General features: G+C 73.2%; 35 protein-coding genes and 1 tRNA gene (1 of these 36 only partly in view). 21 read left to right on the forward strand and 15 right to left on the reverse strand.

Annotation, left to right across the window (positions count from 1 at the left end):
- Window positions 1-761, forward strand: the 3' portion of a protein-coding gene (locus G3I60_RS16495) for a M23 family metallopeptidase (RefSeq protein ID WP_164295136.1). It extends 259 nt beyond the left edge of the window; the window shows 761 of its 1,020 coding nt (coding positions 260-1,020); its start codon lies beyond the left edge, outside the window; it ends in the stop codon at window positions 759-761.
- Between the two features lie 148 nt (window positions 762-909).
- Here the strand turns inward: G3I60_RS16495 and G3I60_RS16500 are convergent, their stop codons facing one another.
- From G3I60_RS16500 to G3I60_RS16535, 8 genes are all read right to left on the reverse strand, one after another.
- Window positions 910-1,275 carry a hypothetical protein gene (locus G3I60_RS16500; RefSeq protein ID WP_164295135.1) on the reverse strand — a complete coding sequence of 122 codons (366 nt, stop codon included), beginning with the start codon at window positions 1,273-1,275 and terminating at the stop codon, window positions 910-912.
- Between the two features lie 172 nt (window positions 1,276-1,447).
- Window positions 1,448-2,356: a signal peptidase I gene (gene lepB, locus G3I60_RS16505; RefSeq protein ID WP_164607360.1), complete on the reverse strand. Its 909-nt coding sequence runs from the start codon at window positions 2,354-2,356 to the stop codon at window positions 1,448-1,450.
- Window positions 2,357-2,481: 125 nt separating this feature from the next.
- Window positions 2,482-2,865: a very short patch repair endonuclease gene (locus G3I60_RS16510; protein ID WP_164295182.1), complete on the reverse strand. Its 384-nt coding sequence runs from the start codon at window positions 2,863-2,865 to the stop codon at window positions 2,482-2,484.
- 92 nt (window positions 2,866-2,957) lie between these two features.
- Complete coding sequence (locus tag G3I60_RS16515; RefSeq protein WP_164295133.1) at window positions 2,958-3,965, reverse strand: lipopolysaccharide assembly protein LapB; 1,008 nt, start codon at window positions 3,963-3,965, stop codon at window positions 2,958-2,960.
- 81 nt (window positions 3,966-4,046) lie between these two features.
- Window positions 4,047-5,537: a PrsW family glutamic-type intramembrane protease gene (locus G3I60_RS16520; protein WP_164607362.1), complete on the reverse strand. Its 1,491-nt coding sequence runs from the start codon at window positions 5,535-5,537 to the stop codon at window positions 4,047-4,049.
- Window positions 5,538-5,669: 132 nt separating this feature from the next.
- The gene (gene trmB / locus G3I60_RS16525; RefSeq protein WP_343241951.1) at window positions 5,670-6,560 is read right to left on the reverse strand and encodes a tRNA (guanosine(46)-N7)-methyltransferase TrmB; all 891 of its coding nucleotides are present in this window, start codon (window positions 6,558-6,560) and stop codon (window positions 5,670-5,672) included.
- Window positions 6,561-6,665: 105 nt separating this feature from the next.
- Entirely contained in the window at window positions 6,666-7,913 is a 1,248-nt protein-coding gene (lhgO, locus tag G3I60_RS16530) for an L-2-hydroxyglutarate oxidase (RefSeq protein ID WP_164607364.1), read from the reverse strand.
- Window positions 7,914-8,256: 343 nt separating this feature from the next.
- Window positions 8,257-9,672, reverse strand: coding sequence for an MFS transporter (locus G3I60_RS16535; protein WP_164607366.1), 1,416 nt, complete (start codon window positions 9,670-9,672; stop codon window positions 8,257-8,259).
- Between the two features lie 1,318 nt (window positions 9,673-10,990).
- Between G3I60_RS16535 and G3I60_RS16540 the strand changes: the two genes are divergently transcribed.
- The 5 genes from G3I60_RS16540 (at window position 10,991) to G3I60_RS16560 (ending at window position 17,885) form a co-directional block, all read left to right on the forward strand.
- Window positions 10,991-13,351 (forward strand): asparagine synthase-related protein, encoded by a 2,361-nt coding sequence (locus G3I60_RS16540; protein WP_203673071.1) that lies wholly within the window; start codon window positions 10,991-10,993, stop codon window positions 13,349-13,351.
- Between the two features lie 158 nt (window positions 13,352-13,509).
- Entirely contained in the window at window positions 13,510-14,730 is a 1,221-nt protein-coding gene (locus G3I60_RS16545; RefSeq protein ID WP_164607368.1) for a DNA polymerase III subunit delta', read from the forward strand.
- A 192-nt stretch (window positions 14,731-14,922) separates the two neighbouring features.
- Window positions 14,923-15,873: a hypothetical protein gene (locus tag G3I60_RS16550; protein WP_164295130.1), complete on the forward strand. Its 951-nt coding sequence runs from the start codon at window positions 14,923-14,925 to the stop codon at window positions 15,871-15,873.
- Between the two features lie 274 nt (window positions 15,874-16,147).
- The gene (locus G3I60_RS16555; RefSeq protein WP_164295129.1) at window positions 16,148-17,704 is read left to right on the forward strand and encodes an alpha/beta hydrolase; all 1,557 of its coding nucleotides are present in this window, start codon (window positions 16,148-16,150) and stop codon (window positions 17,702-17,704) included.
- Between the two features lie 104 nt (window positions 17,705-17,808).
- Window positions 17,809-17,885, forward strand: a tRNA-Thr gene (locus tag G3I60_RS16560).
- 74 nt (window positions 17,886-17,959) lie between these two features.
- Here G3I60_RS16560 and G3I60_RS16565 read toward each other — a convergent pair.
- Together G3I60_RS16565 and G3I60_RS16570 are read right to left on the reverse strand one after the other, a co-directional pair.
- Complete coding sequence (locus G3I60_RS16565; RefSeq protein WP_164295114.1) at window positions 17,960-18,565, reverse strand: class F sortase; 606 nt, start codon at window positions 18,563-18,565, stop codon at window positions 17,960-17,962.
- 63 nt (window positions 18,566-18,628) lie between these two features.
- Window positions 18,629-19,003 carry an LPXTG cell wall anchor domain-containing protein gene (locus tag G3I60_RS16570; protein ID WP_164295178.1) on the reverse strand — a complete coding sequence of 125 codons (375 nt, stop codon included), beginning with the start codon at window positions 19,001-19,003 and terminating at the stop codon, window positions 18,629-18,631.
- Between the two features lie 230 nt (window positions 19,004-19,233).
- On the opposite strand from G3I60_RS16570, the gene G3I60_RS16575 reads away from it, so the two are divergent.
- Entirely contained in the window at window positions 19,234-19,497 is a 264-nt protein-coding gene (locus G3I60_RS16575) for a hypothetical protein (protein WP_164295113.1), read from the forward strand.
- 137 nt (window positions 19,498-19,634) lie between these two features.
- Here G3I60_RS16575 and G3I60_RS16580 read toward each other — a convergent pair whose 3' ends face one another.
- A complete protein-coding gene (locus tag G3I60_RS16580; RefSeq protein ID WP_203673073.1) occupies window positions 19,635-20,168 on the reverse strand; it encodes an Lrp/AsnC family transcriptional regulator in 534 nt (177 codons plus the stop codon).
- An 87-nt stretch (window positions 20,169-20,255) separates the two neighbouring features.
- On the opposite strand from G3I60_RS16580, the gene G3I60_RS16585 reads away from it, so the two are divergent.
- From G3I60_RS16585 to G3I60_RS16595, 3 genes are all read left to right on the forward strand, one after another.
- The gene (locus tag G3I60_RS16585; protein WP_239069894.1) at window positions 20,256-21,224 is read left to right on the forward strand and encodes an NAD-dependent epimerase/dehydratase family protein; all 969 of its coding nucleotides are present in this window, start codon (window positions 20,256-20,258) and stop codon (window positions 21,222-21,224) included.
- A gap of 23 nt (window positions 21,225-21,247) precedes the next feature.
- Window positions 21,248-22,159 carry an aldo/keto reductase gene (locus G3I60_RS16590; protein ID WP_239069895.1) on the forward strand — a complete coding sequence of 304 codons (912 nt, stop codon included), beginning with the start codon at window positions 21,248-21,250 and terminating at the stop codon, window positions 22,157-22,159.
- A 115-nt stretch (window positions 22,160-22,274) separates the two neighbouring features.
- Window positions 22,275-23,252, forward strand: coding sequence for a zinc-binding dehydrogenase (locus G3I60_RS16595; RefSeq protein WP_203673075.1), 978 nt, complete (start codon window positions 22,275-22,277; stop codon window positions 23,250-23,252).
- 105 nt (window positions 23,253-23,357) lie between these two features.
- Here G3I60_RS16595 and G3I60_RS16600 read toward each other — a convergent pair whose 3' ends face one another.
- Window positions 23,358-23,906, reverse strand: a complete 549-nt coding sequence (locus tag G3I60_RS16600) for a GNAT family N-acetyltransferase (RefSeq protein WP_239069896.1) — start codon at window positions 23,904-23,906, stop codon at window positions 23,358-23,360.
- 118 nt (window positions 23,907-24,024) lie between these two features.
- Between G3I60_RS16600 and G3I60_RS16605 the strand changes: the two genes are divergently transcribed.
- The 3 genes from G3I60_RS16605 (at window position 24,025) to G3I60_RS16615 (ending at window position 26,694) form a co-directional block, all read left to right on the forward strand.
- Window positions 24,025-24,657 (forward strand): GtrA family protein, encoded by a 633-nt coding sequence (locus tag G3I60_RS16605; protein ID WP_164607370.1) that lies wholly within the window; start codon window positions 24,025-24,027, stop codon window positions 24,655-24,657.
- 96 nt (window positions 24,658-24,753) lie between these two features.
- Entirely contained in the window at window positions 24,754-25,263 is a 510-nt protein-coding gene (locus G3I60_RS16610) for a SigE family RNA polymerase sigma factor (protein WP_164295110.1), read from the forward strand.
- Between the two features lie 114 nt (window positions 25,264-25,377).
- Window positions 25,378-26,694 (forward strand): hypothetical protein, encoded by a 1,317-nt coding sequence (locus G3I60_RS16615; RefSeq protein ID WP_164295109.1) that lies wholly within the window; start codon window positions 25,378-25,380, stop codon window positions 26,692-26,694.
- Between the two features lie 45 nt (window positions 26,695-26,739).
- Here the strand turns inward: G3I60_RS16615 and G3I60_RS16620 are convergent, their stop codons facing one another.
- Entirely contained in the window at window positions 26,740-29,283 is a 2,544-nt protein-coding gene (locus tag G3I60_RS16620; RefSeq protein ID WP_164607372.1) for an ABC transporter permease, read from the reverse strand.
- 149 nt (window positions 29,284-29,432) lie between these two features.
- Here G3I60_RS16620 and G3I60_RS16625 point away from each other — a divergent pair, with 149 nt between their 5' ends.
- From G3I60_RS16625 to G3I60_RS16650, 6 genes are all read left to right on the forward strand, one after another.
- On the forward strand, window positions 29,433-30,065 hold the full coding sequence (locus G3I60_RS16625) for a response regulator transcription factor (RefSeq protein WP_164295174.1): 633 nt from the start codon (window positions 29,433-29,435) through the stop codon (window positions 30,063-30,065).
- A gap of 254 nt (window positions 30,066-30,319) precedes the next feature.
- Complete coding sequence (tatA, locus tag G3I60_RS16630) at window positions 30,320-30,562, forward strand: Sec-independent protein translocase subunit TatA (RefSeq protein ID WP_138355848.1); 243 nt, start codon at window positions 30,320-30,322, stop codon at window positions 30,560-30,562.
- Between the two features lie 94 nt (window positions 30,563-30,656).
- Complete coding sequence (locus G3I60_RS16635) at window positions 30,657-31,739, forward strand: helix-turn-helix domain-containing protein (RefSeq protein ID WP_164295107.1); 1,083 nt, start codon at window positions 30,657-30,659, stop codon at window positions 31,737-31,739.
- A 198-nt stretch (window positions 31,740-31,937) separates the two neighbouring features.
- Window positions 31,938-32,633, forward strand: coding sequence for a hypothetical protein (locus G3I60_RS16640; RefSeq protein WP_343241256.1), 696 nt, complete (start codon window positions 31,938-31,940; stop codon window positions 32,631-32,633).
- Window positions 32,634-32,775: 142 nt separating this feature from the next.
- Window positions 32,776-34,848: an SPFH domain-containing protein gene (locus G3I60_RS16645; RefSeq protein WP_138355851.1), complete on the forward strand. Its 2,073-nt coding sequence runs from the start codon at window positions 32,776-32,778 to the stop codon at window positions 34,846-34,848.
- Between the two features lie 66 nt (window positions 34,849-34,914).
- Window positions 34,915-39,753 carry a DNA repair ATPase gene (locus G3I60_RS16650; protein WP_343241255.1) on the forward strand — a complete coding sequence of 1,613 codons (4,839 nt, stop codon included), beginning with the start codon at window positions 34,915-34,917 and terminating at the stop codon, window positions 39,751-39,753.
- Here G3I60_RS16650 and G3I60_RS16655 read toward each other — a convergent pair.
- Both G3I60_RS16655 and G3I60_RS16660 read right to left on the reverse strand, forming a co-directional pair.
- The gene (locus G3I60_RS16655; RefSeq protein ID WP_164295105.1) at window positions 39,740-40,327 is read right to left on the reverse strand and encodes a phosphatase PAP2 family protein; all 588 of its coding nucleotides are present in this window, start codon (window positions 40,325-40,327) and stop codon (window positions 39,740-39,742) included. The two genes, G3I60_RS16650 and G3I60_RS16655, sit on opposite strands and share 14 nt — an antisense overlap.
- Entirely contained in the window at window positions 40,324-41,097 is a 774-nt protein-coding gene (locus G3I60_RS16660) for a DedA family protein (RefSeq protein ID WP_164295104.1), read from the reverse strand. Before G3I60_RS16660 ends, G3I60_RS16655 begins: the two co-directional genes overlap by 4 nt.
- A gap of 115 nt (window positions 41,098-41,212) precedes the next feature.
- Between G3I60_RS16660 and G3I60_RS16665 the strand changes: the two genes are divergently transcribed.
- Together G3I60_RS16665 and G3I60_RS46405 are read left to right on the forward strand one after the other, a co-directional pair.
- Window positions 41,213-41,677, forward strand: coding sequence for a BlaI/MecI/CopY family transcriptional regulator (locus G3I60_RS16665; protein ID WP_164295103.1), 465 nt, complete (start codon window positions 41,213-41,215; stop codon window positions 41,675-41,677).
- Window positions 41,674-42,390: M56 family metallopeptidase (locus G3I60_RS46405; RefSeq protein WP_343241952.1), on the forward strand; the 717-nt coding region annotated here is incomplete at its 3' end. The genes G3I60_RS16665 and G3I60_RS46405, both read left to right, overlap by 4 nt.

The raw sequence follows: 42,390 nt of genomic DNA on the forward strand, positions 1-42,390 counted from the left end.
ACGCGCCGGACCTTCCGAAGCTCTCCGAGATGCCGGGGATCAGCACCCTCGTGGGCGCGGACGACGCCCCGGTGACCACGGCATCCACCGCCGCGCCCGGAGCGGCCACGACCTCATGGGCGACGGACGCCGGCGAGGCGCTCCGCACCCGCATCCTCGAACACGTCGCCCAGCAGCGCGACGCGGCGGACCAGGCGGTGCGCGACGCGGCCGCCGGACAGGCGGCGGCAACGGCCGCCAAGGAGGCCGCCGCGCAGAAGGTGCGGGACACGGCCGCCGCGGCGAAGGCGGAGGTCGCCGCCAAGAAGAAGGCCGCGGAGGTCGCCGCCGCGAAGGCCGAGGCTGCCCGCCTCGCCGCACTCGCGGCCTCGTACACCAAGCCGGTCGCCTCGTACTCGCTCACCGCGAGCTTCGGGGAGTCCAGCTCCCTGTGGGCCAACACCCACACCGGCCAGGACTTCGCGGCCCCCACCGGAACGCCGGTGTCCGCGATCCACAGCGGCACCATCACCTCGGCCGCCTGGGCGGGCTCGTACGGCTACCGCATCATCCTGACCCTCGATGACGGCACCGAGATCTGGTACTGCCACCTCTCCTCCATGGTGCAGACCTCGGGCAAGGTCACCACGGGCGAGACCATCGGCCGGGTCGGCGCCACCGGCAACGTCACCGGGCCGCACCTCCACATCGAGGTCCGCCCGGGAGCGGGCGACCCGATCGACCCGATGCCGTGGCTGCGCGCCCGCGGCATCGACGTCTGACCGAAGGCGCCGGCAGCGCGGACTGGCCCAACCGCCCAACGGTCCAGCCGCCCAACAGTCCAACCGCAAACCCTGACGGCCCTGGTGACCCCCCGCTCCAGGGCCGTCGGCATGTCCGACCGTCCGACCGTCCGACGAACTCTCGGGCCTATGACAGGTCGACGATGTCCTCCGCGTAGAGCGTCTCCAGGGGCCGCGGACCGATGTACTGCTGGCAGTTGCACGGCCGGGCCTCGTACGAGACGGGCTTCTTCTCGGCATCCCACGCGGTCGGCGTCTGCACCACTTCGTGGCACTTGCCCTGCTTGTCGTGCTTGGCCAGATGGTGCGTGCAGCCGCAGATCGCCTCCGGCGGCCGGTTCGCCGCCTGCAGCGCGCGCTGCTTCTCGCCCTCCGCGGAGATCAGCTCGACCTTCCGCTCATGCCGGGTGCGCATGGCGTGCCGGAACCGATTGCCCCACCAGCCACCGCCCGACAGGACGACCCACGCAATGGCCCACACGTACCAGCCCACGACCGACCGCCCCCATCCTCCGCTTGCACGCTCGCACCTCGTGTGGCGTGAAGTTGCATCGTAGTAGCCGCAGCTGCCGCAATCACTGGGGCCGTATACCCCTACTGGCGATCTACCCGTCCGACCGCACGGCCGACCGCACGGCCGACTGCACGACCGACTGCACGACCGACTACGCGGCGGAGTCCGTACGGCCGCGCGCCTCGGCCGAGCGCCGCCGCCGCACCCAGAACGCCAGCGGCGCGGTAGCGACGGCCGCGAGAGCTCCCGGCCCCTTGAACGTGTCCGGCACCGGCAGTGTCGCCCAACGGTTCATCGGCCAGGCGACCACGAACGCCCGCCCCACCACGTTCTTGACCGGAACAAAACCGTCCCCGGCGCGCTGCCGCTGGTGGTACCGCGAGTCCTGCGAGCCGTTGCGATGGTCCCCCATGACCCACAACATCCCCTGCGGAACCTTCACCGTTCCCACGGGATCGTCCCCGCACGGCGTCGCCCCGGGGAAGATGTACGGCTCGTCCAACGCCACCCCGTTCACCTTCACCGGCCCGCCGGCGGCGCACTCCACGGTGTCGCCACCCACCGCGATCACCCGCTTGATCAGATCCTTCTCGTCGGCCGACGGCATCAGCCCGATGAAGCTCAACACCCGCTGCGTCTGCCGCTCCACGGCATTCTGATGCTTCACCGGCTGGTCCTTGAGCCAGTCACCCGGGTCGTGGAACACCACGACCTCCCCCCGCTCGGGCTCAGCCCCGAACCACGGCGTCAGCTTGTCCACCAACACCCGGTCGCCCTCCTGCAGCGTGTTCTGCATCGACCCCGAGGGAATCAAGAACGCCTGCACGAAAAACGTCTTGATCCCCAGCGCCAACACCAACGCCACCCCGACCAACAACGGCCACTCCACCCAGGCGGGCCGCCTCCGCTTCACCCGCCGAGCCCTTATGCCTGTCGCGCCCCCGACAGCACCCGTCTCCGCCACCACCGCGCCCCCCGCTCTTCCTCCGTACACACCGTCGGGCTGACCAACGAACGGGGGTTCCCACCTCCCGCCCGGTCCCCGACGGCCGACACGCATGAAGGTTTCATCCTGGGTTTCACGAGCCTCGAAGGATGGTTCACGATGTCCACGCCCGGACCTTTGGTGACCACAACGGACAGGCCCGACAACGGGACGTACATCGCGAGAAGTTGTAGCCGTGCCTATCGCCGGTCACGGTTGGCGGCCACGGTCGCAGCCACGCGGCCCGCTACGACGGCCGGATCCTCGTGCTCCCAGAAGCGCAGGACGGTCCACCCCGCGTCGGTCAGGTGCGTGGTGGTATCGCGGTCGCGGGCCATGTTGCGATCGAGCTTCTGTCGCCACCATTCGGCGTTGGACTTGGGCCGGGTGGCGTGTTCCGGGCAGCCGTGCCAGAAGCAGCCGTCGAGGAAGACAGCGACCTTGGCCTTGCCGAAGACGATGTCGATGGTGCGGCGAGGAATGCCGGGCACCGGAGCGTTCACGCGGTACCGGTGCCCGGCGGCGTGCAGGAGGCGGCGTACGGCCAGTTCGGGGGCGGTGTCGCGGCGGCCTTGGCGGCTCATGCGGGCGGAGACGCCGGGGGACGAGGGGATTGCGGGCACGCGGAGCATTGTGCCGGCAGGATTCGGATGCGAGAGGGTCGGCGACCTGGCGGCTAGGCGGTGCCTGGTCGCCCGCAGTGTTCTGCGTACGGGATCTGGGCGCCGCACCAGCACGGGCTTGCGTGGGGTGGGGGCCAGGGGGTGGCGTGGCCGCGGGCGGCCAGGGAGGTGGCGTAGGCCGCGGGGAGGGACGGGGTGGCCGGCGGGAGGGTCTGGGTGCGGGCGTAGGCCTCGTACGTGGGGAGGGTGGCGGTGACGACGCCGAGGAACGGGGCGCCCGTCGCCGAGAGCGCGTGGAGGGCCTGTTCGACGCTGCGCAGATGCTCGGGGTAGCTGCCGTAGTCGGCGGCGAAGACGGGGTACCGGGTGAGCAGCGCGATGAGTTCGGCCTCGGGCCAGTACAGGACCGCCAGCGGGTAGGGGCGGGACAGGGCGGCCCGGTGGTCGGCGAGTTCGGTGCGGAGGCGTTCGATCTCGCGGCGGACCTCGGCGGGGTCGTCGGAGCCCAGGGACCAGAGGCGTTTGGGGTCGTGCAGCTCGTCGAGGGGGACCGGGGCGCTGTGGACGTAGTCGGCGAGGTGGTCGCGGTCGTCGTGGGACTCACCGAGGAGCCGGCGGACGCGGTGCCGGGTGATGAGGATCCTGCGGGCCTCGTAGGTGACCTCGTCGGGGGTGAGGAAGTGGTCGGTGGCGTCCTCGAACCAGGCGGCGGCGGCCGGCAGGTCGTCGTGGACCTCGAAGGTCTCGCCGATGATCTGCCACGGCGGCAGGCTCGCCGGGGCCTGCGCGCGGACGGTGACGGCGAGCTCGCGGGCCTGCTGCTCGGCGCCGGTGTCCCACAGGGCGGCGGCCTTGAGCGCCTGGACGAGCGCGGGGTCCGAGACGGGGTCCGAGGCGGGGTCGAGAAGTGCGTCGTAGAGGGGCAGGGCCTCGGCCGGGCGCTCGGCGAGGATCCACTGCGCGGCGGCGGCGAGAAGCAGCTCCTCGCGGTCGTCGGGTTGCTCGGGGACTTTCCGCAGGAGCCGCTCGGCTTCGGCGGCATATTCGCGCTGCTCGGACATGGTTGGACGCTACTGCGATGTGCCGTCGCAGGCCAGGGTGCGGGTGGGGCGCGGGCCGGGCGCAGGGAAGCGTCGGGTGGGTCAGATGTTCTGACCGCCGTACGGGGGCGGTTGCTGGCCGTAGGGCTGGGGGTGGAGGGGCTGCGGCCCGGGGGACGAGGGTCCGAAGGGCTGGGGCCCGGGTTGCTGCGGGCCGTAGGGCTGCTGTCCGTAGTGCTGGCCGTACTGGCGTTGCGGATACGGCCCGTACGGCGGTTGCTGCCACTGGCCCCACGCCGGCGGCACCGCCGGGCGGGTCGCCCAGGCGGCGTGGGTGAGGGCGGGCTGGGCGACGTCCTTGCGCTGCCAGAGGTGGTGGAGGAGCTCCTGCTCGCGGGCCACGAAGTGCGGCCCGGCGGTGCCGCGGGCGGCGGCGGCGCGGAGGAAGGCGAGATGGGTCGCGAAGGCGATGTACTCGCGGACGGTGCGGGCCGCCGCGTCGCCGTGCGCGCGGCGGGCGGCGGCACGGGCCACGCTGCGGGCCTTCATCGAGGCGAGCGCGACGGGTTCCGGCGGGGTCAGCCAGCCGGCCATCGCGTAGACCGGCAGCTGGGCGCGGATCAGCCCCAGCTCCTTCGACCTCGACCAGATGGCGAGCCACACCACGAGCGCGAACACCGGGATCATGATCGCGCCGTACATCGCCAGGAAGCCGAGCGGGGCGAGTGACGCCGAGCTGTTCCAGACGCCGTGCAGGAGCATCGCGAGCAGCCAGCCGCCGATCGGGGCGAGCCAGCGCCAGGGGCGGCCGGGCCGGGTCATGGCGGCGATGGCGAAGCCGGTGCCGGTCATCGCGGTGAAGAGCGGATGCGCGAACGGCGTCATCACGACCCGGACGAAGAAGGTCGCCGCGGTGGAGGACTGCAGGCCGGAGGAGCCGTAGGCCTGGTCCTCACCGAAGGCCGAGCCCAGGTACAGGATGTTCTCGGTGAAGGCGAAGCCGGTCGCGGTGAGGCCGGCCACCACGATGCCGTCGACGATGCTCTCGAAATGCCGGCGCCGGAAGAGGAACAGCAGCAGGATCGCGGCGCCCTTGGCCGTCTCCTCGACGAGCGGGGCGACGAAGGTCGCGCCCCAGGTGTCGGTCTGGGACGGGCTCGCGGTGAAGGTCGTCGCGAGGAGCTCGGTGGCGTACTCGTTCGCCAGTATCGCCACCAGGGTCGCGGCGCACGCGCCCCAGGCGAAGGCGAAGACCAGGTTCTTCCACGGACTCGGCTCGACCCGGTCGAGCCAGATGAACGCCCAGATCAGCACCGGCACCGGCAGGATCGACAGGGCGAGGCCGACGAAGAACCCCTCCGTCCCTATCTGCTGCCGCACCAGCGCGAGGATGATCACGCCGCACAGTGCGAGCAGGGTGAAGAGGGCTCCGGCGCGTACCGCCTTGCTCTCCCAGAAGGCGCGGCGCGGCTTGTAGTGCCACTGTTCCGGAGCGGTCGGGACGGTGGTGAACTCGGGCGCCTTCTGAGCGTGCTCTGGGTACTCGGGGACCGGGTGGTTCGAGGAGTCGGGCGAATGCGAGTACGAGGACACCAGTCGACAGTACGGGGGGATGGAGGGTGTGCGCGATGCCCTTCCCCATACGTCTTCGGCTGCGGCCGGAATCGACCGTTCCGGATTCCGCTTAGGCCGGGGGCGCCTCCCAGCGGCAGCAGGGGGCAAGGCTTAGCGGCGAGTGAACAGCAGGTCGTGGACGATGTGGTCCTTGGCCAGTCCCTGGCGCTCGAACTTGGTCATGGGACGGAAATCGGGGCGCGGGGCGTAGCCGTCGCCGTACTGGTTGGTGAAGTCCGGGCTGCCGGAAAGCACCTCCAGCATCTGTTCCGCATACGGCTCCCAGTCGGTCGCGCAGTGCAGCGTCGCGCCGGGGCGGAGGAGCGGCGCCACCAGGGCCAGGAACTCGGGCTGGATCATCCGGCGCTTGTGGTGCTTGGCCTTGGGCCACGGGTCCGGGAAGTAGATCCGCAGACCCGAGAGGGACTCGGGCGGGAGCATGTCGCGGAGCAGCACGATCGCGTCGCCGTTGGCGACCCGGACGTTCGTCAGGCCGTACTGGTCGGCCAGATTGAGCAGATTGCCCTGGCCGGGGGTGTGCACGTCGACGGCCAGAATGCCGGTGGCCGGGTCGTCGGCGGCCATCCGCGCGGTGGCGTCGCCCATCCCGAAACCGATCTCCAGGACGATGGGCAGGCCCGGGTCCCCGAAGAGCTTGGCCAGGTCGAGGGGGGAGCCGTCGAGCTCCACGCCCCACTCCGCCCAGTGCCGCTCCAGCGCGCCGGCCTGCGCGTCGGTCACCCGGCCGCGGCGGGCGTGGAACGTCCGGATGCGGTGCTCCTCACGCGAGCCCGCCGGGTCCGGAGCCGGACCGTCGGGGAACTTCGCGGGCCGGGCGGCGGGGCGGCCGGCGGAACGCTCGGAGGCCGGTGCTGCGGCCGGGGCCGGGGCCGTGGGCTCGGCGGCCGTTGCCGGTATGGCCACGACGACGGGCTCGGCGTGCGCGGCAGGAACCAGGGACTCGGCCGCGGGGGTGCTGGGGGGCGTGGGTGAACTAGACACGATGGGCCCAATTCTACGGGCGGGTGGAAGCACCCCCGCCCGGCCGGCGGCGGGGCCGGTCGTCAGCCCCCGGCCCGGCTCGTCCGCCCGCGAGCCCGGACCCGGCTACGCCGCCTGCAGGGTGGCCAGTGCCGACAGGGCCCGGCGGGCCACTTCGCGCCCGATCGGGAGGGACGCCGTCGCGGCCGGCGAGGGCGCGTTGAGGACGTGGACGAAGGGGCCGGAGCCGCCGAACAGGAAGTCGTCGACGAGGGTGCCGTCACGGAGCACCGCCTGGGCGCGGACGCCGGCGGGCGCCGGTATCAGGTCGGACGGGCGGAGCGCGGGCAGCAGGCGCTGCGCGGCGGCGGTGAAGGCGCGTTTGGACAGCGAGCGGTGGATCTCGCCGATCTCGTACCGCCAGTGGCGGCGGGCGATCCGCCACGTGCCGGGGTAGCCGGCGACCTCCGCCATGTCCCGGGCGCGGAACGTGCGGCGGTGGTAGCCCTCGCGGGCCATCGCCGGGACCGCGTTGGGGCCGAGGTGCACCCCGCCGTGCACGTCCCGGGTGAGGTGGACGCCGAGGAAGGGGAAGGCCGGGTCGGGGACCGGGTAGACCAGGCCGCGGACCAGGCCGGTACGGGACGGCTTCAGCTCGTAGTACTCGCCGCGGAAGGGGACGATGCGCATCCCGGGCTCGTCGCCCGCGAGGCGGGCCACGCGGTCGCAGTGCAGGCCCGCGCAGTTCACGAGGGTCTTCGTACGGATCTCACCGGTGGTGGACTCGACGACGATCCCGGCGCCGTGCGCCCCGGAGCCGCGGGTGCGGGTGATCGAGCGGACCTCGGCGCCGTACTGGATCCTGGCGCCCGCGTCGGTGGCGAGCCGGGCCATGGTCGCGGCCACCGCGCCGTAGTCGCAGATGCCGGTGGAGCCGACGTGGATGGCGGCCAGGCCGGCCGCCTGCGGTTCGTACTCCTGGATCTGGGCGGGGCCCAGCTCGCGCACCGAGATGCCGTGCTCCCGGCCGCGCTGGACCAGAGCATGCAGCCGGGGCAGTTCGTCCCGCTCCGTCGCGACGATGAGCTTGCCGGTGATCTCGTGCGCGATGTCGTGCTCCGCGCAGAACTTCGCCATCTCGGCGGAGCCCTGGAGGGCGTAGCGCGCCTTGAGCGACCCCGGGGGGTAGTAGATCCCGCTGTGGATCACTCCGCTGTTGCGGCCGGTCTGGTGCCGGGCCGGGCCGGGCTCCTTCTCCAGGACCGTCACCCGCGTGCCCGGTGCCGCACGGGTCAGCGCGTAGGCCGTGGACAGGCCGACGATGCCCGCCCCGATGACGACGACATCGTTCACATCATCGGCGTACGGTCCCATGCCACCTCCCCGGCTCCGCGCTTCTGACCGGTCGGCCAGTCGCCCCCATCATGGGCCCCCATCATGAGTCCCCTTCATGAAGCCCCCGCGATGACGCCATGAAGTCCTCGACCTGAAGACATCCCCATCATGAACTGGCCCACTGACAATCGTCGCAAACCCTTGCGGGGCAAGGTGTGCGACCCGTGGACGCAGTCCGTGGACCGCACAGGCGGTCCACGGGCGGCTCACGGGTTCGTGAGTTCCCGAACTCACGACGTCTACAGCTACTGCTACAGCTACGACTACAGCTACGACCAGGGCGACAACATCGGTTACGGCTTCGGTTGTGCCTAGGGCGGCATCACGCCGGCGCCGCCAGCAGCGGCCTGGCCCGTTCCCGCAGCTCGACGACCCGCGGTTCGTTGCCGTACGGCTCCAGCCGGTGCAGCAGATCGCGGACGTACTCCGTGGTGCGCGCGGACGAGATGCGGCCGGCGACCTCGACCGCCTTGGTCCCCGCGGCGCAGGCGGCGTCCAGGTTCCCCGACTCGAGTTCGGCGACGGCGGACACGACGAGGCGCAGTCCGTGCGAGCGGACGTACTCCTCCGTGGGCCGGGCCAGCGCCTGTTCGGTGAACCGCTGCACCTGGCGGGGTACCCGCAGGTCGCGGTAGCACTCGGCGGCGTCGGCGGCGAGCCGGTCGTAGGAGTAGAAGCCGAGCCAGGCGGGATCGGCGTCGCCGTCCCGGGAGCGCTCCAGCCAGGACTCGGCCGCCGCGAGGGACGTGGCGCACGCGGCGGCTTCGCCGGCCTTGGCGTGGGCGCGGGCCTCGACGAGCTGGAAGAAGCTCATCGTGCGGGCGGTGGCCAGACCGCGGTTGCGTTCCAGGGCGGCCTGCGCGAGGTCGACGCCCTCGTCGGCGAAGTTCCGGTACGTGGCCTGCAGGGACATCGACGCCAGGACGTAGCCGCCCAGGGGGACGTCGGCCGCCGCGCGGGCCAGCCGCAGGGCCTGGATGTAGTAGCGCTGCGCGGCCTCCTGCTGGCCGGTGTCGAAGGCCATCCAGCCGGCGAGCCGGGTGAGTTCCGCGGTGGCGCCGAAGAGCGAGCGGCCGACCTCGTCGCTGTACGAGCCGAGCAGCAGCGGTGCCGCCTCGACCCGCAGGCATTCGGGGACCATGCCGGAGCGCCAGTCGCCGCCGCCGTACTTCGAGTCCCAGCGGCGGGCGTCGTCCGCGGCCTCGCGCAGCTTCGCCACGTCCGAGTGCCCGACGTGGGCGGTGCCGGGTGCGGGGGCGTCGCGCGCCACCAGGGCGTCGGCGGGGGTGATCAGCCAGCGCGAGGCGGGGGTCACGTACGCGCTGACCGCGAAGGAGCCCGCCAGGCTCTGCCAGATGCCGGCGCCGCCGGGGCCGCGGCGGCCGGCCAGGTCGAGCCGCCACAGGTCGGTGGCGGACTTCACCGCCTCGCCGACGTCGCGCGGGAAGGCGAGCCCGACCTCGGGCGCCGGATCGGCGTCCGCGAGCCCGATCTCGTGCAGCGGGACAGGACGGCCGAGCTTGCTGCCTATGGCCGCGGCGATGAGGTGCGGTGCGGCGCCCTGCGGCACCATGCCCTTGCTGACCCAGCGGGCCACCGAGGTCTTGTCGTAGCGGAGGGTCAGGCCCCGTTGCGCGCCCAGGTCGTTGACCCGGCGGGCGAGGCCCGCGTTACTGATGGCGGCCAGGGCGAGAAGGGTGCCGAGCTTTTCGTTCGGCCCGCGATGTTCCTTGTTCACTGCGGTTCACCTCGCGATGCCGCTGGGGGCAGGCCGGACGGCCTGGTTGTCTCTCGGGGGGTCGGTGCAGACGGGAGCCCGGGTGAGAACCCGGTTCGGTACTCGGTCCGGTCCCGGGTTCGGTACTCGGTCCGGTCCCCGGTTGGGTACTCGTTTCGGTCCCCGGTTCGGCACCCAGATAGGGGACCGAGGGGGGATGCGGGCGAGAACTCGGGCGAGAACGGGGGGCGGCGGAAGCTGCCTCCCGGGAGAGCACAGCATGGCCACTCCTCGTCGGACGCACCGGCCGTACCGGGCGCACCGGGCGCGACGGCCGTTCCCGGCGAGCCGGTCGGGCCGGACGGGCGGGTCGCTCTGATCGGGCCGGATGAGCCTGGGGCATCGGATGAGCCGGAAATGCCAGGTGCACCCGATGAGCCGGGTGGGCGAGGTGCACCGGGTGGGCCGGGCGAGCCGGATGGGCCGGGCGAGCCGGAAGGGCCCGGTGGTCCTGAGGCATCGGGTAAGCCGGGGGTATCGGCGGGGCCGGGGACGCCGGCCGGGCCGGGGGTGCCGGTGGGGCCGGGAACAGCAGCCGGGCCGGGAGTGTCGGACGCGCCGGGGATGCCGGACGCGCCGGTCCGTCCGGACACACGAGGGCCGCGCACGTGGACCACGCTCTTGCCACCCCCTCGACACAAAGAACGGCCGCCCCAGCCCCCTTGTAGAGGCTGTGATGTCTGTGGAGCCCGATTCGGCCAATGTCGAGGACAAACCGGGCCCCGAGATGCCGGGGCGTTCGCTACTCGGGTACACCCAGCGTAGTTCGCCGCATCCCGACCGTTAAGAGGCCTGTCCCGGATGGCGAGATTGCAGCCCCCAAAAAGTGCCCGTGCTCCCGGTATATGTGGCTGTGCGCCCGCCCGTGCGCTCTTTGCCGTCCTGATCAGGAGCGCTTCCATGGACGGGTGGGTCGGCCCGTGGCCTCGACAAGCGGCAATGGCAAGAGACGGCGGGCCAGGGGGCTCCGCCGCCACAATCCCCGCGGGCGGCGGACCGGTCCGGGAGGCGTGCGGACGCCTCCCGGACTGTTGTTTTTATGCGGCGTATGTCCCGTATATGGGCCCGCTCGACCACGCATCCGGCGACCGGCATATCAACTCCGGCATGTGCCAGCCACTTTGGCGTGAAACCGACGTTTGGCTTCACGCGGACGACCCGGCGCTCCTCCCTGCGCCCATGCGCCTCCTTGTGCGCCGTGCCATGGCAGCATGTTCCTCAGGCGGAGCGGCAGTTCGCATGCCGCACAGCCAGTGGTCCACAGCCTGTGGAGGCGGCGATGCGGTGGTTGGTGGGGTGGAGCAGTGCCGCCGCGGGGTCACTCCCGGGCACTAAGGCCCGTACGGTCCTCCCGGTTGGCGCGCAACTTCTGTGGGGCGACCCGGATCCGCTGTGGGCGGTCGGTGACTGGCGTGCTGACGAAGTCCGCGTGATCCACGCCGACCCGGCCGGCGCCTCCTACCAGGGCGGCAGCAGCTATTCCGGTTCGGGATCCAGCTCGGGTTCCGGGTCCGGGTCCGGTTCCGGCGCGGCCTACGGGAGCGGGTACGGCAGCGGCTCCGGAAGCTACGGGGACGGGAACAACGGGTACGGGAACAACGGCTACAGCGGCAACAGCAGCCGCGGAGCCTCCAGTTACCAGAGCGCCAACGGCTACGGCGACAGCAACGGCAGTACCTACGGCGGCGGTCACGGCAGCGGCTACGGCAGCAGCCACCCCGCCATCGCCCGGATCGCCATCCTCGGCCGCTGCCACGCGAGCGACGCCCAGCTGCGCGTCGGCCTCTTCGCCGCCCGCGGGGGCGCCCTGCGCCACCTCACCGCATGGCCCGGCAGCTACACCGCCGTACTCCAACTCGGGCGCCGCATCACGATCCTGGGCGATCTCGCTGGCGCCCGGCCGGTCTTCCACACCCGCTGGGCGGGCGGTACGGCCTTCGCGACGGCCGCTCTCCCGCTCGCGGACCTCACCGAGGCGGGGCTGGACGTCACCCACCTCGCCGCCACCCTCGCCTGCCCGGACTCGCCCGAGGCACTCGGCGACGGGACGCCGTACATCGGCGTCCGGCGGGTGCCGCCGGGCCACGCCCTCATCCTGCGCGACGGCGTCCCCGAGATCAGCGGCTACGAGGCGACCGCGTCGCTCGCCGTCGGCAACCAGACCTCCGCCGCCGACACCGAGGCGGCGATCACCGGGGTCCGCGACGCCCTCGTCGACGCCGTACGGGCCCGGCTCGCCCAGCCGCGCTTCATCCCCGAGGCCGGCGAGGCACCGTCCCCCGGCATCGGCGCGGACCTGTCCGGAGGCAGCGCCTCCGCCACTCTCGCGCTGCTCGCCGCCGGACTGCCCGGCATGCCCGGCACCCCGCTCGGCCACGGGTCCTCGGCCGGGCAGCGGCTGCTGGCCGTCACCTTCAACGATCTGGCGGGCGGCGGACTGCAGTCCCGCGACGCCGAACTCGAACGGGCCAGGGCCATGGCCGCCGACCCCCGGCTGCACCACGTAGTGGTGCCGGGCGGCACCGAGGCGCTCCCGTACGCCGACCTCGGCTCGGGCCCGCTCACCGACGAGCCAGGACCGTCCCTCATCACCGCGGAACGGCACCGCCGCCGGCTCGCCGCGGGCGGCGCCGACCACCTCGTGGGGCACGGCGCCCGCCAGGTCCTCGACGCGCACCCGGCACGCCTCGCCGACCTGCTCCTGGACCGGCACCGCCGGCACATGCTGCGTCCGGTGGCCGCGCTCGCCACGGCGGACGGCCCGACCGGCCGCTCCGTCCTCGTCCCCTTCACCGTCTACCGCGCCGCCCGGCGGCTGGCCCGTACGCCTTACCAGCAGGGCGTGCAGGACGCCGCGGCCCGGCTGTTGCGGCGCGACTTCGGCTACGGCTCCGGCTCGTCCGCGGCCTCCGGCAACGGCTTCGGTCCCGGCTCGAGCTCCGGTGACACAGGTCCTGGCGCCGCGCTCAACGCTTCCCTCGCCGCGCTGGCCTGGCCGGGGCCGGGCCCGGCCGCCCGCTGGCTCACCGGCGAGGCCCTCGCCGAAGTATCGGTTCGCCTCCAGGAGGCGGCCGCCCGGCCCGGACCGGTGGAACGTCCGGGCGACCGGCGCGCGCGGGCCGCGCTGGCTCGGCACGCCGCCGACCACCGCGTCTTCGAGCAAGCCGTCGAGGTGCGCAGCCAGCGGCTGCACGCCCCGTTCCTCGACAACCAGGTCGTCCGCGCCTGCCGGGCGCTGCCCGAGGCGCTGCGCGTGCAGCCCGGGGCGCGGGTCTCGGTGCTGCGGGCGGTCCTGGCCGGCTCCGGGATCCGGGAGCTGCCGCCGGGCTGGGGCGCCAACTCCCACGTCTCGACCGCCGCTGCGTTCCGCACCGGGCTGCGGTCCTCCGTCGACGACCTCATCGAGCTGTTCGACACACCGCTGCTCGCCGACGCCGGGCTCGTCGAGGCCCGCGTCGTCCGCCAGGCCCTGCGGGCCGCCGCCGACGGGGAGGCGCTCCCGCTGGACGGGCTCGGCGAGCTCGTCGCGACGGAGGTCTGGCTCCGCCGACTGCTGGCCCGCCGCGGATCCTGCTGGACCGGGGCGGACGCTCCGGAGCAGCGCGCTGTGGCGGGCGGGGTGCGCCGGCTCACGATGTGAGCGGTAGTGCGGTTACACGATGTGAGCGGTAGGGCGGTCCGGGGTCGGCCGATGGGAGGCGATCCGTTGTCAGTGCGATGCCCGACAATGGTGTGCAGGTCCGATGGCATGCGATGGCAACGGGCGATGGAGCGAACGGCGACCGCAGAGGACTCGTAATGGCGGTGTGGGACGACCTGGTCGGCCAGGACGCGGTGACGGCGCAGCTGTCCGCGGCCGCGCGGGATGCCGATGCCCTGGTGACGGCCACGTCGGCGGGCGCGAAGGGCGCGGCGCTGCCGACCGCGTCCAAGATGACGCACGCCTGGCTGTTCACCGGCCCGCCCGGCTCCGGCCGCTCCACCGCGGCCCGCGCCTTCGCGGCGGCCCTGCAGTGCACGAGCCCGGACCGGGCGCTGGGCGGGGCACCGGGCTGCGGGTTCTGCGACGGCTGCCACACCACGCTGATCGGGACGCACGCGGATGTCGAGATCGTCCGGACGGATCTGCTGTCGATCGGCGTGAAGGACACCCGTGACCTGGTGCGGCGGGCCGCCATGTCGCCGGCGGGCGGCCGGTGGCAGGTGATCGTCCTGGAGGACGCCGACCGCCTCACCGAAGGTGCGGGGAACGTGCTGCTGAAGGCGGTCGAGGAGCCCGCGCCCCGGACCGTCTGGCTGCTGTGCGCGCCCTCGGTCGAGGACGCGCTGCCGACCATCCGCTCCCGGTGCCGGCTGCTGAGCCTGCGGACCCCGTCCGTGGAAGCGGTCGCCGACATCCTGGTGCGGCGGGACGGGATCGACCCCGAGCTGGCCGCGACGGTCGCCAGGGCGACGCAGGGCCACATCGGCCGGGCCCGCCGGCTCGCCACCGACGAGCAGGCGCGGGCGCGGCGGGCGACCGTGCTGCGGGTACCGCTGCGGGTGGACGACGTGGGCGGGTGTCTGAAGGCCGCGCAGGAACTGGTGGACGCGGCCTCGGACGACGCCAAGCAGGTCGCCGTGGACGTGGACGGCAAGGAGACCGAGGAGCTGCGGGCCGCGCTCGGGGCGTCGGCGGGCGCCGGCAGCCGGATGCCGCGCGGCACGGCGGGCGCCATGAAGGACCTGGCTGACCGCCAGAAGCGCCGATCGACCCGTACCCAGCGGGACACGCTCGACCTGGCCCTCATCGACCTGGCCGGCTTCTACCGGGACGTGCTCGCGGTGCAGGTCGGCTCGAAGGTCGGCATCGCGAACGTCGAGGCGCGCGACGCGATCGAGCGCATCGCGGCGTCCTCCCGTCCGGAGAACTCGCTGCGCCGGATCGAGTCGATCCTGGCCTGCAGGCAGGCACTGGAACGAAACGTCGCGCCGCTGCTGGCGGTGGAGGCGATGACGCTGTCGCTGCGGGCGGGCTGACGGGGGCGGGCCGACGGGGCTTTCGCCCTCCTCGGCCCGCTGTCGTCACCTCGGCGTCTTTGGTGCCTTTGGGTGATCAACGGCAGGGACCCGTAACGCCGACCGCCCACCCGGCGTGCCGCGTTGCAGGCTGCAGACAGTGCCGCCGGAGCCCACCCGGGGGCCGTAGTCGTCCCCGAGGTGGTCCGTACCGTGGCTGATGCCGTCCTGTTCACTCTGCTCTTCCTCACCACTGCCGCCGCCGTGGCACTCGTGCGCTCCGCGCTGCGCTACTGGTGGTCGGAACGGTCCGGCCGCGTCTACGAGTTGGCGCAGGACCGCACCGGTACGGCGCTGCGCGCCGCCGCCGCGGGCGTGGCCGTCCTGGCGGTGGTCGCCGTCGCCGTGCCGCTGTTGTCACCGGGAGGTGGCGGGGGCACGGTGACGGCCGCCGCCCGTACGGCGGTGGACCTCCGGGTGCCCGCGCCTCCCCGGCCGCCCGCCCGCGCGGCCGCACCGCCCGCGTCCGGGTCCGCGGCGCCCCGTACGATCTCCCGCCCGGCGGGCGGCGTCCTGCAGGAGCTCGCCGATGGCACACGCGTCTGGACGCCACAGCAGTACGCGTACCCCCGCGCCGCGAAGGTCTCCTTCCCCGTGGTGGTCGCGGAGGTCGGCGCCGGGGACCAGGAGCTCTACGCGGGCTTCGCCGCCCAGGTCCAGCGGCGCCTGGCGGACCCGTTCCTGCTCGTGATCCCGCGCACCTGCGGCGGCGCGGGACCCGATCTCGACGCGGTCGCCCGGCACTACCGCACCCTGACGACCCGGTCGGCGCGCGCGATCCTGGGCGTCGGCGACCGTGCGGCGTGCGCGGTCCGCGAGGCGTTCGCCCACCCCGACCGCTACCGCGCGGTCGCCGGGATCTCCGGCCGGTACGAGGGCGTCGCCGTCCCGCCCCCGTCCCCGGCGGGCCGGCGCCCCGCGCTCCTCATCGCCTCCGGCTCCGGCGAGAGCGCCTCCCGCGACTCGGCCCTCAGGTTCCGCACGGCGCTGCGCCCCCGCGCCGACGAGGTACGCGTCATCGACGGCGTGAGCGGCCGCCGCGAACTCTTCGCCCGCGTCGCCGGCTACCTGACGGAAAAGGTCGACGGCCCGAAGCACCCGTAGCGGGAGCGCACCACCCGGCGCAGGCACCCCGCGAGACCCCTGGCCCCGGACACCCGCCCGGACACCCGCCGGGACACCCGCCCGGACACCCGCCCGGACACCCGCCGGGACACTCACCCGGACCCAGCCGCTCACCCGGACCCAGCCACTCGATCAACCCTCAAACGGCCCACAAAAAGCCTACAAATAGCCCATGGGCGGGCGGCGGAGCCCGCCTCCACCCCACCAGGACGGATACGCTCCCCCTCACCCGACGGGAGGACCCGAGCCGCCGATGTACTCCAAGAGCCCGCTCCGTATCCCCGCCATCGCCCTCGCGGTGGCAGGCCTGCTCCTCTCCGGATGCAGCAGCGGGGGCCCGGGCCACAGCGCCGCCGCCTCCACCACCGCCAGCTCGCTCGGCCCGCTCCCGTCGGCCGGCGACGCGAGCCTGGCGCCGTACTACACGCAGAAGCTGAACTGGCACTCGTGCGGCGTCCCCGGCTTCGAGTGCGCCACGATGAAGGCCCCGCTGGACTACGCGCACCCCGTCGCGGCCGACGATCTGAAGCTCGCCGTCGCCCGCAAGAAGGCGGCGGGCCCCGGCGCGCGCCTCGGCTCGCTCCTGGTCAACCCCGGCGGTCCCGGCGGCTCGGCCATCGACTACCTGCAGTACGCGGCGCTCGGCTACCCCGCACCGGTCACCGCCCGCTACGACATGGCCGCCATCGACCCGCGCGGCGTCGCCCGCAGCGAGCCCGTCGAGTGCCTCACCGACGCGCAGATGGACGCCTTCACCGCCGTCGACACGACCCCCGACGACGCCGCCGAGACCGGCAAGCTCGTCACCGCCGACACGGGGTTCGCGGCCGGCTGCGCGAAGCGCTCCGCCAAGCTCCTCGGCCATGTCTCCACGGTCGAATCGGCCCGTGACATGGACGTCCTGCGGGCCCTGCTCGGCGACGACAAGCTCACCTACGTCGGCAAGTCCTACGGCACCTTCCTCGGTGCCACCTACGCCGGACTGTTCCCGCAGCGCGTCGGCCGGCTGGTCCTCGACGGCGCGATGGACCCCTCGGTCTCCGCCCTCGACAGCAGCCGCACCCAGGCCGGCGGCTTCGAGACCGCCTTCACCGCCTTCGCGAACGACTGCATCAAGCACACCGACTGCGCCCTGGGCACGAAGAGCGCCGACGACGCCGGGCACCGCCTCGACGAACTCTTCCGCTCCCTCGACGCCAAGCCACTCCCCACCGGCCAGGCCCGCCCGCTCACCGAGGCGCTCGGCACCACCGGCGTGATCTCCGCCATGTACGACGAGGGCTCCTGGCCGACGCTCCGCGCCGCCCTGGCCAAGGCCCAGCAGGGCGACGGCGCCGGCCTCCTCAAGCTCTCCGACGAGTACTACGAGCGCGACAGCAGCGGCAAGTACTCGAACCTCATGTTCGCCAACGCCGCCGTCAACTGCCTCGACCTCCCCCCGGCGCTCTCCTCCCCGGCCGACGTCGAGCGCGCCCTCCCGTCCTTCCGCTCCACCTCCCCGCACTTCGGCACGGGCCTGGCCTGGGCCAGCCTGATCTGCGGCTACTGGACGGTCCCGGCCACCGGCAAGCCCCAGCGCATCGAAGCCAAGGGCGCGGCCCCGATCCTCGTCGTCGGCACCATCCGCGACCCCGCCACCCCGTACTCCTGGGCCGAGTCCCTCGCCTCCCAGCTCTCCTCCGGCCACCTCCTCACCTACAACGGCGACGGCCACACCGCCTACGGCCGCGGTTCCGACTGCATCGACACCGCCGTGAACCTCTACCTCCTCGAAGGCACCACCCCGCCCAAGAACAAAAAGTGCGACTGACCCGCTGACCTGCATTTCCGCCCGATCCACCCCTGCACGGAGCACCCCCAACAACCCTGTAGACTTGGCGCCGCTGCTCCCGCCACACTGGCCGAGCGCAGCATGCCGCCTTAGCTCAGTTGGCCAGAGCAACGCACTCGTAATGCGTAGGTCTCGGGTTCGAATCCCGAAGGCGGCCCCACGTAAGGAAGTCCCGGTCAGCTTGCTGACCGGGACTTCTTCGTTCTGCGGCGGGGCGGTGTCGGGCGTCGGGGCTCAGGTCAGGGTTGCGTAGACGATGAGGTTGTCGACGGGGTGGCCCTGGGGGTCTATCGAGCCGTCGCAGGTGATCAGGCGGAGGGTGGGGGTCGGGGTGGGGGCGTAGACCTGTTGGGTGGGGAAGGTCTTCTTGTTCACCGTCTGGGTGGTGGTGACGGTGAAGTGGACGGTCTTTCCGTCGGCGCCGCGGACGGCGATGTCGGCGCCCTTCTTGATCTTCGCGAGATCGTGGAAGACGGCCTTGCCGTACCGGGTGCTGTTGTGGCCGATGACGACGGAGGAGCCGCGCCGGCCGGGTACCGCGCTGTTCGTGTACCAGCCGGCGGTCATGCCCTGGTCCGGCGGCGGGACTTGAACCGTCTGGTCGGCGTTGAGGCCGAGCCGTAGGAGGGAGCTGTCCACGCCGATGGAGGGGATCACCACGCGAGTGGGGTCACCGGGGGTGCTGGGCGCCGTCGCGGGGGGCGGGGTCGATGCGCCGGGGGCGGGTGCGTCCGGGGCGGTGGCGGAGGGGGAGCCCGACGAGCAGGCGGCCAGGGTGGTGAGGGTCAGCGCGATGAGCGGGGCTCGCAGGGCGCGCGCCGGGTTCGGGATGCGGGCCATGGGTGTCCTTATAAGGGGGTGGTGCGCCGCCCGGTCGGGCGGCGCACCACGTGGATCGGAGGATCAGCCGTCGTGGCGGGCTGCCCGGCGGCGCACGATGACGAAACCGGCACCCGCGAGTGCGGCGGCCGCGGCGGCCGAGCCGGCGATGGTGGCGTTGCTCGTGCCCGTGCTCCCGGCCGGCTGCTCGCCGGCGGCGACGCCGCCGCGCGGCATCGGGGCGGCGGTCGGCTGGGCGGCGCCGGTGCGGGTGCCGCCGGGGGCGCTCACGGACGGGGTGGGCCGGGGGACGTCGGTGGCCGCGCCGGGGGTGGCGGAGGGGGCGGGGGTGGGCTTGGCGCTCGCGTCCGCGGCGAACGCTCCGGTGGCCGGGAGCAGCACCGTGCCGGCGATGACTGCGGTGACGGCGGCGGTGCGCAGGGTGCGGAGGTAGGACATGGTGGTGCCTTCCGTTGACGGGGGTCGATCGGTGTCGGAGCGGCCGCCGCGTCCGGCGCTCGCCGCGTCCGGCGGCTGCCGCGCGGCGGCCGGCATGATCGACAGGCTGGCAGGCACCTGTGAAGAAGTTGTCAGAGCGCTGTGGTCGGGGGATCAGGGCCCCGGACGGCTCCGCCCGGCGTGCGGAAGACGGCGCGGGCGCTCAGGCTGGATGTATGGCGATCAATCGGATGACTGAGCACGGAATCGACATCGACACGCGGACGCTCGCGGTGGGCGTGGCCGTTACCGGGGTCGCGGCGGTGCTGGGGCTGGCCGGGACGGTCATGATCGGCGTCACGCTGCTGAACGCAGGACGCGGATACGTCCGTCACATGGAGGTGCCGCCGTCCGAGCTGGCGGCCCGCGCCTTCCGGCAGGCGAAGGTGGCTTCGCAGGCCGCCACCCACGCCGGGGCCGACGCCTGGCGGTCAGCGGACGGCTCCTCCTCCTGACCGGGTGAGCCTCGATCGTGGCGCGCCTCTTTCCTGGCGCGCTGCTCACCAAGTGGTGCTCTCTGACGTGGTGCCCTCCGGCGTGGTGCTCTCCGGCGTGGTGCTCCCTGACGTGCTGCTCTCTGACGCGCTGCTCTCTAACGTGCTGTGCCGGTGCGGTCGATCGGGGTGATGACCTTCCGTTCGACCGGGGAGGACAGCACGATCGATGTCGTGGTGCGGCCGAGGGCCGAGATCTGTTCGAGCATCTCCTCGAGGTGCGAGGTGTCGGCCACGGCGACCTTGAGGATCCAGCAGTCCTCGCCGACGACGTGGTGCACCTCCAGGACCTCGGGGCGTGCCATCAGTTCCAGCGTCCTGGGGTGACGCAGCGTGTAGCCGCCGTGCGGGGAGACCCGGACGAAGGCGAGCATGGCGTAGCCGAGCCGGTCCGGTGCGACCACCGCGGAGTAGCCGGTGATGATGCCGTTGCTCTCCAGCCGGCGGATCCGTTCCGCCACGGCGGCCGGGCTGAGGCTCACCCGGCGGCCCAGCTCACTGAGAGTGATGCGGCCCTCGGTCTGGACGAGTTCGAGCAGCCGCGTGTCGACGCTGTCGAGGGCCACCGAGGAATCGTGGGCGAGGCCCCGCAGATGGCGTGGTTCTTTCGGCAGCGCCGCTGAATCTCCCATGATCTCCCCTTCAGATGCTGGGTCGAGACGGTAACACTTGAGCCCAGTGGCGGGGGTGTCCTGCCTGGTGGGAAAGGTTCTGAGGGAATGAGCGACTCCACGGGGGGCGTCCTGCGCGACGTCTGTGTCATCGGTGGCAGCCGGTACTTCGGCAAGCGGCTGATGCTGCGGCTGCGCGACGAGGGGGTCAACGTCACGGTCATCAACCGCGGCTCGTCACCGGCGCCGCCCGGCGTCACGCATCTCGTCGCGGACCGTGACGACGAGGCGGCGCTCGAAGCCGCGCTGGGTGACCGGCACTTCGATGTCGTCATCGACCAGGTCTGCTACACACCGCGACAGGCGGCCATCGCCAAGCGCGTCTTCCGCGACCGCACCACGCGCTACGTCATGACGTCCACGATGGAGGTCTATGACCCGGCGACCTTTGACGGCTCGCCCCATCCCCATCGTCCGGTCGGCGAGGGCGCGGTGGATCCAGGAACGTGGCCGGTCGACCTCGAACTCCCCTGGGGGGAGGAGGCGTTCAGGGAGCAGCTCGGCGACGCCCGGCATTACGCCGAGGGCAAGCGGCAGGCGGAGGCGGTGTTCAGCCAGGACCCGGCGTTCGCGTTCGTCTCCGTGCGCAGCGCGCATGTGCTGGGCGGCGGCGCGGAGGAGTTCACCGGGCGGCTGGACCACTACGTGGACCGGGTCCGTACGGGACGGCCGGTCGTCGTTCACGCCGAGGAGCACCCCTCCACGTTCATCCATGACCGCGAGATCGCCGAGTTCCTGTTCTGGGCGGCCGGCGCCGACTTCACCGGGCCGGTCAACGCCAACTCGCACGGTGAGCTGAGCGCCACGGAGCTGAGCGAGCTGGTCGCGGCACAACTCGGTTCGGAACGGCCGACGTTCACGCGTACAGGATCCCGGGCGGGCGACGACGTGTCGCCGTTCTCGTTCGACCGCTACTACGCGATGGACAACTCGCGGGCCACCGAGCTGGGTTTCCCGTTCTCGACCACTTCGGAGTGGCTGCCCGGCGCCATCGCCGAGACGGGAGTCCAGGAATGACAGAAATGACAGGGATGACAGGGATGACAGCGATGAGCGGCAGCAACGCGCGCCGGATCCGTGACGTCACCGTCGGTCCGGTCGGCCTCGGGGCCATGCCGCTGTCCATCGAGCGGCGGCCGGACGAGGCCAGAGCCTTCGCCACGGTCCACGCGGCGCTCGACGCGGGGGTGACGCTCATCGACACGGCCGACTCCTACCACTGGCACGCGGACGAGCGGGGGCACAACGAGGAGCTGATCGCCCGCGCCATCGCCGCCTACGGCGGTGACACGTCGGACGTCCTCGTCGCGACCAAGGGGGGCCGCGGGCGGCCCGGCGACGGTTCGTGGACCGTCGACGGCACCCCGGAGCATCTGAAGCGGGCCTGCGAGGAGTCGCTGAGGCGGCTCGGCGGCGAGGCGATCGGGCTGTACCAGCTCCACAAGCCGGACCCCCGGGTCCCGTTCGCCGAATCCGTGGGCGCGCTGCGGGAGTTGCTCGATGCGGGCACGATCCGGATGGTGGGCGTCTCCAACGTGGACGCCGGTCAGATCCGGCAGGCCGACGAGATCCTCGGCGGACGGCTGGCCTCGGTGCAGAACGAGTACTCGCCCGCAGTCCGCGACAGTGCGGCCGAGCTGCGGCTGTGCGACGAGCTCGGGATCGCCTTCCTGCCCTGGAGCCCGCTCGGCGGCATCTCCCGGAGCTCGCTCGACGCCCCGCCGACGGCCGGCTCCAGGACCCCCGCCCCGCCCTTCGCCGCCTTCCACGAGGTCGCACGGGATCACGGGGTCAGCCCGCAGCGGATCACTCTCGCGTGGCTGCTGGCGAAGTCCCCGGTCGTCGTCCCCATCCCGGGCGCCAGCAGGCCCGGGACGATCCGTGACTCGGCGGCGGCCGGCGACGTGACGCTCACCGCCGATGAGTTCGTACGGCTCGACGCGGTCCGGTGATCCGCGCACCCCGCCCCACGCCCCGCCTCGCACCCGGGCGCCCCTTGACATGAACTTAGGTTCACGTCTGAGACTGCTCCGTGGACGGAACAGCAGGTGGCGGACGCGGGGAGTGATGGGTGTGCGAGCAGTACAGGTGACGCGGTTCGGCGGTCCCGAGGTGCTGGTGACGGTGCAACTGCCGGATCCGGTCGCCGGTCCCGGTGAGGTGGTCGTGGGGGTGGAGGCCGCCGACGTGATCCTCTTCGAGGCGCGGATCCGCGAGGGCCTGGCCCAGGACTTCATGCCGGTGCGGCCGCCGTACGTGCCGGGAGGCGCGGTGGCCGGGCGGGTGCTCTCCGTCGGCGAGGGCGTCGAGCCCGGCTGGATCGGCCGGTCCGTCGCCGTCCATGTCGGTGACCGCGGGGGGTACGCCGAGCGGGCCCTGGCGCCCGCGGCCGCGCTGATCCCCGTACCCGACGGGCTCCGCCCGCGCGAGGCCGCCGCGCTGCTCCACGACGGCACCACCGCGCTGGGCCTGGCGGACGCCGCCCGCACGCAGCCGGGGGAGTGGGTCCTGGTCACCGGGGCCGGCGGCGGGCTGGGCATCCTCATGGTGCAGCTGGCCCTGGCGGCGGGGGAACGGGTCGTGGCGGCCGCTCGCGGCCAGCAGAAGCTGGACCTGCTGCGCGAACTGGGTGCCCACGCCGTCGTCGACTACTCGCTGCCGGGCTGGGAGGAGCGGGTGCGCGGGGCGACCGGCGGTGCGGGTCCCGACATGGTGTACGACGGCGTCGGCGGGGAGCTCGGGCTGGCCGCGTTCGAACTGACCGCCCGCGGCGGCCAGTTCTCCGCGCACGGCGCGGCCGCCGGCGGCTTCGCGCCCGTCGACCCGGAGGAGGCGCGCCGGCGCGAGGTGACCGTACGCGGAATCGAGCAGGTGCAGTTCGCGCAGGACATCGCCCGTCGGCTGCTGAAGCGTGCGCTGTCGGAGGCCGCGGCGGGACGGATCAGGCCCGTCATCGGGCAGACGTTCCCGCTGGAGCGTGCCGCCGACGCGCACCGGGCGATGGAGGCCCGCGACGTCGTCGGGAAGACCCTGCTGCTGCCGTGACGACGGTCCGGCAGCCGGACTCTCCCCGACGCACGGGTCCCTGCCGCTACGCCAGTCCCTCTGCCCCCTCTGCCCCCTCTGTCCGCTCCGCCACCCCCGGCTCCGCTAATCCGCGAGGCTGCGGCTCCACGATTCCAGCACCGTCAACACATGGTCGTGCCGGCGATGGACCTCACCGTTCTTCGACCAGCCCCACTCCCGGTACGCGGCCAGCGCCGGCACGTTCGGCGTCTCCACCAGCACGGATGCCACGGCCGCGTCGCTGCGCGACAGCAGCATGTCCTGCAGCCGGCCCGCGACCCCGAGACGGCGGTGGGAGGGGAGCACCAGCAGCTCGACGACGCCGAAGACCTGGCCGGACGCGGTGTGCTCCTCCAGGTCCTGCGGGACCCCACCGACGAATCCCTGCCACCACTCGCCGCCGCGATCGGGAGGAAAGCCGTATGCGAAGCCCACGAGCGCAGGGTCGCCGGCGATCGTCATATCGAATCCGGGGTGCTGCACATGCTCCGCGAAGCGCCGCAGAAAGCTCTGCCGGCTGTGGAACTCCTCGCCTTGGGCGCCGGGGTAGGACTCGACGTAGAGGTCCGCGAAGGCCTCCCTTTGCGCCTCGGCCTGCCACCGGCTCAGACGCCGTAGAAACACCTCTGTCATGCATTCCTCCTGCGATCACACCCATCGTGACAGCTCGGCGGGCACCGTGTCAGCGGGCGGTCAGTGACCGGTCAGCGGAAGTCAGCGCGCTGTCAGTGGCGTACGGGAGTCTTGGAACATGAAGACCACGGGGAGCATCGAGCGGAGCACCGACCACCCAACCGGCAGGACCGGGCCGATCGCGGCCTTCGTGCGGTTCGTCGTGTGCGGCGGGGGCGTGGGGCTGCTGTCCAGCGCCGTCATGCTGCTGCTGTCGGGCCCGCTGCCCCTGGTGGTCGCCAACGCGCTGGTGACCGTCGCCTCCACCCTGCTGGCCACCGAGCTGCACGGCCGCTTCACCTTCCGGGCCGGTCGGGCCCAGCTGAGCGACCACATCAAGTCCGGTGCCACCGCGGCGATCTGCTACCTGTTCACCACCGCCGCGCTGCTCGTGCTGCACGCGGTGCACCCGAACCCGGGTCCGCTGCTGGAGCAGAGCGTGTACCTGTCGGCCTCCGGCCTCGCCGGTGTCGGCCGCTTCGTCGCCCTGCGGGTCATCGTCTTCGCCAAGGGCGGCGCCAAGGCGGCCGACGCACCGACGGCCATCGCGGCTGCCACCCCGGTCACCGCGCCGGTCAGCACTCCGGCCACCACCCCGATCGCCGCTCCGTCCGTCGCCCCGTCCGTCGCTCCGGCCCCGGCCCTCGCCCCGGCGCTCGCCCCGGCCGTCGCCTCGGCGCTCGGCCAGGGATCGGTGGCGGTCGCCGCGTAGCGGGCCGTCGGGAACCTTGCGGAAATCCTCCCGGGCCGTGAAACATTCAGGCACCTCTGGCGCGTCAATGAGGTGTACACGGCGAATGGGGGGTGGATGCGGCAGACGCAGGAGGACGGCTATCTGGACTTCGCCGCCAACCGCGCGGGGCACCTCTTCCGTTCGGCATGCCTGCTGACCAGCGGTGACACTCATCTCGCCGAGGATCTCGTCCAGGAGACCCTCGGCCGGATGTTTGTGGTCTGGGGGCGGGCCTCCAAGATCGACAACCCGGCCGGGTACGCGCAGACCGTCCTGGTGCGGGTCTTCCTCTCGCACCAGCGGCGCCGCAGCAACCGCGAACGCCCGACCCCCGACCTGCCGGACGTGCCGGGTGAGACGGGCGTCGACACGACGCTGCGGTTGACGCTCCTCGACGCGCTCGGCCGGCTGGCGCCCAAGGACCGGGCGGTGCTGGTGCTGCGGTACTGGGAGGACCGCAGCATCGAGGAGACCGCCGACGCGATGCGCGCTTCGTCCAGCTCCGTGCGGACGCGTTCCGTCAGGGCGTTGGCGAAGCTGCGGGAACTGCTCGGCGGCTCCCTTGCCGAATTCGCCGCGAACTGACGCCACCCATTTCCCACTTCCACCGATCCCCATGCCTACGCCCCCACGCCTACGCCCCCACGCCGCTCGCCCCACGCCCCCCACGCCATACGCCATACGAAACGGTGGTTCCCCATGCCCTTCGACCCCTTCGCGCCCTCGGACCCCTTCGAGGATGATCTCGGCCAAGCCATACGGGGTACCGCCGGCACCTTCTTCACCGACAACAGGGCGCTGGTGGACGGTGGTGCGGCCCGCGGCCGGGTGATGCGGCTGCGCCGCAGGGCCGCGGTCGCGGGCGGTGCGGCGACGCTCACGCTGGTCGCCGTCGGGGGGCTGATGGCGGGCGGGATGTCGGGTTCGGCCGGACACCACGTCGCGGAGGACCCGGCCGCGCAGGGCGGACCGCGCTCGGTCGCTGTCGCGTCGGGCGAGCGGGTCACCGCGCAGCACATGATCAACCTGCTCAAGTCGGCGCTGCCACCGGGCGTGACCACCGGTGAGCAGGGACGCGGTACCGGAGCCGAAGGGACCGGCGACCCGATCGGCGCCCCGTACGCGGAGGTCGTCTACGACGACGGACACGGCCCCGGTCTGGTCAGCGTCAGCCTGAACCACGCACCTTCGGGGCAGGGCGTGGGCCCCGGTGCCGGTACCCGGTGCCCGGACCGCGTGTACGTGCCGTTCGACTCGTGCGACCGGTCCGTGCTCGCCGACGGCTCCGTACTCGTCCTGCTCAAGGGGTACGAGTACCCGGACCACCGGGTGAACACCAAGAACTGGCGGGCCACCCTGACCACCCGTGACGGCCAGGTCGTCGACGCCATGGAGTGGAACTCCCCGGCGGAGAAGGGCGCCCCGGACACCCGGCCCGACCCGCCGCTGACCGCCGCGCAGCTGACCGCGGTGGTGAACATGACGATCTGGAAGCCGGTGTTCGACGCCCTCGGCCCGTCCAAGGCCCCGGCCGGCCAGGCCACCCGGTCCCCGGCCGAGCCGCCCACCCTCGCCGAGGCGAGCTCCTCGGTGCCGGGCCCCGCGATCAGCGCCGTTCTCAAGGGGCTGATCCCGGCCGGTATGAAGCGCAGTGACGCGGACGACTCGGAGGGCTTCGCCCATGTGACCGTGGACGACGGGCACGGCAGGACCCTGATCGAGGTGAACGTGGAGCACTGGCCGGTCAAGGACCCCGACACCCTGGCGTTCTTCTCGGGCGGCGAGAAGCTCGCCGACGGCACCCGGGTGCTGGTCTCCCAGGGGTCGGCGGAGAAGGGCGGTGCCGGGGCCGTGCGGTGGGTCGCCCAGATCCTGCGCCCCAACGGCCGGCGGATCGTCGTCGCCGAGCTGAACGCGGGCGGCTACCACCAGCCCGCCACCCGGACCGCGCCGGTGTTCACCATCGACCGTCTCAAGTCGATGGCGCTGAGCCCCGATTGGAAGAAGCTGGACTGAGCCCGGGTGGCGTGCCTGGATGGTGTGCCCCGGCGCTGTCGTCCGCTACTCCCGCCCTCCCACCAGCCCGACCGCCCGCCCCCGCAGGGCCAGGCGGGCCGGGATCACCGCGGCGGGCACGGCGAGCAGGGCGCAGACGGCCACCGCGGCGCCGGTGGCCGTCCAGGGGATGACGACCGGGGACGACGGTACGGACAGCGCGGCCAGTGCGGCTTTGACGCCCAGCAGGTTCAGGGCGGCGACGCCGGCGCCCAGGGTCGTGCCCACCGCGACGATGAGCAGGGCCTCGGCGGCCACCAGGCGCAGCACCTGGCCCAGGGTGGCCCCGGCGAGGCGCAGTACGGCGAGGTCACGGACGCGGTCGGCGGTCGCCATCACCAGGGTGTTGGCCAGCGCGATGCACGAGTAGAGCAGGGCTATACCGAGCACCAGCAGAGTGCCGATCCGGGTCTGCCTGCTGGTGGCCGGGTAACTCACCGCGAGCCACTGCTCCTTGCTCAGCACGTGCCCGCCGCCGGGCGCCACGGCGGCCCGGAGCGCGGCTGCCGCGGCTGCCGCCCGGCCCGCGTCCGTCCCTGCACGGCCCGCGTCCGTCCCCGCCCTGCCCGCGTCCGTCCCCGCCCGGAGCCGGACGTCGATCCGGTCGGGGGCCGCGCCCGGCGCGTTGAGCGGGGTGACGTAGGCGCCGTTGCCGCCCGTGCCGGTGCGCAGCACGGCGGCGATACGGAGTGACGTCCGCCGGCCGTCGCCGAGCCAGACGTCCACCTGGCTGCCGACGGTGTGCTGGGGCCACTCCTCGTTGACGACGATGCTCCGGTCGTCGAGATCGGTGACCTTTCCTGCGGTCGCCGGGAGGTTCGTCACGGCGGCGAGGGCGGCCGCGTCGACGGCGCGGGCCTCGTCCTTGACCAGCGCCACTCCGTCCTCCAGCCGGTACACGGTGGTCGGCGCGATGGCGGCCGCGTCGAGTCCGGGCAGTGCGCGGACCCGTGCGACGGTCGCCGGGTCGAGGCCGCCGGCATCCGACGTCACGACGAAGTCGGCCGCCGACTGCGCGCGCGTCTCCGCCGCCTTGGCGGCGTTGACGGTCGCGGTGACCCCGAGCAGGGACCCGGCCAGGGCGACGGTGATCAGTACGGGCGCGGCGACGGACGCCGTACGCCGCACCCCGGCCAGCACGTTCTCCCGTACAAGCCGGCCGGCGACGCCCGGCAGCCGGGCGGGCAGCCAGGCCAGCGCCTTCGTCAGCGGCCCCACCACAACGGGTGCGAGCAGCGCGAACGCCGTGATCAGCAGCATCGGTTGGGTGGTGTACGTCTTGCGGTGCAGCGCGTCGGACGGATCGGTGAGCACCTGCCGGACGAGCAGGCCGAGGCCGAGCAGCAGCAGTCCGCCGCCGGCCACCCAGCGCCCGGCCGTCATGGTGCGGCGGTCGACCGAGGCCTCGCGCAGCGCCTCCATCGGACCCACGCGCCCGGCCCGGCGGCTCGCCGCCCAGGCGCCCGCGAGCGCGACGCCGAGCCCCGTCCCGAAGGCCGTCCAGTACGGCCACGCGTCGCCGCCGATCGCGAACCAGGACGGTGCGATGTCGGCGTCCACCAGCCACGCCGCCAGCCTTGGCGCCCCGAACCGTCCCAGGACGCAGCCGGCCGCCGAGGCCACCGCGCCCACCACCGCGGCCTCGACGATCACCAGCCGCCGGAGCTGCCGCGGCGCGGCACCGGCCGCCCGCAGCAGGGCGAACTCCCGCCGCCGCTGCGCCACGGCGAAGGCGAACGTCGACGCGACGACGAACACCGACACGAACCCGGTGACCCCGCCGGCCGTTCCCAGCAGGGCGTTCACCGTCGTCAGCGCCTCGCTGTCGCGGTCCGGGTCGGGATCGGCCCGGCGCCGGTCGTCGCCGGTGAGGACGTCCAGGTCCCCGGGCGCGGAGGCCCGTACGGCGGCCGGGTCCGCGTACACCACGACCGTGTCGATCCGGGGCGCCAGCCGCGCCGCCTCCGCGTCCGTGAAGAACACCGCGTGCTCGAAACCCGCGTGCTCGAAACCCGCGTCCGGAGCGGCCCCGACGACGGTACCTACGACCGTCCGGCCCGCGCTGACACCGTCCGGGGTGTGCAGCATGACTCGGGCGCCCGGTGCGGCCCAGCCGCCCGTCGTCACGATCTCGCCGGGGGTCGCGGGCGCGCGGCCGGAGGTGAGCCGGTACGGGGTGAAGGCCGCCGCCGACCAGGCGTGGCCGACCGTGCCGGCCGGGGCGCCGTCCGCACGTACCGGGAACGTACGGTCCTGGACGGTGCGCCCGAGCCGGGCCAGCGCGGCGGCGGTGGCCGCCGGGACCGGCCGGGGGCGGTCGAGCCGCTTCTCGCGCACCCCGTGCGCGGTGGTGACCCGCAGCGTGTCCGTGCCGCGCACGACCACCGGGGCCGCCGCGAACCGTTCGGGCGCCCGGTGCGGGGCATCGAGGGTGGCGGCCAGCGCCAGGCCCATCGTGGCGATCAGGCCGACGCCCAGCGCGAGGGCGACGAAGCTGCCGGCGAAGGTGGCCCAGCGGGCGCGGAGGGTGCGCAGCGCGATGTTCAGCATGCGCTCCAGCCAATCGGCGGCGCGCCGCGCGCACAGCACGGCAGGACGGAGTCCTCGGGTATGCCTGGCCCTACCTCCGAGGCCGCTGGGCCTCCGCCCGGTCCGCGCCGGCTGGCAGAATCCAGCGCGTGGAACGAGAACTGCGCATCGTGCTCGCCGAGGACAGCGTCCTGCTCCGCGAAGGGCTGGTAGGCCTGCTCGCGCGTTTCGGGCACCAGGTCGTCGCGGCGGTCGGGGACGCCGAGGCGCTGATGGCGGCGGTCGCCGAGCACGACCCGGACATCGTCGTCACCGATGTGCGCATGCCGCCCGGCCTGCAGGACGAGGGGCTGCGCGCCGCCGTCGCGCTGCGCGCACAGCGCCCGTCGCTGCCGGTGCTCGTCCTGAGCCAGTACGTGCAGCACAGCTACGCCGCCGAGCTGCTCGACTCGGGCGACGGGTCCGGCGTCGGCTATCTGCTCAAGGACCGGGTGGGCCAGGTCGAGGAGTTCCTCGACGCGTTGCGCCGGGTCGCGGACGGCGGCACCGTCGTCGACCCGGAGGTCGTCCGCCAGCTGCTGCGCCGCCGGCGCGATCCGCTGGAGCGGCTGTCCGCGCGGGAACGCGAGGTGCTGGGGCTGATCGCGGAGGGCCGGTCGAACGCGTCGATCGCCCGTGAGCTGGTGGTCTCCGAGGCGGCCGTCGGCAAACACATCGGCAGCATCCTCAGCAAGCTGAACCTGCCGCCCGCCGAGGAGACCCACCGCCGGGTCCTGGCGGTCCTGGCCTTCCTACGGGCCTGACCAGGGCCTTGCTCAGGGCCTTGCTCAGGGCCTGAGCAAGGCCCGACCAGGACGTGAGCCGGGCCTGGCCAAGGCCGGACGAGCCGCTGGGCACACCCCCGGACCGGCCGCCGGCGTCATCGGAGGTATGCCCAGCCTTTGCCGATGCTTTGAGCACTGAGGGGCTGATTGGACGCACGTCCGGGTGACAATGCGACAGTCGACGCATATCCCCGGGCACCCCTGGCCCATCTCTACGCGAAGCGAGGATCCCCGTGTTGCGAAACGGGCTGGAGCCGTGGCACCTGATCGTGGTGGCGCTGGTTCTGATCATGCTGTTCGGTTCCAAGAAGCTGCCCGACGCCGCCCGCGGTCTCGGCAAGTCCATGCGCATCCTGAAGTCCGAGGCGCGTGCGCTGAAGGCCGACGACGCCGCCGCGACCGCGACCGCCGCCACGGCCACCCCCGCGGACGCCAAGCCGGCCCCCGCACCCGAGGCGCACACCCACACCTCGTAGCGGGTCCGCCCTTCCGGATTCCGGCAGCCTTGATAGGTTCCTGACGCCCGGAAGCCGGGCGTCGGAAGTTCGCGGTAGTGGCGGGGGACGCGCAGTGGCAGCACGGGGTATACCGCCCGAGTACGTGGACGGGTACGAGGAGCTCCTCGCCGACATATCCCGCAGCGGCCGCGCGCTGCGCCGCGACGAGCGTGAGGCCCGCCGTGAGCTGGGGGAGCGGGCCGCCGACGCCGGTTACGGCCTGCGGGAGCTGGTCGACGCCTATCTGGGTGCCACCCGCCGGTCCTGGTCGGCGCTGCCCGGCGTCGCCGACGCCCGCAGCGCGGCCGATCTGCGCCACGTCGGCGAATCCGTCCTCGCGGCGGTGGAGGCCGGAGTGGCGGCACTCGCCGAAGGGCATGAGCGGTCGCACCGGCTCGCGGTCCGCAAGGAGGAAGCCGCCCGCCGGGAGTTCGTCGACGATCTGCTGTACGGGCGCAGCGACCCGGGGCGGCTGGCCGAGCGCGCCGAGCGCTTCGGGCTCCGGCTGGCCGGCCGCCATGTGGTGGCCGTCGCCACCGGGACCGAGGCGTACGACGACGGCCATCCCCTCGTCCACCGCGTGGAACGGGACCTGACCGGACGGTTCGGCGACCACGATGTGCTGCTCGCCACCAAGGGCGGCCGGTTCGTGTGCATCGCGCCCGCCTCGGAACAGGCCGTCCTGGACGCCTTCGTCAAGCTCGCCGGCGAGGTGCGGGTGGCGCTGGGCCGCCCCCACGGAGGTCCCGGCGGGGTGGTCCGGAGTTACGAGGAGGCGCTCAGCGCCCTCGACCTCGGGGACCGCCTCGGCCTCGACGCCCGCGTCCTGAACTCGGCGGACCTGCTCGTCTTCCCCGTCCTCATGCGTGACCGCGCGGCGATGGCCGACCTCGTACGGGCCGTGCTCGGCCCGCTGGAGGAGGCCCGCGGCGGCGCCCTGCCGCTGCTGCAGACCCTGGGGGCGTACGCGGCCGCCGGCTATGTGGGCGCCGAGGCGGCCCGCCGTCTCGATCTCAGCGTCCGGGCGCTCAGCTACCGCATCGAACGCATCGCGGCCCTCACCGGGTTCGACCCCGACGACGCCCTCCAGCGCTACACCCTGGAGACGGCAGCGCTGGGCGCCCGTCTGCTGGACTGGCCGCAACGACCGCTGTAGGACGGGCTGTTGAGCGGTTCGTCGAAGCCGGCGAGGCCGGCGAGGCCGGCGAGGCGGCAGGGCCCCAGGGGCGTTAGTAGGACGTCGGAGACGCGTCAAGACTGCCGGGATCGGGCAATGTGGCCGCGCGGCACCCGGTGCCACCATCTCCCGTGACGGACGGTTGGGAATCGGGGGGTCAGTGCCATGGGGGAGTTCGTGAGAACTGCGCTGGCGTTCCCGACCGTCCTGTTCAGCTTCGCGCTCCTGGTCGTCATCGGCTTCTGGCTGCTGGCACTGATGGGCGGCGTCTCCGCCCACGGACACGCGGGACACGGCGGACACGCGGGACACGGCGGACACGGTCAGGGCCATGGGGGACACGGTCACGGTCATGGGGGACACGGGAACGACGGTGGCCATCACGACGGCCACGACCCCGGCGGCGAGGGCCTGTTGGCGGCTGCCGGGCTCGACGGGGTGCCGGTCACGGTCGTCCTCTCGCTGCTGACCGCCGTCGCCTGGTTCGTGAGCCTGGCAGGCAGCGCGCTGCTGGACGGCACCGGCGCGCACGGGCCCGTCCGCGTCCTGCTCGGCATCGGGGTCCTCGCCGTGGCCCTGGCGGGCGCGTGGTCCGTGACCTGGGTACTGGTGCGGCCGCTGCGCCGGCTCTTCCCCGAGGTGCGGCCGCCTTCGCGGGAGGACTTCGTCGGCAGCCTGTGTGTCATCCGCACCGGGCGGGTCGGTACGGACTTCGGCCAGGCCGAAGTCACCGCGCCGGACGGCTCGTCCGCGGTCGTCCAGGTCCGGCAGACCGGTGAGGACACCTTCGCCTCCGGGAGCACCGCACTTCTCTACGAGTACGAGCCGGCGGGCGAGTTCTTCAGGGTCGCACCCTTCGACCCGGTCACATAGCCCGGTCACGCAGCCCGTGCCGCCACCCCGATCCCTCACCTGACACGTGTCCGACGACACGTGACACCCCGTTATGTCCCGCACCGCCCACCGCCCCATCCACCACCGAACACTCTCCGCACTCTTCGACTGAGGATCCGCCATGGATGCCACCGCCATAGGGATCGGCGTACTGATCGCCGTCCTCCTGCTCATCGCGCTCGGCGTGGTGTTCACCGTCAGCCGGCTCTTCCGCAAGGTGGAGCAGGGCCAGGCGCTGATCATCTCCAGGACCAAGCACGTGGACGTCACCTTCACCGGCGCCGTGGTGCTCCCGATCCTCCACAACGCCGAGCAGATGGACATCTCGGTGAAGACGATCGAGATCAAGCGCACCGGCCGCGAGGGCCTGATCTGCCAGGACAACATCCGCGCCGACATCCACCTGACGTTCTTCGTCCGCGTGAACAAGACCACCGAGGACGTCATCAAGGTCGCCCAGGCGATCGGTACGGCGCGGGCGAGCCACCAGGAGACGCTGCAGGCGCTGTTCGCCGCGAAGTTCTCCGAGGCGCTCAAGACCGTCGGCAAGCAGCTGGACTTCGTCGACCTCTACACCCAGCGCGACCACTTCCGCGACCAGATCATCCAGGTCATCGGCACCGACCTCAACGGTTACCACCTCGAGGACGCCGCGATCGACTTCCTCGAACAGACCCCGATGACCCAGCTGGACGCCGCCAACATCCTCGACGCGCAGGGCATCCGGAAGATCACCGAGCTGACCGCCATCGAGCACGTGCGCACCAACGAGTTCCAGCGCACCGAGCAGAAGGAGATCACCCGGCAGAACGTCGAGGCCCGCGAGACCATCCTGGAGCTGGAACGGCGGCAGGCCGAGGCCGAGATCAAGCAGCGCCGGGAGGTCGAGACACTTCGTGCCAAGGAGGAGTCGTCCACGATGCGCGTCCAGGAGGAGGAACGGCTCGGCTCGCAGGGCGCGTTCATCCGGACCGAGGAGCTGCTCGGCATCCAGCGGGAGAACCAGGGCCGCGAGATCGCCGTGGCGCAGAAGAACCGTGAACGGGTCATCGCCGTCGAGAACGAGCGGATCGAGAAGGACCGGCTGCTGGAGGTCATCGCCCGCGAGCGCGAGACGGAGCTGTCCCGGATCTCCAAGGACAAGGAGGTCGAGGCGGAACGCCGCGAGGTCGCCGATGTGATCCGCGAGCGCATCGCCGTCGACCGCACCGTCGCCGAGCAGGAGGAGAGCATCAAGGCGCTGCGGCTGGTGCAGGAGGCGGAACGGGAGCGGCAGGCGCTCATCGTGCGGGCGGAGGGCCAGGCACAGGAGAAGCTCGTCAAGGACATCAAGGCGGCGGAGGCGGCCGAGCAGTCCGCGACCCACCGGGCGCGTGAGGCGCTGACCATGGCCGAGTCCCGCAAGCAGGCGTCCGAGCTCGACGCCCAGGCCAAGATCCGGCTCGCCGAGGGCATGCGGGCCGAGGCGGCCGCCGCCGGGCTCGCCGAGGTCGAGGTGCGGGAGCGCAGCGCCGAGGCGATCGAGAAGGTCGGACTGGCGGAGGCGGCCGTCGCGCGGGAGAAGAACACCGTCGAGGCCGAGGGCATCGGCCGCCGGCTGAAGGAGGAGGCCGCGGGGCTCACCGACAAGGCCGCCGCCATGGCCGCGCTCGACGACGCCTCACGCGGCCACGAGGAGTACCGGCTGCGGCTGGCGGCGGAGAAGGACATCCGGCTCGCGAGCCTGGACATGCAGCGCCAGGTGGCGGAGGCGCAGGCCACGGTGCTCGCCACCGGCCTGGAGTCGGCGACCATCAGCATCGTCGGCGGCGAGAGCGTCTTCTTCGACCGGGTGGTCGGCGCGATGTCGCTGGGCAAGAGCGTCGACGCGTTCGTGGACAGCTCCGACGCCGTCAAGGCGCTGGCCGGGCCGTGGCTGGACGGATCGTCGCGCTTCACCGAGGACGCCACCCGGGTGCTCGGCTCCCTCGGGAGCGGCGGCGTCCAGAACCTGACGGTGTCCGCGCTCCTGATGCGGCTCATCGCGTCCGGCGGCCCGCAGTCCGGCGGACTCCAGCAGCTGCTCGACCAGGCCAACTCGCTGGGCCTGGGCCAGCTCCCGCTGGACGCGCTCGGCAGTGCGGCCCCTGCCGCCGGCCCCGCCGCCGCCCCTCCCGCGGTCAACGGTGCCAAGCCGGCCGCAGCGCGCAACTGAGCAGCACCACCCGCACGCACCCCTTGGCGCACGCGTCAGTGAACACATCGGTGAACGAGGCTGGAAGTGTCTGAGACCCGGATCGATGCCGGTACCTACGAGGTCCTGCGGGACCGGCTGGCCGCGTCCGCCAGAACGCTGGCGGTGCGCGCGGAGGCGCTGAACGCGCGCCGCCAGGAGGTGTTCGGGTCGGCCGAACTGCGGCTCGCCGGCACCGACCGGATCAGCACCGGGCACGCCTGCGTGCCCTGTGACATCGCGCCCGTCGGCGAACGGCTGCTGTTCGGCGCCAACCCGGCGCCGGGCGGCCGGACGGACGGGCAGCCGGCGGTCGGCGAGGTACTGAGCGTGCAGGGGGAGCCCGTCCCGGGGCTGCTCGACGACCCGCGCTTCGTCCGGGACTTCGACGAGCTGTACCGCTACTACCGGCAGACGCGGCTGACCCGGCTGCGCCCGCTGGACGGCAGGTTGCTGGCCGTCTTCCGGACCGGTCCCGCCGTCGACGACGTCCGCGTGCTGCGCTGGCGGCTGTCGGTGGACGGCTCCGCGACGTACGTCGACGCGCGCGGCGAGCGCGACCATGTGGTGCCGCCCACGCACGACTTCACCTGGACCGAAGCGACCCGCGAGGACCACGTCCCGGGCGCCCCCGCCACGACGGGCGTCCCTGGCACTGCCGGCGTTCCGGGTACTCCCGGCGTCCAGGCCCGTGAGCCGCACATCGCGCTGCCCGGCGGTGTCTCGGTCTCGGTGGCCGGCGGGACGCTCACCGTCAACGACCACACCGAGCCGGTGGACGAGCCGCTGCAGTCGCTGGCCGACGCGGAGGTGGCGTACGCGGTCGTCGGGCCGCTGCTCGTGCTGCGGGTCCGCCCGTACAAGGAGACGGCGTGGCGCCACCTGGTCGTCCACACCCGGACCGGGGACGTGGCGCGGCTGGACGCGATCGGGCAGGCGTGCCGCCGGCTGCCCGAGGAGCAGGGGATCATCTTCCCCGGCGGCTACTGCCTGGCCACCGGCGCGATGCGCACCTTCGACGATGCCGGTGACGTCGGCGACCTGGAGCCGGAGAGCGGCTTCGCCTTCGAGCGGCTGGTGCGCTCGGCGAACGGCGAGGACCTGCTCTACGTGTTCCACGCCGCCGCCACGGGACGCCGGCTGCTGCTCCCGTACAACATGATCAGCATGGCCGTGGCGACACCGATCCGGACGCACGGCTACGCGCTGTTCGAGGACGGCACGCTCGTCACGATGCGGGCGGCCGGCGACGAGCCGACCCGGGTGCACCCGCTGCACCGCTGGCAGACCCCGTACCTCTCCGACAGCTACGCCGCCGCGCAGCCGGTCGGCACCGGACCGCTGGAGCGGATCGGCAACCCGGACCTGGTGCGCGGCATCTCCGACTGCCTCTCGGTGGCCGCCACCGTCGCCGACACCGCACCGGCCGCCGCCGTCTTCGCGGCGCTGGCCGCCCTGTGCGCGCGGGTCCTGGACCGCTACCACTGGCTCGGCGAAGCGGAGTCGGGGGATCTGCGCGGGCCGCTGCAGGAGGTGCGGAGCACTGCCGAGCAGGTGCTGGCCGAGTACGAGCAGGTGCAGTCGCTGACCGCGCGGGCGGCAGAGGCCGTGGAGGAGGCGGCGGCCCGGATCGCGTCGGTGGTGCGGCGGGCGCGCGGCGAGGCCCCGAAGTCGGCCGCCGACTGGGTGGACCAGCTGTCGGAACTGCGCGCCGGGCAGGGCAGGCTGGAGACGCTGCGCGAGCTGCGCTACGCCGACCGGGACCGTATCGGCGAGCTGGCGGCCGGACTGGACGCCGACCTCACCGCCGTCGCGCACCGCGCCGTCGCGCACCTCTCCCGCGAGGACGCCTTCGCCGACTACCGGGAACGCGTCGAGCGCGCGGGTGCCGAGGCGGAGGTCATCGCGGTCGTCGCGGACGCGGTACCGGTCGCGGAACGGCTCGCCGAGCAGGCCGCCGCGCTGGAGACCGTCACCGGGATCGTCGGCACCCTGGAGATCGCCGACGCCACCGTCAGGACCGGCATCCTGGCGCGGATCGCCGACGTCCTCGGCGGTGTGAACCGGGCCCGCGCGCTCCTCGACGCCCGCCGCAGGGAACTCCTCACCAGTGAGGGCCGCGCCGAGTTCGCCGCGGAACTCGCCCTGCTCGCGCAGTCCGTCAGCAGCGCCCGCGCCGCCGCCGAAACGCCGGAGGCGTGCGACGAACAACTCGGGCGGCTCCTCGTCCAGCTGGAGAACCTCGAAGCGCGGTTCGCCGAATGGGACGAGTACCTCGCCGAGCTGGGCACCCGGCGCGAGGAGATCCACGAGACCTTCTCCGCGCGCCGGCAGACCCTCACGGACGAACGGGCCCGGCGCACCGAGCGGCTGGCGGGGTCCGCCGCCCGCATCCTCGTCGGCGTACGGCGCCGCGCGGCGGGCCTGGCGACCCTCGACGAGATCAACACCTACTTCGCGTCCGACCCCATGGCCGCCAAGGTCCGCAAGGTCGCGGACGAGCTGCGGGCCCTCGGCGACCCGGCGCGCGGCACCGAGCTCGACGGCCACCTCGCCGCCGCCCGCCAGGACGCGGGCCGCGCGCTGCGCGACCGCCTTGACCTGTACGACGCGGGCGGCGCGGCCATCCGCCTCGGCCGGCACCGGTTCGCGGTCAACACCCAGCCCCTGGACCTCGCGCTGGTCCCGCACGAGGGCGGGCTCGCGTTCACCGTCACCGGCACCGACTACCGCGCGCCGGTGCGGGACGCTGTCTTCGCCGCCACCCGCCGCTTCTGGGACCGCCCGCTGGTCTCCGAGTCCCCCGACGTCTACCGCGCGGAGTACCTCGCGGCGACGCTGCTGCCGGAGGTCCCGCCGGGCGCGGACGACGGGGAACTGGCGGCCCTCGTCCGGGCCGCCGCCTCGTCCCGCCTGGACGAGGGCTATGAGCGCGGCGTCCACGACCACGACACCGTCACCCTGCTGCGCGCGCTGCTGGACCTGCACTCGACGGCCGGCCTGCTCCGCTACCCCTCCGCCGTCCGCGCCGCCGCGCAGCTCTTCTGGACGTACGGCCCGGACGCCGCTGCCCGCACGGCGTGGACCACCCGCGCCACGTCCCTGACCCGGGCCCGCGGCCTGTTCGGACCCACTCCGGCTCTCGCCGATCTGGCGGAGGAACTGGCCGCCTGCGCGGGGGAGTTCCTGGCGGGGGCGGGTCTCGCCGATGTACCCCGGCCTCGCGACGGGCTCGGTCTCCTGGGCGAGTACCTCGTCGAGGAACTCGCCACGCCCCGGCAGGGGTTCATCGGCGGTGCGCCGGCACGGGTGCTGCGCGAGCGGTTCGCCGGGGCACTCGGCGGGCCGCAGGCCGTCCCGTACAAGGAGTTCACGGACGATCTGCAGGCGCTCGGCGGTGACTTGGCGGCCCGCTACCGTCTCGCGGAGGCCTGGCTGGGGAGCTTCGGCGGGGGCGAGGACCGGGCGGAGGCGGTGACCGCGCTGGTGTGCGGGGAGGAGCTGACGCGCTACGAGTCGGAGGCCGTCCTGTCGGCCACCGTCGACGGGCTGCTGGGCGCGCACCCGCGGATCGACGGCCGGTCCATGACCGTCCGGCTGGACGAAGTGCTCACCAGGACCGGGCGGTTCAGGACCGAGGAGGTACCGGCGTACCGCGCGTACCAGCACGACCGCGCCGCCCTGGTGGCGGCCGAGCGGGCGCGGCTGCGGCTGGAGGACTTCCGGCCGCGCGCGCTCAACGGGTTCGTGCGCAACGGACTGCTGGACGAGGTCCATCTGCCGCTGATCGGCGACAACCTCGCGAAACAGCTCGGCACGGCGGGGACGGCGGGCGCGGCGGGCGCCGGTGATGGGGAGAAGGCGGACCGGATGGGTCTGCTGATGCTCATGTCGCCGCCCGGCTACGGCAAGACGACGCTGATGGAGTACGTGGCGAGCCGCCTCGGCCTGGTGCTGGTGCGGGTCGACGGGCCCGCGCTCGGCAGTGCCGTCACGTCCCTCGACCCGGAGCGGGCGCCGGACGCGACCGCCCGCCGCGAGGTCGAGAAGATCAACTTCGCGCTGGAGCTCGGCACCAACACGCTCCTGTACCTGGACGACATCCAGCACACGTCCCCGGAACTGCTGCAGAAGTTCATCCCGCTGTGCGACGCGCAGCGCCGGGTCGAGGGCGTACGGGACGGCCGGGCACACAGCTACGACCTGCGCGGCAAGCGCTTCGCGGTGTGCATGGCGGGCAACCCGTACACGGAGTCGGGACGGGTCTTCCGCGTTCCCGACATGCTCGCCAACCGGGCCGACGTCTGGAACCTCGGCGACGCCGTGACCGGCCGCGAGGCGCTGTTCGCGCTCAGCTATCTGGAGAACGCCCTCACCTCGAACGAGGTGCTCGCCCCGCTGTCCACCCGGGACCGCGCGGACCTCGAACTGCTCGTCCGGCTCGCCGAGGGCGACCCGACCGCGCGCGCCGACCGCCTCGTCCACCCTTACGAACAGGGCGAGTTGGACCGGATCCTGGCCGTGCTGCGGCATCTGCTGCGGGTGCGCGGCACCGTCCTGGCGGTGAACGCGCAGTACATCGCCTCCGCCGGGCAGGCGGACGCGACGCGCACCGAACCGCCGTTCCTGCTGCAGGGCTCGTACCGCAACATGAACAAGCTGAGCGAGCGGATCGTGCCGGCCATGAACGAGGCCGAGGTGGAGGCCGTGATCGACGACCACTACCGCGCGGAGGCGCAGACGCTGGCGGGGGGCGCGGAGGCGGCGCTGCTGAAGCTCGCCGCACTCCGCGGCCGGCAGACCGCGGAGCAGGCGGCGCGCTGGGCCGAGGTGAAGGGTGCGACCGTGGTCTCTGCCGGCTCCGGCGCGGCCGCTATGCGGCTCTGAGCAGCGGCTTCAGCTTCGTGCCGCGCAGCCGCTCGACGGCCGGCGCGGCGCGGTGGGCGTGCAGTACGAGCGGCCGGGCGACCAGGGCGCCGACGATCACCCCGATGAGCACGTCGTGCGGGTAGTGCACCCCGATCCAGACCCGGGACGCGGCCATGAACAGCGCGGCGGGCACCGCGAGGTAGCCGAGACCGCGGTCGATGACGAGCAGGGCGACGGCGGCCGCCGCGGCGATGGCGGCGTGGTTGCTGGGGAAGGACCAGTCACCGGGCGCCGGGCAGGCCTCGATGGTGACGGCGCGCAGCGTCTGGCACGGCCGCTGTTCGTCGAAGACCATCTTGAGCACGTCGTTCACGGCGTAGGCGACGACGACGGCGACCGGCACGGACAGCGCCGTCGCCATCCGGGCCGCGTCGCCCTGCCGGGCGCGCCACCAGGCGACGAGCATGAGGACAGCGAACACCGCGAGCCCGTAGTCGCTCCACGCCTGGATCAGGGTGTCGACGGGTCGCGGTACGCGCTGGGCGAGACCGGTGATCCAGGAGTAGAGACCCGCGTCGATGCCGGAGTTCACAGGCCCTCCGGTGCGTCGGCGGCGGGCCCCACCCCGGACCCTGTTCCGGACGCCCCTGTTGCGGTGCCGCCGTTCGCCCCGGCGCCGGCCCCGGCCGCCTTGACGCGGCTCCGTGAGCGGTACAGCTCCAGCGCGAGCGGGGTGAGCGAGACGATGACGATGAGCGCGACCATCGGCAGCAGGTACTTGTCCACGTGCGGCACCGAGGAGCCGAGCGCGTAGCCGCCGAGCACGAGGCCCACCGACCAGACGAGACCGCCGACGATCTGCCAGAGGGCGAAGGTGCGCGCGGGCACGTTCAGCACGCCGGCCATCGGGTTGAGCACGGTCCTGACGACCGGGACGAAGCGCGCGAGCACCACGGCCTTGGCGTGCCCGTACCGCTCCAGCAGCTCGGCGGCGCGGCCGACGCCGTCGTGCAGATGGGGATTGCGGATCCGGGCGAGCAGCGGCGGTCCGCCCCGCCGGCCGATCCAGTAGCCGGTCTGCGCACCGGCCAGCGCCCCCGCGGCGGCGGCGAGGAGGACCTGCCAGAGTGAGAGATGCACCACGTCCGACGCGCCGGGCACACACAGCAGACCGGCCGTGAACAGCAACGAGTCGCCGGGCAGGAAGAAGCCGATCAGCAGGCCGGTCTCCGCGAACAGCACGACGGCGATGCCGATCGCGCCGAACGTCGCCAGCAGGTCGTGGGCGTCCAGGACGTTGACCGCCAGCGGTGCTGCCTGGGGAACGGCGTCCAGCAGGGGTGTGGCGAGGGGCAGGGGCATTGGCGGAGGGCCCTCCCATAATGGGCTGCGGGGGCGAGCTGCGCCGCACCCGTCCGACTACAGTCGCGTAGACGGTCTACAGCACTGTAGACGAATCAGGTGGAAGGGGCGTTCCATGCCAGAGACACATCCGGCGCGTCGCCCGCCGGGCGAGCTGGAGGCGAGCGTCCTGGCGGCGCTGTGGGCCGCCGAAGGACCGCTCACCCCCGCCGACGTCCAGCGCGATCTCGGGAGTGCGCTCGCCCGCACCACGGTCACCACCATCCTCGCGCGGCTGCACGACAAGGGCGCCGTCGCCAGGACCCGGTCCGGGCGCGGCTACGCGTACACCCCCACCCAGGACTCGCCGGGCCTCGCCGCCCGCCGGATGCGCACCGAGCTCGACAAGGAGGAGGACCGGGAGACCGTACTGGCCCGCTTCGTGTCGCAGCTGGGCCCCGACGACGAGCAGCTGCTGCGCGCCCTCCTGGACGACGCGGAGTCGGGTACGGACGCGGGGTCGGGTGCGGGGTCGGGTGCGGGGGAGGAGTCGGGTGTGGACGCGGCATCGGGTACGGGGGAGGGGGGCGGTTCCCGGTGAACCCCGATCTCGTGCCACCGCTGCTGATGCCGCTGCTCGCGGTCCCCGTCGCCCGCCGGCTCGCGGCGTCCCTCGCACCGCGCTCCGCCGCCTGGCTGCTGGCCTGCACGGCCGCCGTCCTGGCCGCGAGCAGCACCCTGGCCCTGGTCCTGCTGGCCGCCCAGGGCGCGCTGCTGCTGCCGCCGGTCGCCGCCCTGGGCCATCTCACGCTGCCGCTGCTCACCGCCGGTACCGACGGGCTCGGTGGCTTCGCCGGACTCGGCAGCGCCGGCCTGACCGTTCCCGCCGCGTGTGTCGCGGCGGTGCTGCTCGCCGTCTGCGCGGGGGCCGTGACCCTCGCCGGCCACCGCTTCCGCGCCGAGATGGCCCGGGCCCGCGCCGCCACCGGCACCTGTGTGGCCTCCGGCGAGCTCGCCGTCCTCCAGGACAGCGACCCCGACGCGTACGCCCTGCCGGGGCGCCCCGGCAGGATCGTCGTCACCACCGGCATGCTGCGCGCCCTGCGGCCCGGCGAGCGCGAGGCGCTGCTCGCCCACGAGCGGGCGCACCTGGCCGGCCACCACCACCGCTTCATCGTCGTCGCCGCGCTCGCCGCCACCTGCCATCCGCTGCTGCGCGGGCTGCGGGCGCCGCTCTCGTACGCGCTGGAGCGCTGGGCCGACGAGTCCGCCGCGTCCGCCGTCGGCGACCGCCGGCTCGCGGCGCGCCCGGTC

Source organism: Streptomyces sp. SID13666 (assembly GCF_010548325.1).
Classification (GTDB): domain Bacteria; phylum Actinomycetota; class Actinomycetes; order Streptomycetales; family Streptomycetaceae; genus Actinacidiphila; species Actinacidiphila fildesensis.

Coding starts and splice junctions, on each gene's coding strand:
- lepB (WP_164607360.1), bottom strand. CDS start 2,356: ATGCGTGTCGGCCGTCGGGGACCGGGCGGGAGGTGGGAACCCCCGTTC.
- G3I60_RS16510 (WP_164295182.1), bottom strand. CDS start 2,865: ATGAGCCGCCAAGGCCGCCGCGACACCGCCCCCGAACTGGCCGTACGC.
- G3I60_RS16515 (WP_164295133.1), bottom strand. CDS start 3,965: ATGTCCGAGCAGCGCGAATATGCCGCCGAAGCCGAGCGGCTCCTGCGG.
- lhgO (WP_164607364.1), bottom strand. CDS start 7,913: ATGGGACCGTACGCCGATGATGTGAACGATGTCGTCGTCATCGGGGCG.
- G3I60_RS16540 (WP_203673071.1), top strand. CDS start 10,991: ATGCGGTGGTTGGTGGGGTGGAGCAGTGCCGCCGCGGGGTCACTCCCG.
- G3I60_RS16545 (WP_164607368.1), top strand. CDS start 13,510: ATGGCGGTGTGGGACGACCTGGTCGGCCAGGACGCGGTGACGGCGCAG.
- G3I60_RS16555 (WP_164295129.1), top strand. CDS start 16,148: ATGTACTCCAAGAGCCCGCTCCGTATCCCCGCCATCGCCCTCGCGGTG.
- G3I60_RS16565 (WP_164295114.1), bottom strand. CDS start 18,565: ATGGCCCGCATCCCGAACCCGGCGCGCGCCCTGCGAGCCCCGCTCATC.
- G3I60_RS16570 (WP_164295178.1), bottom strand. CDS start 19,003: ATGTCCTACCTCCGCACCCTGCGCACCGCCGCCGTCACCGCAGTCATC.
- G3I60_RS16575 (WP_164295113.1), top strand. CDS start 19,234: ATGACTGAGCACGGAATCGACATCGACACGCGGACGCTCGCGGTGGGC.
- G3I60_RS16580 (WP_203673073.1), bottom strand. CDS start 20,168: ATGGGAGATTCAGCGGCGCTGCCGAAAGAACCACGCCATCTGCGGGGC.
- G3I60_RS16585 (WP_239069894.1), top strand. CDS start 20,256: ATGAGCGACTCCACGGGGGGCGTCCTGCGCGACGTCTGTGTCATCGGT.
- G3I60_RS16590 (WP_239069895.1), top strand. CDS start 21,248: ATGACAGCGATGAGCGGCAGCAACGCGCGCCGGATCCGTGACGTCACC.
- G3I60_RS16595 (WP_203673075.1), top strand. CDS start 22,275: ATGGGTGTGCGAGCAGTACAGGTGACGCGGTTCGGCGGTCCCGAGGTG.
- G3I60_RS16600 (WP_239069896.1), bottom strand. CDS start 23,906: ATGACAGAGGTGTTTCTACGGCGTCTGAGCCGGTGGCAGGCCGAGGCG.
- G3I60_RS16605 (WP_164607370.1), top strand. CDS start 24,025: ATGAAGACCACGGGGAGCATCGAGCGGAGCACCGACCACCCAACCGGC.
- G3I60_RS16610 (WP_164295110.1), top strand. CDS start 24,754: ATGCGGCAGACGCAGGAGGACGGCTATCTGGACTTCGCCGCCAACCGC.
- G3I60_RS16615 (WP_164295109.1), top strand. CDS start 25,378: ATGCCCTTCGACCCCTTCGCGCCCTCGGACCCCTTCGAGGATGATCTC.
- G3I60_RS16620 (WP_164607372.1), bottom strand. CDS start 29,283: ATGCTGAACATCGCGCTGCGCACCCTCCGCGCCCGCTGGGCCACCTTC.
- G3I60_RS16645 (WP_138355851.1), top strand. CDS start 32,776: ATGGATGCCACCGCCATAGGGATCGGCGTACTGATCGCCGTCCTCCTG.
- G3I60_RS16660 (WP_164295104.1), bottom strand. CDS start 41,097: ATGCCCCTGCCCCTCGCCACACCCCTGCTGGACGCCGTTCCCCAGGCA.
- G3I60_RS16665 (WP_164295103.1), top strand. CDS start 41,213: ATGCCAGAGACACATCCGGCGCGTCGCCCGCCGGGCGAGCTGGAGGCG.